The sequence below is a fragment of the Fructilactobacillus ixorae genome (assembly GCF_024029915.1).
GTDB lineage: Bacteria > Bacillota > Bacilli > Lactobacillales > Lactobacillaceae > Fructilactobacillus > Fructilactobacillus ixorae.
Genome location: NZ_CP097478.1, coordinates 57,672 through 115,342, shown reverse-complemented (window position 1 = coordinate 115,342; position 57,671 = coordinate 57,672). Strand labels below are relative to the sequence as shown.

47 protein-coding genes, 1 pseudogene and 1 riboswitch (2 of these 49 cut by a window edge) are annotated in these 57,671 nt (G+C 46.8%); of the genes and pseudogenes, 25 read left to right on the top strand and 23 right to left on the bottom strand.

Annotation, left to right across the window (positions count from 1 at the left end):
• Both M8332_RS00495 and M8332_RS00490 read left to right on the top strand, forming a co-directional pair.
• A protein-coding gene (locus tag M8332_RS00495; protein ID WP_252780211.1) for an acyltransferase family protein crosses the window boundary here: on the top strand, positions 1–504 show its 3' portion. It extends 1,374 nt beyond the left edge of the window; only the last 504 of its 1,878 coding nucleotides appear in the window; its start codon lies beyond the left edge, outside the window; the stop codon is at positions 502–504.
• 93 nt (positions 505–597) lie between these two features.
• Positions 598–1,206, top strand: coding sequence for a VTT domain-containing protein (locus M8332_RS00490; protein WP_252780210.1), 609 nt, complete (start codon positions 598–600; stop codon positions 1,204–1,206).
• A gap of 70 nt (positions 1,207–1,276) precedes the next feature.
• Here M8332_RS00490 and M8332_RS00485 read toward each other — a convergent pair whose 3' ends face one another.
• Complete coding sequence (locus tag M8332_RS00485; RefSeq protein ID WP_252780208.1) at positions 1,277–1,660, bottom strand: iron-sulfur cluster biosynthesis family protein; 384 nt, start codon at positions 1,658–1,660, stop codon at positions 1,277–1,279.
• 182 nt (positions 1,661–1,842) lie between these two features.
• Here M8332_RS00485 and M8332_RS00480 point away from each other — a divergent pair, with 182 nt between their 5' ends.
• A complete protein-coding gene (locus tag M8332_RS00480; RefSeq protein ID WP_252780207.1) occupies positions 1,843–2,628 on the top strand; it encodes a glucose 1-dehydrogenase in 786 nt (261 codons plus the stop codon).
• 61 nt (positions 2,629–2,689) lie between these two features.
• On the opposite strand, the gene galU is transcribed toward M8332_RS00480, so the two are convergent.
• Together galU and M8332_RS00470 are read right to left on the bottom strand one after the other, a co-directional pair.
• On the bottom strand, positions 2,690–3,568 hold the full coding sequence (gene galU, locus M8332_RS00475) for a UTP--glucose-1-phosphate uridylyltransferase GalU (RefSeq protein ID WP_252780205.1): 879 nt from the start codon (positions 3,566–3,568) through the stop codon (positions 2,690–2,692).
• 146 nt (positions 3,569–3,714) lie between these two features.
• Positions 3,715–4,650 carry an alpha/beta hydrolase gene (locus tag M8332_RS00470; RefSeq protein ID WP_252780203.1) on the bottom strand — a complete coding sequence of 312 codons (936 nt, stop codon included), beginning with the start codon at positions 4,648–4,650 and terminating at the stop codon, positions 3,715–3,717.
• A gap of 223 nt (positions 4,651–4,873) precedes the next feature.
• On the opposite strand from M8332_RS00470, the gene M8332_RS00465 reads away from it, so the two are divergent.
• The 4 genes from M8332_RS00465 to M8332_RS00450 all read left to right on the top strand — a co-directional run bounded on the left by M8332_RS00465 (position 4,874) and on the right by M8332_RS00450 (position 12,023).
• Positions 4,874–6,424 (top strand): ClC family H(+)/Cl(-) exchange transporter, encoded by a 1,551-nt coding sequence (locus M8332_RS00465; protein WP_252780201.1) that lies wholly within the window; start codon positions 4,874–4,876, stop codon positions 6,422–6,424.
• Positions 6,425–6,657: 233 nt separating this feature from the next.
• Complete coding sequence (locus M8332_RS00460; protein ID WP_289847019.1) at positions 6,658–7,290, top strand: LysR family transcriptional regulator; 633 nt, start codon at positions 6,658–6,660, stop codon at positions 7,288–7,290.
• A 2-nt stretch (positions 7,291–7,292) separates the two neighbouring features.
• Complete coding sequence (locus M8332_RS00455; RefSeq protein WP_252780199.1) at positions 7,293–7,496, top strand: hypothetical protein; 204 nt, start codon at positions 7,293–7,295, stop codon at positions 7,494–7,496.
• Between the two features lie 276 nt (positions 7,497–7,772).
• Complete coding sequence (locus M8332_RS00450; protein WP_252780198.1) at positions 7,773–12,023, top strand: glycoside hydrolase family 70 protein; 4,251 nt, start codon at positions 7,773–7,775, stop codon at positions 12,021–12,023.
• Between the two features lie 96 nt (positions 12,024–12,119).
• Here the strand turns inward: M8332_RS00450 and hisS are convergent, their stop codons facing one another.
• Positions 12,120–13,307: a histidine--tRNA ligase gene (gene hisS / locus M8332_RS00445; protein WP_289847031.1), complete on the bottom strand. Its 1,188-nt coding sequence runs from the start codon at positions 13,305–13,307 to the stop codon at positions 12,120–12,122.
• A gap of 222 nt (positions 13,308–13,529) precedes the next feature.
• Between hisS and guaB the strand changes: the two genes are divergently transcribed.
• The 8 genes from guaB (at position 13,530) to M8332_RS00405 (ending at position 24,641) form a co-directional block, all read left to right on the top strand.
• The gene (gene guaB / locus M8332_RS00440) at positions 13,530–14,666 is read left to right on the top strand and encodes an IMP dehydrogenase (RefSeq protein ID WP_252780196.1); all 1,137 of its coding nucleotides are present in this window, start codon (positions 13,530–13,532) and stop codon (positions 14,664–14,666) included.
• Positions 14,667–14,676: 10 nt separating this feature from the next.
• Positions 14,677–16,230, top strand: coding sequence for a glutamine-hydrolyzing GMP synthase (guaA, locus tag M8332_RS00435; RefSeq protein ID WP_252780195.1), 1,554 nt, complete (start codon positions 14,677–14,679; stop codon positions 16,228–16,230).
• A 181-nt stretch (positions 16,231–16,411) separates the two neighbouring features.
• Complete coding sequence (locus tag M8332_RS00430; protein ID WP_252780194.1) at positions 16,412–18,541, top strand: cation:proton antiporter; 2,130 nt, start codon at positions 16,412–16,414, stop codon at positions 18,539–18,541.
• Between the two features lie 204 nt (positions 18,542–18,745).
• Positions 18,746–19,441, top strand: a complete 696-nt coding sequence (locus M8332_RS00425) for a WxL domain-containing protein (protein ID WP_252780193.1) — start codon at positions 18,746–18,748, stop codon at positions 19,439–19,441.
• 96 nt (positions 19,442–19,537) lie between these two features.
• On the top strand, positions 19,538–20,566 hold the full coding sequence (locus tag M8332_RS00420; RefSeq protein WP_252780192.1) for a DUF916 domain-containing protein: 1,029 nt from the start codon (positions 19,538–19,540) through the stop codon (positions 20,564–20,566).
• A gap of 12 nt (positions 20,567–20,578) precedes the next feature.
• Positions 20,579–21,001 carry a hypothetical protein gene (locus tag M8332_RS00415; protein WP_252780190.1) on the top strand — a complete coding sequence of 141 codons (423 nt, stop codon included), beginning with the start codon at positions 20,579–20,581 and terminating at the stop codon, positions 20,999–21,001.
• Complete coding sequence (locus M8332_RS00410; RefSeq protein ID WP_252780189.1) at positions 20,982–21,857, top strand: WxL protein peptidoglycan domain-containing protein; 876 nt, start codon at positions 20,982–20,984, stop codon at positions 21,855–21,857. The genes M8332_RS00415 and M8332_RS00410 overlap by 20 nt, the downstream gene beginning before the upstream one ends.
• 54 nt (positions 21,858–21,911) lie before the next feature.
• Positions 21,912–24,641, top strand: coding sequence for a lectin-like domain-containing protein (locus M8332_RS00405; RefSeq protein ID WP_353937852.1), 2,730 nt, complete (start codon positions 21,912–21,914; stop codon positions 24,639–24,641).
• Positions 24,642–24,703: 62 nt separating this feature from the next.
• Here M8332_RS00405 and M8332_RS00400 read toward each other — a convergent pair whose 3' ends face one another.
• Both M8332_RS00400 and M8332_RS00395 read right to left on the bottom strand, forming a co-directional pair.
• The gene (locus M8332_RS00400) at positions 24,704–25,519 is read right to left on the bottom strand and encodes a methylenetetrahydrofolate reductase (RefSeq protein ID WP_252780188.1); all 816 of its coding nucleotides are present in this window, start codon (positions 25,517–25,519) and stop codon (positions 24,704–24,706) included.
• A gap of 42 nt (positions 25,520–25,561) precedes the next feature.
• On the bottom strand, positions 25,562–26,461 hold the full coding sequence (locus tag M8332_RS00395) for a phosphatase PAP2 family protein (protein ID WP_252780186.1): 900 nt from the start codon (positions 26,459–26,461) through the stop codon (positions 25,562–25,564).
• 145 nt (positions 26,462–26,606) lie between these two features.
• Here M8332_RS00395 and M8332_RS00390 point away from each other — a divergent pair, with 145 nt between their 5' ends.
• Entirely contained in the window at positions 26,607–27,446 is an 840-nt protein-coding gene (locus tag M8332_RS00390) for a glycosyltransferase family 8 protein (protein ID WP_252780185.1), read from the top strand.
• 114 nt (positions 27,447–27,560) lie between these two features.
• The gene (locus M8332_RS00385; RefSeq protein WP_252780183.1) at positions 27,561–27,824 is read left to right on the top strand and encodes a hypothetical protein; all 264 of its coding nucleotides are present in this window, start codon (positions 27,561–27,563) and stop codon (positions 27,822–27,824) included.
• 38 nt (positions 27,825–27,862) lie between these two features.
• On the opposite strand, the gene M8332_RS00380 is transcribed toward M8332_RS00385, so the two are convergent.
• The 3 genes from M8332_RS00380 to M8332_RS00370 form a co-directional block, all read right to left on the bottom strand.
• Positions 27,863–29,302, bottom strand: coding sequence for a glycoside hydrolase family 32 protein (locus tag M8332_RS00380; RefSeq protein WP_252780182.1), 1,440 nt, complete (start codon positions 29,300–29,302; stop codon positions 27,863–27,865).
• 88 nt (positions 29,303–29,390) lie between these two features.
• Entirely contained in the window at positions 29,391–31,454 is a 2,064-nt protein-coding gene (locus M8332_RS00375) for a DUF5978 domain-containing protein (protein WP_252780180.1), read from the bottom strand.
• Between the two features lie 529 nt (positions 31,455–31,983).
• Positions 31,984–33,165, bottom strand: coding sequence for an MDR family MFS transporter (locus tag M8332_RS00370; protein ID WP_252780178.1), 1,182 nt, complete (start codon positions 33,163–33,165; stop codon positions 31,984–31,986).
• A gap of 162 nt (positions 33,166–33,327) precedes the next feature.
• On the opposite strand from M8332_RS00370, the gene M8332_RS00365 reads away from it, so the two are divergent.
• Positions 33,328–34,167, top strand: a complete 840-nt coding sequence (locus tag M8332_RS00365; RefSeq protein ID WP_252780176.1) for a DegV family protein — start codon at positions 33,328–33,330, stop codon at positions 34,165–34,167.
• Positions 34,168–34,318: 151 nt separating this feature from the next.
• Here M8332_RS00365 and M8332_RS00360 read toward each other — a convergent pair whose 3' ends face one another.
• Both M8332_RS00360 and M8332_RS00355 read right to left on the bottom strand, forming a co-directional pair.
• Complete coding sequence (locus tag M8332_RS00360) at positions 34,319–34,507, bottom strand: hypothetical protein (RefSeq protein ID WP_252780175.1); 189 nt, start codon at positions 34,505–34,507, stop codon at positions 34,319–34,321.
• Between the two features lie 75 nt (positions 34,508–34,582).
• Positions 34,583–35,308, bottom strand: coding sequence for a LysM peptidoglycan-binding domain-containing protein (locus M8332_RS00355; protein ID WP_252780173.1), 726 nt, complete (start codon positions 35,306–35,308; stop codon positions 34,583–34,585).
• Positions 35,309–36,084: 776 nt separating this feature from the next.
• On the opposite strand from M8332_RS00355, the gene zwf reads away from it, so the two are divergent.
• Positions 36,085–37,575, top strand: coding sequence for a glucose-6-phosphate dehydrogenase (gene zwf, locus M8332_RS00350; protein ID WP_252780172.1), 1,491 nt, complete (start codon positions 36,085–36,087; stop codon positions 37,573–37,575).
• A gap of 108 nt (positions 37,576–37,683) precedes the next feature.
• Complete coding sequence (gene gnd, locus M8332_RS00345) at positions 37,684–39,114, top strand: NADP-dependent phosphogluconate dehydrogenase (protein WP_252780171.1); 1,431 nt, start codon at positions 37,684–37,686, stop codon at positions 39,112–39,114.
• Between the two features lie 212 nt (positions 39,115–39,326).
• On the opposite strand, the gene M8332_RS00340 is transcribed toward gnd, so the two are convergent.
• From M8332_RS00340 to M8332_RS00330, 3 genes are all read right to left on the bottom strand, one after another.
• The gene (locus M8332_RS00340; RefSeq protein WP_252780170.1) at positions 39,327–39,473 is read right to left on the bottom strand and encodes a hypothetical protein; all 147 of its coding nucleotides are present in this window, start codon (positions 39,471–39,473) and stop codon (positions 39,327–39,329) included.
• 411 nt (positions 39,474–39,884) lie between these two features.
• The gene (locus M8332_RS00335; RefSeq protein WP_252780169.1) at positions 39,885–40,130 is read right to left on the bottom strand and encodes a KxYKxGKxW signal peptide domain-containing protein; all 246 of its coding nucleotides are present in this window, start codon (positions 40,128–40,130) and stop codon (positions 39,885–39,887) included.
• A 149-nt stretch (positions 40,131–40,279) separates the two neighbouring features.
• Positions 40,280–40,891, bottom strand: coding sequence for a recombinase family protein (locus M8332_RS00330; RefSeq protein ID WP_252780168.1), 612 nt, complete (start codon positions 40,889–40,891; stop codon positions 40,280–40,282).
• Between the two features lie 121 nt (positions 40,892–41,012).
• On the opposite strand from M8332_RS00330, the gene M8332_RS00325 reads away from it, so the two are divergent.
• Together M8332_RS00325 and M8332_RS00320 are read left to right on the top strand one after the other, a co-directional pair.
• Entirely contained in the window at positions 41,013–43,958 is a 2,946-nt protein-coding gene (locus M8332_RS00325; RefSeq protein ID WP_252780167.1) for a mucin-binding protein, read from the top strand.
• Between the two features lie 238 nt (positions 43,959–44,196).
• Positions 44,197–45,573: pseudogene (locus tag M8332_RS00320) on the top strand (amino acid permease).
• A 45-nt stretch (positions 45,574–45,618) separates the two neighbouring features.
• Here M8332_RS00320 and M8332_RS00315 read toward each other — a convergent pair.
• The 9 genes from M8332_RS00315 to lysA form a co-directional block, all read right to left on the bottom strand.
• A complete protein-coding gene (locus M8332_RS00315) occupies positions 45,619–46,446 on the bottom strand; it encodes an amino acid ABC transporter substrate-binding protein (protein ID WP_252780166.1) in 828 nt (275 codons plus the stop codon).
• Between the two features lie 15 nt (positions 46,447–46,461).
• Positions 46,462–47,100, bottom strand: coding sequence for an amino acid ABC transporter ATP-binding protein (locus M8332_RS00310; RefSeq protein ID WP_252780165.1), 639 nt, complete (start codon positions 47,098–47,100; stop codon positions 46,462–46,464).
• Positions 47,101–47,112: 12 nt separating this feature from the next.
• Positions 47,113–47,757, bottom strand: a complete 645-nt coding sequence (locus M8332_RS00305) for an amino acid ABC transporter permease (RefSeq protein ID WP_252780163.1) — start codon at positions 47,755–47,757, stop codon at positions 47,113–47,115.
• Positions 47,758–48,139: 382 nt separating this feature from the next.
• Complete coding sequence (locus M8332_RS00300) at positions 48,140–49,222, bottom strand: aspartate-semialdehyde dehydrogenase (protein WP_252780162.1); 1,083 nt, start codon at positions 49,220–49,222, stop codon at positions 48,140–48,142.
• Positions 49,223–49,240: 18 nt separating this feature from the next.
• A complete protein-coding gene (gene dapB / locus M8332_RS00295) occupies positions 49,241–50,023 on the bottom strand; it encodes a 4-hydroxy-tetrahydrodipicolinate reductase (protein WP_252780161.1) in 783 nt (260 codons plus the stop codon).
• 3 nt (positions 50,024–50,026) lie between these two features.
• Positions 50,027–50,905 (bottom strand): 4-hydroxy-tetrahydrodipicolinate synthase, encoded by an 879-nt coding sequence (gene dapA, locus M8332_RS00290; protein ID WP_252780160.1) that lies wholly within the window; start codon positions 50,903–50,905, stop codon positions 50,027–50,029.
• Positions 50,906–50,910: 5 nt separating this feature from the next.
• Positions 50,911–52,065, bottom strand: a complete 1,155-nt coding sequence (locus M8332_RS00285) for an N-acetyldiaminopimelate deacetylase (protein WP_252780159.1) — start codon at positions 52,063–52,065, stop codon at positions 50,911–50,913.
• Positions 52,066–52,068: 3 nt separating this feature from the next.
• Positions 52,069–52,776 (bottom strand): 2,3,4,5-tetrahydropyridine-2,6-dicarboxylate N-acetyltransferase, encoded by a 708-nt coding sequence (dapD, locus tag M8332_RS00280; RefSeq protein ID WP_252780158.1) that lies wholly within the window; start codon positions 52,774–52,776, stop codon positions 52,069–52,071.
• Between the two features lie 38 nt (positions 52,777–52,814).
• A complete protein-coding gene (gene lysA, locus M8332_RS00275; protein WP_252780157.1) occupies positions 52,815–54,113 on the bottom strand; it encodes a diaminopimelate decarboxylase in 1,299 nt (432 codons plus the stop codon).
• 113 nt (positions 54,114–54,226) lie between these two features.
• A riboswitch (Lysine riboswitch) is annotated at positions 54,227–54,402 on the bottom strand.
• A gap of 178 nt (positions 54,403–54,580) precedes the next feature.
• Here lysA and M8332_RS00270 point away from each other — a divergent pair.
• The 3 genes from M8332_RS00270 to M8332_RS00260 form a co-directional block, all read left to right on the top strand.
• Positions 54,581–55,957 (top strand): aspartate kinase, encoded by a 1,377-nt coding sequence (locus M8332_RS00270; protein WP_252780156.1) that lies wholly within the window; start codon positions 54,581–54,583, stop codon positions 55,955–55,957.
• A 14-nt stretch (positions 55,958–55,971) separates the two neighbouring features.
• Positions 55,972–56,952: a diaminopimelate epimerase gene (gene dapF, locus M8332_RS00265; RefSeq protein WP_252780155.1), complete on the top strand. Its 981-nt coding sequence runs from the start codon at positions 55,972–55,974 to the stop codon at positions 56,950–56,952.
• Between the two features lie 118 nt (positions 56,953–57,070).
• Positions 57,071–57,671, top strand: the 5' portion of a protein-coding gene (locus M8332_RS00260; RefSeq protein WP_252780154.1) for an NADPH-dependent FMN reductase. Its footprint extends 2 nt past the window's final position; the window shows 601 of its 603 coding nt (coding positions 1–601); the start codon lies at positions 57,071–57,073; only part of the stop codon is in view: it crosses the right edge, with 1 base visible at position 57,671.

Sequence of the window (57,671 nt, the reverse complement as noted above, 5' to 3'; positions counted from 1 at the left end):
AAGGCACAGTTAAAACAGGCTCAGCAACTTTCCGGAAGTGCCGTTGGTGACTCCGTCATGTTAGCGGGACGCGATGAGCTTCAAAAGATTTTCCCGCAACTCTACATTGATGCGCAGGTTTCACGCCAGCCGGATGCCGCCATTGCTTCCCTAAAAGCAATGGAAAGCCAGGGATTACTGGGAAAGAATATTATCATTGGATTAGGAACTAATGGAGCAATTAAACCAGAAACGCTTAGTGAAGTTTGTCAAATTGCCGGCCCCAACCGCCACATTTTCTGGATTAATAATCACATTCCTTCCCAACCTTGGCAAAATCAAAACAACGAGTTGCTCCAAAAAACGCAACAAAAACAGCCTCACTTCTATGTTATTGATTGGAATGATTACGTTGCTAAGCATCCTGACTGGCTCTATGATGACCAGGCTCATCCCAACCAAGCTGGGAGCCCGAAGTATGCTACCTTCATTGCCAAACAAGTTTTACAACACGCCGTTAAATAACGAAGACCCAAAGGATTAGTTATGCATTTTCCCCATTTTCGTAAACTTACCCTCTTAAAAACGGGCGCCGTTTTACTCGGGCTCCTACTGTTATTGATAGTCTTTAAAGACTATCAGCCCCAGCTTAAGATGATGTTCAATCCCGCGGAACGTCCCGAGGCCATTCATGAAATTCGGAACCATGGAGCAACTGACCTCGGTCTTTTAATGTTGCTACTCTACCTTGGAACGGTGGTTCCGGGGCTTCCAGTTGCACCGATCGCTATTTTGGCAGGCTTATGCTTTGGAACCCTCCCGGGCACAATCATGAATGCCATCAGCATTGGCCTAGGGAACCTAACCGCATTACGGCTAATCACCTTCATGAAAAACGATTTGGAAAAACAGTACCGCCACAATCGTTTCGCTAATCATCTTAAGCACAGTAAGAACCCCCTGATGGCGCTTGTGATTGGCTATGCGCTTCCCATCATCCCTTCCTACCTCGTCGATTTACAGGCTGCTAATGGTGAGAAACAATTCGGTCCCCAACTAATTGCGGTGGCCGCTTGTTTAGGAACCATTCCACTTTCCATCATCTATGCGCTAGGTGGAAATAGTATCTTCCAGGGAAACTGGTTGGAAATAATTTGTTTACTAGTCTTTATGGCCATCTTTTTCAGCGGTGCTAATTGGCTCCTGCAAAAACTGGCAACCAAATAAAAAAAGACGATGCCGTGGCATCGTCTTTTTAGTTGAACAAACCACCAACTAGTAGCTGGTAGTTAATCGATTAGCAGCCAATCACACCGTCCATCTTGGTGTCATCAACGCCTTTGGTAGCGTCGTTCGTGGTCATTTGACCATCTAACAACTCACTGTCACTCTTTAGTTGTAACCAGTTGTGGTTAAAGTCGATCTTCATTCCCTTATCAAAGAAGGACATATCATTTTCACTCGTGTAGAATGGCGCATCCTGGTTGTTGTCCATTTTAATCTTATAAGGATCTGCTAATTCTGATACCCCGACCACTTGGAAAGTATCACCAACTGTACAAGAACCGCCACCTTTAGAGTATTGGTTGGAGCCATCGTCAGTTGCTAATAGGTAATATTTTGCGTTTGCTAACCGTTTTTTGATGTAGTCCATTGCTGCATCCGTAATCGTTAAGTTCATAATAATTCCTCCTTTAAATAGCTTACTAATTTATTCTAACAGCTTCTATTTCTGAACCCTAATATTTAGCTCACAAAATTTAATTTTCAACAATTCAAATTCTAACGGCTCCCCGCTCCATTCCAAAATTAAATGTGTTAAAATTAGGCTATCTCAAACAGAAAAGGAGAACTAGTATGGTTATGTACAAAGATCTTGAAGGCAAAACTGCTGTAATTACCGGAGGAGACTCTGGGATTGGAGCAGCAATTGCTGAACGACTCGGCCAAGAACACATGAACGTGGTAATCAACTACCACAAAAACGAAGCCGCTGCTAATGACACCGCTACTAAAGTAGAAGCTGCCGGTGGTAAAGCAACCATCATCCAACACGATATCAGTAACGAAGCCGCTGCTGATGCGTTAGTTAAAAAAGCCGTTGATACCTTTGGTGGCATGGACGTCTTCTTCAACAACGCTGGAATGGAAAAAAGTTGTCCTACTGATCAAATTGAACTTAACGACTGGAATACTGTCTTAGGCGTTAACTTAACGGGGACTTTCTTAGGAACCAAAGCTGCTCTTGACTACTGGTTAGCTAACAAGAAAAAGGGAGTTGTGATTAACACTTCTTCCGTGCACCAACAAATTCCTTGGCCTAACTTCGCAAGCTATGCTGCAAGTAAAGGTGGGGTTAAGCTCTTTACTGAAACAACTGCAATGGAATACGCGAACCAAAACATTCGGATTAACCAAATTTGTCCCGGTGCGATTGATACTCCAATTAACGCCAAAAAATTTGCTGATCCAGAACAATACGCTTCAACGGTTTCCATGGTTCCAATGAACCGAGTTGGATCCCCTGCTGAAGTAGCTGCTGGTGCCGCTTTCTTAGCTTCTGATCAAGCTAGTTACATCACTGGAGTTTCCCTCTACATTGATGGTGGAATGACTCTTTACCCTGCTTTCAAAGACGGTAAGGGCTAAACTTCTTATTTTTCAACTAAAAAAGCCAATTGTGAATTTCACAATTGGCTTTTTTGTTAGGTTAGCGATCTAATTCGTGCGCTAACTTGATAATGTAGTCCTTCAAATCAGCACTTAGTTCGGGCCGTTTCAATCCAAAGCGGATGTTCGTTTCTAACCAACTCAGCTTGTTCCCAGTATCGAACCGTTCTCCCTTAAACTCGTGCGCATAGACCTTTTGGGACTTGTTTAAAGTATCAATCGCATCCGTTAACTGGACTTCATTCCCCTTCCCCGGCTTCGTTGTTTCCAACACATCGAGGATTTCCGGGGTAAATAGGTAACGACCGATAATGGCCAAATCACTCGGGGCATCATCAGGGTTCGGTTTCTCCACGAATTGCCGGACTTGATACGTTTCATCATCGAGCTTCTCTACGGGATCAATCACCCCGTATTTTGAAGTATCTTCGTGTGGGACCCGCATCACGGCTAACGTTGAAGCTCCCGTCTTTTCGTAACTATTAATGAGTTGCTTCGTTAACGGAACTTGGTCAGTCATCAGGTCATCACCGAGCATTACTACAAACGGTTCGTCTCCGATGAAACTCTTCGCCGTTAACACGGCATCGCCTAAGCCCTTAGGATAGCCCTGCCGGACGAAATAAACCTTGACGTCGTCAGTCGCCCGAACTGCTTTTAGCATCTCGAGTTTGCCCTTACGTTCCAGGTTATCTTCTAACATGAAGTTCGGTGAGAAGTGGTCTTCGATTTCATTCTTGCCACTTCCGGTCACGATGACAACGTCCGTAATCCCGGAAGCCTTGGCTTCTTCTACAATGTATTGAATCGTTGGGGTATCAATGACCGGTAACATTTCCTTCGGTACGGCCTTGGTTTCTGGGAGGAACCGGGTTCCTAATCCCGCGGCGGGAATCACCGCTTTGGTAACTTTTTTCATTTTCTAATCCACCTTTTATTTTTCTAGCAATCATCAGCGCTAAACCACGCCACAATGCTGTTTGAACCTCAAAAACTTTCTTTTAGCATACCAATTCTCAGCCCTTTTGTAAATATTGGCTCGCGGCGCTACTTACCGGACTGCTTCTAGGGCTGGGAGTTAAACCACCGTTCTGCGAAGGCCTGGGTTCTTTGTTGGTATTGTTCGGGTTCCATCGAGCGGGATTGGGCGTGACCCGCTCCCTTCACAATCCACAGTTCCTTGTTTTTCCCACCGTTATTACGAAAGTTCTGGTACGCGAACTTAGTGGGCACAAACGTATCCTGATCCCCATGGATGATGAAGAGCGGAATTTGATTCTGCCGTAGCGTTTGCTTGGTATCAGCCCGTTGGAAGTTATATTTAGCAAAGAGCTTGGAGTACACACTGGCAATCTGCAGAATTGGAAACGCCGGCAGTTTAAACATGGTCTTTAGCTGGTAGGCTAACTCGGCACTAATGCTCGTGTACCCACAGTCGGCAATCGCAAACTTGACGTTATGTGGAGCCAGTGGCAAAGTGTACAACACCTCGGCGGCGCCCATGCTGACCCCAAACATTCCGATTTCTGCATGCGGATTATACTGGTTTAACTGCTTCATCCAGTGGGCCAAATCGCTTCGATCTAACCATCCGTACCCAATGTAATGCCCCTGACTTTGGCCAAACGTCCGGTTATCAGGAGCTAGCACGTTGTAACCATCGTTATGAAACATCCGAATGTAGGAACTCATCTTCCGCGCTGAACCCCCATAGCCATGCACCACCACGATGGTCTTGTTTGTCGGCTGGTCCGCCGTGAAGTAGTGAGCCTTGAGGGTTAAGCCATCTTTGGTTTTCTGCGTCCACGTTTGGGAAGGCGTCCGGTCATAAAATTCAGTGTTAATGTTTTGTTCCTGACGCGAGGCAAATCCACCCCGTTGGAAGGCAAAGTTAAAGAGGAAATAGATCATCACGCCCCCAATGATGATCAAAATAACCAGGACACTGATTAGGACCCGGGGCCAGATCCGTTTTGGTTTTGGCTGCTTAGTTGTTGTCATGTCTACCTATCTTTCTAATCGAAAAAGCGCACTCCTTCCGTACGCCCACTTTAGTGATGTTGCCGGCTGCTCCCCCGGTCCAAGTTGCTGATTCAAGCTAGCAATCTTTGGGGACAACGAGCCACGGCACTTTTAATTGACTAAGTCCCATTTTACCACATCCATGAACCCCAACTAAAAATGATACAATGAATACCAGTTGAAAATGAAGGGGTTTAAAATCATGAAAAAATCGTCCCAACTCTCATTTACAAATCTAAAGTTAGTTGGAATCAGTGCCATCATTGGGATCATTACCGGAGGAATCATCTCTGCTTTCCGAATTTTAATTGATCACGGCATGCGGCTTAGCAGTTCCCTCTATCAAAGCCTGCATCAGCAGTGGACCGCCCTCTTGATCGTCATTCCGGCGGCCCTGATCATCGCCTGCATAGTCGGGCTCCTCGTCCGCTCGGAACCAAACATCCGGGGATCGGGGATTCCCCAAGTTGAAGCCCAACTGGCAGGTAATTTAGAAATGTCGTGGCCCCAAATTCTCTGGAAAAAATTCGTCGCAGGGGTGCTCACGAACTCCACCGGGGTTTTCATGGGCCGGGAAGGTCCTTCCATCCAATTAGGGGGCGCACTCGGTCAGGGAATCGCAGCGGGACTAAAGCAACAAGGTGGGGCGCGCCGGCTTTCAATCGCCACGGGCGCAGCGGCAGGTCTATCGGCCACCTTCAGTGCTCCTTTGGCTGGGACCTTTTTTGTGCTGGAGGGAATCTATCGGAATTTTCAACCGTCGATCTGGATCTCGTGCTTAACCGGTTCCTTATGCTCGAACTTTGTTTCTGAAAAGGTGTTTGGGCTAACTCCCGTCCTCCCAATTTCTTATCACATGCTCTTTCAGCCGAATATGTACTGGCAATTGTTGCCTCTAGGCATGCTCCTAGGTCTGTTAGGGCATTGGTATAACCTCGGTATCCTGAACGCGGGGAGTTGGTATGCCAAGCTCAAAGTTATCCCGAGCTGGTTGTACTGCGTGGTTCCCCTCCTCTTAATCATCCCCATTGGAGTGTTTTTCCCAGAAACCATTGGAGGGGGAAGTCAAACAATCATGTTAGTGGCCCACAACCACTACGCCGTAATCTTGCTGTTAGCCTGGTTGGCCCTCCGGTTTGGCTTTGGACTCGTTTCTTACGGAGCCGGACTCCCAGGGGGCTTTTTCATGCCCATCCTGACCCTGGGAGCGTTAATTGGGGTCATCTACGGGAGCGTCATGAATCAGTTCGGCCTACTCTCAGCGGGCTTAATGAACAACCTCTTGATCTTTGGCATGGCCGGCTGTCTAACGGCCGTTTGTAAGGATCCCTTCACCTCAATCATTTTGATCACGGAACTAGTCGGTAGTACCCGGAACTTTATGTCGCTTACCATCGTGGTCTTAATTGCCTACCTCACGAGTGACCTACTGGGAACCCAACCCATCTATCAGGTTCTCGCCGAACGGTTAACCAGCGTCAAACGCTACTTAGATTCCCTGGAAGCCACCGACCAACTACAGGTTCCCGTCTTTGACTTCAGTGAGGTCGCTAACCACCAGGTCAAAGACATTACCTGGCCGGCGAATACCATTTTAATTACGATTAAACGGGGAAACCTAACCATTCTGCCCCACGGCGCCACGGTAATTAAACCGGGTGATAATCTAATTTTTCTAGTCCACAAAGATACCCGTGGCTATTTATATCAGGAATTAAATCACATGACTACCAACCAACAAGAAAAAATTTAATTGTGCCTACTGGTCAACCACGTTCTTAGCATTAGCAAACCCCTTTTCGAAGGGGTTTGCTTTTTTGGTTGGCTCTAATTGTAACCTTGGTACAAAAACGATCAAAAAACAATTAGTAATTAACTAATGATTATCAAGTTTATTTCTAATACTAATTTAAAAAATATACGTTAATATAGAATACATGATTACTTGGGTGTAGTTGTATTCTGCACAACCAATTTCTAGAAAGCGTGATATTTTTGAATATCGACTGGTACAAAACTTTTTTAACCATGGCTCGCATCTTGAATTATCGAAAAGCGAGCGAACAAATCCACCTCTCCGAGCCATCTCTACATCACCAAATTAAAAACCTGGAAGCTCACTTAGGGGTCACCCTCTTTGCCAAACAGGGCCGCCACCTTCGCCTCACCGCCTCTGGAAACCGCTTGATTCCGATTGCTGAAAAAATCGTGGCAAGTTATAACGATGGTTATCTCGAAATGAAGCTCTTCAAGGAGCAGAAGGCTTCCTGTTTGTACATCTCGACCTATTCGCTATTTGTCCCCCTCATGAAAAAATTCATCCCCATTTTCATTCGGAAAAACCCGCAGATTGAGATTTCGATGATTGTAAATGATTGCAACATGAACGAATGTGAATGCGATATTTACATCACCAAATCAATTAGCAAGCAGAGTCAGCAAAACGTCCAAAAAATCTATGAGTACGACATGAAACTCGCCGTTCCGGCTGGGTTAACAAACATCAACGAAGGCTTTACTAAGTACGACATCGTCTTTAGCCACTTTCACTCGCCCGCGCTCAAAAAACCCTGCACCAGCTTCATCCCAAGGCGAACTTCATCCGGATTGATGACTTAGAGGTGATTAAATCGATCATTGCCGATGGAGACGGAATGGCCTACCTCCCGGATTTCTCCCTTGAAGCAGATGAAACAAACATTAAACAAATTCAAAGCACCATGATCCCCACGATTTCTGAAGCAATGTACACAATCAAATATACGGAAACCCGCGAAATCGAGATTTTTGAAAGGGAGTTAACGAAGTTCCTCCAGCAAATTTAACCCAATTCGTGCGTCTCCATAACGTTCCTAATTTCTAGTAGCACCAGTAGTCCCCAGCCCCTGCATGGTTTAGCCCGTGCGGGGGCTTTTTGCGATTAGTCTCCGGTTGCGACTCGCTCCTTTCTAGTTACTTAATCATTATAAAAATTAACGCGGACAATTAGAATTTATCAAATTCAGTTATCCAAATAAAATTGCTACGCTTGGAATAATTCAAATCTGGATCGATCCGAACTGAATTAATCTTGGTAACTATCCCACTTAAAGGAGCTAATCGTGAAAAGAACTAACACTAATTTACATTACAAGATGTATAAATCCGGCAAAAAGCTGGTTTTTGGAGCCATCCTCCTCTCCAGCATGTCAATCCTGACTACTGGCGTCTTACTGACTAGTGATGCCCATGCCGAGACGACCATCCCTAAGACCGCCGGGGTGGCGACTGCCCCAGCACAACCAGCTGAGCAACCAACGACCCAATCAGAACAAAACCCTGCGCAACTTTCCACCGCGCAGCCAAAGCAAGCAGCCCCAGAGAAGCAAACTGCTACAAACTCAAAAGTGCAACAGCAGGCCCAGCCAGACCATAACCCGGCACCAACGACAACTATTGCCCAGAACCAGGACCCGCAAACTCCAAATCCTGGTCTAAAACCAACGGAGCAGCCCGGCACCTCGACTAAGCAGGAACCAGCTAGTCAGCCACAGGCCCCTGCTCCAGTTTCAGATCAGTCAGATCACCAGGATGTAACCACCGACCAAGCAGATCATTCGGACCAGCACCACGACACAGTGACTACTGATCACCAGTCACAACAGACTGAAACGCAGGCTACCACGCATCCAGATCAACCTGCACCGCAACCTGCTGGACCAGAGGAATCACCAGTGATAACACTAGTGGCCCAACCAAGTTCCGCACAACCAGCGGCGAACGCCACGCCCCAATTCAAGCCAACTGACTCCCACATTCAATTACGGGGAAATGATTACTATTACATCGATGATCAGGGCCAGGTGGTTAAAAATCTGACCGTCTACGACAACGGCCACCCCTTCACCTTTGATCGTGAGACCGGAAAACTGGTTCCCCAAACCATGCCGGAAATTAATAAGCTCAATCCCATTTTCATTCCGAACAACGCGGCCTATTCTGCTCATGCCGAATCATTTACCAATGTCAACGGCTACTTAACCGCTAACACCTGGTACCGACCAAAGGAAATCCTCCGTGACGGAACACCCTGGCAGGCATCACAGGTCACTGACTTTCGGCCCCTGTTAATGACCTGGTGGCCCAACCAACTAGTTCAAATGAACTATCTCAGTTACATGCAAACTAATAACTTCCTGGGCCGGCAGTTCAAAATCACTCCCAATAATCAACGCTTACTAAGCGCCTATGCCTTTCAAATTCAAAAAAACATTGAACGCAGAATCAGCGCGAACCACGGAGACACCGTGTGGTTTCATGACTTGATCAATGACTTCATTAATTCCCAACCCAGTTGGAACATTGAATCCGAAAACCAGGGAAGCGATCACCTCCAAGGTGGAGCATTACGCTATGAAAATAGTGACTTAACCCCCTACGCTAATTCAGATTACCGCCTCCTTAACCGGACGCCTTCCAACCAAACTGGAAGCTCACAAACTGGCAGTACCGGTGGTTTTGAATACCTACTAGCCAATGACGTTGATAATTCCAATCCGGTGGTGCAGGCCGAACAGTTAAACTGGTTGCACTACATGATGAACATTGGTTCCATCGTGGCCAATGATCCGAGCGCTAACTTCGACGGTTACCGGGTGGATGCGGTTGACAACGTTGACGCTGATTTATTACAAATTGCCGCTGACTATGCCAAAGCTGCCTATCATTTACAGGCTGACGAAGCGACCGCAAACCACCACCTATCCATCCTTGAAGACTGGGAAAATTATGATGCCGATTACGTTAAACAACACGATAATAATCAATTAACCATGGATTTCCCCATGCACCTGGCTTGGAAATATTCCCTTAACATCCCGGCAAACCAACGGAGTGGCCTCGAACCCAATTTAACCACCAGCATTGTCAATCGGACTGGTGAAAACAAGACTGAAAACCAGGCTCAACCAAACTACTCGTTCATTCGAGCTCATGATAGTGAAGTGCAAACCGTCATTGCCCAAATTATTAAGGACAAAATCAATCCCAATTCAGACGGGTTAACCGTGACCCCTGCAGAAATTAAACAGGCCTTTGAGATTTATGATGCCGACCAAAAGAAGGCCAATAAGGAATACACTGCCTACAACATCCCCGCTTCCTATGCGCTGATGTTAACTAACAAGGACACGGTGCCGCGCGTTTACTACGGTGACCTTTACAGTGACGATGGCCAGTACATGGCAACTAAATCACCATACTATGAGGCCCTAGTCGCATTATTGAAAAACCGAATTAAATACGTCGCTGGTGGCCAACGGATGAACGTGCAATACGTTAACTCCAAGACGGGCACGCCCACGGGAATTTTAACGTCTGTTCGCTACGGCAAGGGCATTGAAACGAGCACCCAACTGGGACCGGCTACCAGCCGCACCGAGGGAATCGGAGTAGTTATTAGTAATGACCCGCATCTGATCCTTGATCAAAACGCTCGGGTTATCTTAGAAATGGGACTAGCTCATCGCAACCAGGCTTATCGGGCCCTCTTAAACACAACGAGAACCGGTCTCGGGATTTATCAAACCGATGATCAGGCCCCCCTTCTCTACACTAACGATCAGGGGCAATTGATCTTAACGGGCGCGCAACTTTTCAGCGTAACTGATCCGCAGGTATCCGGCTATCTCTCAGTTTGGGTTCCAGTGGGCGCTCCAGCCGACCAAGACGCCCGCACGGAAAGTTCAACGGCTCCAGTAACCGACGGCAAAGTCTTTCATTCCAACGCTGCGCTTGATTCACAACTAATCTACGAAGGCTTTTCGAATTTTCAAGCCATGCCTACCACGGAAGCAGAACGAACTAACCGCCTGATTGCCCAAAATGCTGGATTCTTTAAGTACTTAGGAATTACTAGTTTTGAACTTGCGCCCCAGTACCGCTCGAGTACTGACACTAGTTTTCTGGATTCCATTGTTCAAAATGGCTACGCCTTTACGGATCGTTATGACGTTGGTTTTGACACGCCAACTAAATACGGAACTACTGATGACCTATTGAATGCGCTGCGGGCTCTCCATCAACAAGGTTTGCAAGCCATCAATGACTGGGTTCCCGATCAAATTTACAATCTTCCTGGAGAAGAAATTGTCACGGCGAGTCGAACCGATAACTTTGGAAATCAAATCCCCGATGCCTCCATCAACCATACGTTATACGACTCAAAAACCGTTGGTGGTGGAAAGTATCAAAAAGAATATGGAGGCAAATTCCTGAAAGAACTGCAAGCCAAGTACCCAGAACTGTTTAAAGTAAAGCAAATTTCTACGGGCCAACCCATGGATCCGAGCCAACGCATCACCGAATGGTCCGCCAAGTACTTTAACGATTCTAACATTCAACACCGGGGGGCAGAATACGTGCTCAAAGACGAAGCCACGAACCAGTACTTTACGGTGACTGGTGACAGTAGTTTTCTTCCTAAGCAAATTCAGGGAGAAAAATCGGACGTTGGCTTTAAACAAATTAACGGCCAGCTGCACTACTTCTCAACCAGTGGCTACGAAGCCAAAAATCAATTTATTCAAGCCAAGGGAAACTGGTACTACTTCGATGCTGATGGAGCAATGGTTACTGGTGAAAAAACGATTAATCACCAAACCTACTTCTTTTTACCTAGTGGCGCTGAATTACGGGATTCCTACCTTCGTAACCAGGATGGTACCTTCTACTTCAACCAACGCGGAGAACGGGTCGCATCCCGCTTCCTCCAAATCGATGGTAACCAGTGGCGCTACTTCCTAAGTGACGGTCGTATGGCCACCGGAGCCCAGACCATTAACGGTCAGAAGATGTTCTTTAACCAGGCTGGGATCCAGGTCAAGGGAGATCAAGTCCTTAATCCGGACGGCTCGATTAACTACTACGAAGGCCAAAACGGGACCAAGTTAACCAACCAATTTGCCGAACTCCCCGATGGCCGGTGGATGTACATGGACCACAATGGGAACGCCGTCACTGGCGCCCAAACCATAAACGGTCACCGCCTATACTTCGACCAAAACGGAATCCAAGTCAAGGGAGACCGCGTGGTTAATCCGGATGGTTCGATTAACTACTACGAAGGTCAAACCGGTGAAAAGTTAAGCAATCAATTTGCTGAACTGCCCGACGGCCGGTGGATGTACCTGAACCAACTTGGAAACGCGGTCACCGGAGAGCAGGTCATTGACGGTCACCACCTGTACTTCGATCAAAATGGAATCCAAGCAAAGGGCCAAACCGTTACTAACCCTGATGGAACCACCAGCTATTATGACCCTAATTCTGGTGACTTAATTAAACCCACTAATTCCATTAACATTACTAAGTAACTTTTTCGATTGTTACGAAGCCAACTGAAAACCCCCACCTAAATTCTTAGGTGGGGGTTTCGATTTACTTAGGGTCTAACTAAGCCGGGTGGCTTCTTAGTCAACGACCACAATGTTTTTAGCATTCAATTTGAATGCTTCCTTCTTTTGACTCTTCATACTACGAACCTGAAAGTTAACCTCGACCACGTTTCCAGCTGCTCGTAACTGGGCGGCCTGTGCTAACGCATCATCGAAGATTCGGTTGATGGTTTCTGGATCCTGACCCTTCGTGTCGGTACAAATAAAGTAGTCAACGACATGTTCCTTTGCAGTAGCTTGGACCACCGTCGCGAGCCGTTCTTCTCCAAACGCGAACCCAACTCCACCCATCTCGGGGCCCCCAAATTCCTGAACCATGTTGTTATACCGACCGCCAGCACAAATCGTGGTGTATCCATCCCCAAAGGCTGGGGCCTTCGCTTGGATTTCAAACACCGTGTCGGTGTAGTAGTCTAATCCCCGAACCAAGCGGTCATCAACGGTATAGTTCACGTGTAACACGTCTAAGGCCTGCTTTAAAGCTGCAAAGTACCGTTGTGACCGTTCATTCAGGCTCGCCGCTAGTTTCGGGGCCCCCGCCACGATTGCTTGATCATGCCGATCCTTACTGTCTAAAATCCGCAGTGGGTTCTGCGTCAAGCGCCGCTGTGAGTCTGAACTAAGCTCATCTCGATACTGTTGAAAGTACTCCACCAGGGTCGCTCGGTACGCAGCCCGACTTTCATCATCCCCCAGGGTGTTAAGCTCTACCCGAAGATCCTGGATGTCTAATCCTTGAAAAATGTCAAGCGCCAGACGAATGACTTCAGCATCGATTTGGGGACTAACCGCCCCAATCGTTTCACAACCAATCTGATGAAATTCCCGATTATGGGTGGCTCCGGGACGTTCATATCGAAACATTGGTCCCATATAATACGTTTTAACGGGTTTCGGGTGCTCGGGACCAAACAACTTGTTTTCCACAAAGGAACGCACAATTCCCGCAGTTCCCTCTGGACGTAACGTGATGTTCCGCCCCCCTTTGTCTTCAAATGAATACATTTGTTTTGTCACGATATCAGACGAATCCCCAGATGTACGACTAAAAACATCCGTCTTTTCCACTAAGGGCGTCCGAATTTCGGCATAGTTATACCGGGCGAAAACGGTCCGAGCTGTATCTTCGATCCGTTGCCAAATTGCCGTCTGCGCCGGCAGGATGTCTTCCATTCCACGGACTCTTTTAAATTTTCCGTCCATTCCTTCAACCAACTTTCTTTTTGAACTGTTTAGTTAAATTCTACCATTATTCTACCGTTTTTAATAATCCCATTCCCAAATTCCACCGCTGAACCCGTCAAAATGGGGACGTACATTTTTTGGTAAAATAGAAATTAGTGTTCGTGATTTTCTTTGATTTTCCCCACCCTTTCTGCTATTCTAAGATATTAATAACGACAACTTAATACTTAGGGGGATTTCATGAATAATTGGGAAAACAAGTTTGGCCAACACGAAGCACTTACCTACGATGATGTGCTTTTGGTACCGGCAGCAAGTGATGTCTTGCCCTACCAGGTCGACTTAAAAACAAAATTAGGCAAAAACCTTCTGCTAAACATTCCGGTTCTTAGTGCCGCGATGGATACGGTCACTGAAGCGGCCATGGGCATCGAAATGGCCAAACAAGGTGGGCTGGGGGTAATCCACAAAAACATGGCCACGGCGGAACAAGCCGCCGAGGCGGCTCGCGTCAAGGCTGCAAAAGTCACCGGTGACCAGGCCGCGGTTGATGACCAGGGACGCTACCTAGTCGCTGCGGCCGTTGGCATTAACGACGAAACCTTCTCTAGAGCCCAAGCGCTCTTTGATGCGGGCGCTGATGCCATCGTCTTGGACTCCGCCCACGGCCACTCGAAAGGCGTGCTCACTAAAATCGCAGAAATTCGGAACCAATTCCCCAACCAAACCCTGATTGCTGGAAACATCGCAACGGCAGCGGGAGCCCGGGCGCTCTTTGAAGCCGGAACCGATGTGGTTAAAGTCGGAATCGGTCCAGGATCAATTTGTACAACCCGGGTAGTCGCCGGGGTAGGCGTGCCCCAAATCACCGCTGCGTTTGAGTGTGCCGAAGTTGCCAAAGAATACGGTCGACAAATCATCGTTGACGGGGGCATGCAGTATTCTGGTGACATTGCTAAGGCCCTTGTTGCTGGTGGTGACGCCGTTATGCTCGGTAGCATGCTGGCCGGAACCACGGAAGCCCCGGGTAAAATTCTGGAAAGTGCCGATGGCAAACAGTTCAAGGTTTACCGGGGCATGGGCTCCATTCCAGCCATGGAAAAGGGCTCGTCTGATCGGTACTTCCAAGGTAAAGTAAAATCAGAAAAGAAGCTTGTTCCGGAAGGAATTGAAGGAAAAACAGCTTATAAAGGCGATGTTTCTAACATCCTTTACCAAATGATGGGTGGACTACGGGCCGGAATGGGTTATGTAGGTGCTCCGACCATTGCCGCTATGAAAGAGGCCCAATTCGTGCGCATTAGTAATGCCGGCCTCCGTGAATCACATCCCCACGATGTCCTAATTACCAAAGATGCCCCTAATTATCATAAATAGGAGGAACGAGATGCCAAACCCGACTAAAAAATATGACTCCGTCGTTGTGTTAGACTTCGGGAGTCAATATAATCAGTTAATTACCCGCCGGATTCGGGAAATGGGGGTTTATTCCGAACTCAAACCCCACACCATGTCGGCTAAAGCCATCCAAAAAATGGACCCGAAAGCCATCATCTTCTCCGGAGGACCCAACAGCGTTAACGGCCCGAACGCCCTAGGGGTGGATCCAGAAATTTTCAAGCTGGGGATTCCCATTCTAGGGATTTGTTACGGAATGCAATTGATGGCTCACGATCTTCCTGGTGGCGAAACCGTCACTGCTGAAAACAGCGAGTACGGGCAAGCTAACATCGATGTCACCGACCATGATTCCGAATTTTTCAAAGACATGGACAACACCCAACGGGTCTTAATGAGCCACGGGGACTTTGTTACCAAGGTGCCTGATGGATTCTCGGCAACTGCTACTAGTGCCAACTGTCCAATCTCCGCCATGGCTGATCCAAAACGAGGCTTTTACGCCGTCCAATTCCATCCCGAAGTAAACCTAACCGCTAAAGGTCGGGAAATGCTCCGGCACTTTGTCTTTGACATTGCCGGGGCTCAAGCCAACTGGTCGATGGATGACTTTATCGAAGATGAAATTCAAACCATTAAGGACACCGTGGGCGACAAACGGGTGTTGCTCGGTCTTTCTGGTGGAGTGGATTCCTCCGTAGTGGCAGTCCTGTTACACCGGGCTATCGGTGATCAGTTAATCCCCGTGTTCGTCGATCATGGTCTGTTACGAAAAGACGAAGCCCGTCAAGTGCTCAAATCCCTGGGTGAAGACTTCGGCCTCAACATTGACTTCGTCGATGCTAGCGACCATTTTCTCACGAAGCTCAAGGGCGTTACTGATCCCGAACAAAAACGGAAAATCATTGGCAAAGAATTCATCGACACTTTTTCCAATGAAGCCCGTAAATTTAAAGCCGTGGACTTTTTAGCGCAGGGAACCCTCTATACTGATGTAATTGAATCAGGGACCGATACAGCACAAACCATCAAATCGCACCACAACGTGGGGGGGTTACCAGCTGACCTCCAGTTCCAACTAATTGAACCACTCAACAAGCTCTTTAAGGATGAAGTTCGCGAACTCGGCGAAAAATTGGGGATGCCAAAGGAACTCGTTTGGCGGCAACCGTTCCCTGGACCAGGCTTAGCCATTCGGGTGATCGGAGAAGTTACTCCCGCACGCCTACGGATGGTGCGTGATTCCGATGCTATTCTTCGAGACGAATTTGCAAAAGTTGGACTGAACCAAACCGTCTGGCAATACTTCACGGCCCTGCCTGGGATCCGCAGCGTGGGAGTCATGGGGGACGAACGAACTTATGACGAAGCCGTGACGATTCGGGCCGTTACCTCGGTCGATGGGATGACGGCTGAATTTGCGGAAGTGCCTTGGGAAGTGCTGGGAAAAGTATCCAAACGCATCGTCGACGACGTTGCCGGCGTTAACCGCGTGCTCTATGACATCACGGGCAAGCCTCCTGCAACCATTGAATATGAATAATCAAAAAGTAGCCTCATTTTCTAAATCTGTATGACCTTAAAACCCTCATCGTAACGTAAGATGAGGGTTTTTATGTTCCAATCATTCGCGGCTAAATCGCTTCCCCACAATTATATTTCATAAACCCAGCATTCTTCGGTATAATTGAATTATTAATTATCTTTAAATAGGAGGACTTTCCATGGGCATTTTAGAAGCCGTGCTTATTTTGCTCGGTCTAGTGTTAATTTCCAACGTCGCCAGTCATTACATCACCTTGGTGCCAGTTAGTTTGCTTCAAATCGCACTAGGGGTTGGAATGGCCCTCTGTTTCAACTTTAAAATTGAGCTCAATACCGCCTGGTTCCTCTTACTCTTCATCGCCCCACTGCTCTATAACGATGGCCGTGAATTCCCCAAAAAGGAACTTTGGGAGCTCCGGGGTCCCATCTTTGAAAATGCCATCTGGCTCGTCTTTTTAACCACGTTTGTCGGTGGGTTTGTCGTCAACTGGTTAATTCCCTCGATGCCCCTGGCCGTTTGTTTTGCCCTAATTGCGATCCTTTCACCGACCGATCCGGTGGCGGTGCAGTCAATTTCCAAACGAGTTAACTTACCCAAAAGCATCCTGCATCTAGTTAGTGGTGAAAGCTTAATCAACGATGCCAGTGGGCTGATTGCCTTTAAATACGCCGTGGCTGCCGTGGTCACCGGCTATTTCTCCATCTACAAGGCCGCGGGTGACTTCATTTATATGTCCCTAATGGGTCTCTTTATCGGGTGGCTCCTCATGCTGGTCCTCCTGTGGGTTCGTAACAAACTTGACAGTGTTCATTTCCATGACGCCATCTTTAGCGTGGTCCTGCAGTTACTAACTCCCTTTTTAATCTACGTGGTCGCTGAAGACTTCCTCCATGCCTCCGGTGTAATCGCGGTGGTGACGGCTGGAATTTTGGATCACGTCCAAAATAAACGGGTGGCGGGCCAAACGCCTGAAATTACCCTGCTTACCAACCGGACGTGGGACATCATTGTGTACTGTCTAAACGGAGTAGTGTTCTTGATCCTCGGAATCGAGTTACCCCTGGCCATGAAGAGTGTGATTAAGGGGAACAAGTATGGAACCCTCCAGTCCATTGGGTATGCTTTTCTAATTTGGTTCTTGATTCTGGCCATTCGAGTTATTTGGATCTTAGGTTACCAATCCTTTTCATACTACATTACCAAGAAGGAAAAGAAAAAACCGAAGTTTAAGACCGGCCTGTTAGCCGGACTCTCCGGCGTGCGGGGCGCCATTACCATGGCCGGGGTGCTCTCCGTTCCCACCATCATCAATACCGGCGCCCCCTTCCCTGATCGCGCCTTGATGCTCTTCATTGCCGCCGGAGTGATCGTGATTAGTTTAGTGGCGGCCGCAGTGACCATTCCGTTAATTGCACCGGGGCAAGGAACACTTGAAACCCGAGCCTCAAGCATCAAAGACGATGAACCAGAAGACGATAATGAGGAAGCAAGCGAAAAAGCCAACAATGAATATGTTAGTTACGGGGTAGCAAAACTCTACATGATGAATTCCGCAATTGCATACTTGGAATCGAACAAAACCGAATCAAACCAACGCGCCGTTTTTGATATCATCATGGACTACGAAATGGCAATTCGTAAGCAACAACGCCGCTTTAATAACCGGCCCGAAATGACCAAGAATCTAAACGAAACCATCGCCCTGAGGCGGGTAGCCCTGCGGGGCGAACGGAATTCAATTGAACAACTGTACAAACAAAAGCTAATTGGATCAGATGCCTACTGGATTTCCTCCCGTCGGCTGAACCAAGAGGAATTCCGGCTTTCCCAGGCCACTGGAACTAAACAAACCAAAATCAAGATTCATCATCTGAGTTCGTTACTACGGTTCTTACGAATTATTAAATTTTGGCAGTCCAACCAAAAAGAAAGTCAAAAAACCAAGGCCGATTTACGCTTGATCCAAAAGGTTGGTTCCCAAGGAGCCATTACTGCCTTAAACCGCTTCTTGAACCGGGATGACATCAACCGGAAGGATTTTTCAGCTCAAAACGTCCATTTCTTACAGGTGTATTACCAAAACCAAATTCAAGAAGCAAAATCGTTTGGTGATACAGAGCAAGAAGAACAAAAGTACGAACGCGAGGTTCTGGAACTTAAAACTCAAGCCCTCGAAGCGGAACGTAAGGCCATTGAACTGTTGATCGAAAATGGCCACATTTCGCGTAATATGGGCTTACACCTTCGACAAAACGTTAACTATGAAGAGACCATCTTGTTGAATGATTACAAGACTGAAAGTGAATAACTACCCTTCCATAAATCGGGTGCTTTATTTTAATTTCATTAATGAACAACTTAATTAGAAAGAATCATTCAACTTTTTAATGTTTTTATTTTCATTTTTAATTTTATAGGTTATAATAATTACGTGCTTTACAAGTCAATCTTTACTTGTGCCTTGAATTTTCAAGGCTGAACTACATTTTAATATTTTAGGAGGTCTTCATTTATGAAGAAGAATAAGCTTATCCTTAGTGGAGTTGCTTCATTTGCTGCTATGCTTGGTTTAGCCGCTGCAGCTCCTGCTGTACACGCCGCTCCAGCAGTTAACAATAGCGAACTGCCACAAAATACTAGTACCACGATGAACGATACAAAAGGTAGTGTATCTGCTACTTCAAACGCTCACGTAGCCGTTCAAACTGGTTACTTATCTTTAAACTCAGTTCCTGACTTGAACTTTGCCCCAACCAGTCAATCAGATTCAAACCAAACTCAAGGTTTGTTGAACAACAACACTGGTTCCCGTCAAAGTGTCATCTCAGTTACTGATAGCCGGAACACTAAAGAAGCTCAAAACGGTTGGACGTTAGATGCTGCTTTAGGTCAATTCAACAACGAAGCTGGCCAAGCTGCTGCTAACCCTGCTGCATGGGCAATTAACTTGAACAACACTGGTTACACTAACAGCCAAGGTTCACGGGTTAACATTAACTCAAACGCCCGGATTACTGCTGGTGGCGAAGGTGCAAACGTAATTACTGCTACTAACGGTCAAGGGCTTGGAAACACGACGATTGACTACAGTCGTCAAGGTAGAGACGTTGCAAGTTTAGTAGTTCCTGCTGGTACTACCCCAGGTGCATACAACGCCCCAATTACTTGGACGTTAGCTGCTGGAACACCTACTAACCCTACAGAATAAGAGTTAACTAATGTTTCAATAGTTACAAAAAGGGAACCACTTATTAGGATGAGTGTTTCCCTTTTTTAATAATTTAGATAGAAATTGAGGAAGAATATGATTTTAAAAAACCATAAATTACGCTTATTAATTGGCTTTGCATTCTTTTCCTTCCTGTTTGCTTTGTTCGTACCAATCGCCCACGCGACCCCCGGACCTGGAGTGGCGGTAAAACCGAACTATCCCAGTACCCAAATCCAAAACAGTGGATCGTTCTTTTTTAAGACTAAGCCGGGTGAACCTCAGGTAATTACTGTGGATCTAGCAAACTTGGCTAACTACTCGCAGACTTTAAGCATCGAACCCACGACAGCATATACATCTAAGGATGGTGCGATTACTTATAAACCAGGTAAAATGCCGTACGATCGTACTTTAAAGTACAAAATGCGAAATTTAGTGAAAGAAAAGAAGCAGACCGTGACCCTTGGCGCTAACCAAACCAAGACGGTTAGTTTTACCGTCAATCCACCTAAAAAGGATTACAAAGGAATCATTCTTGGTGCTTTGTACATTAAAACAGAAAACAAAAACGACAATGTCAACTCCAACAATGTGAACTTAAACAACAAAGTGGCTCTGGTAATGCCACTAATGATCAAATCCCAAGATAAAAAAGTTAATCCTAAACTAACCGTTCCAAAGATTGCGCCAAATAAGAGTGGTGCTCAAACCATTATTGACACCACGCTAGCCAACGAACGGCCAACCACGATCAAGGGATTGGAAGTCAAAGACCGAATTTACCGGAAGGGCAACCCGAAAAAGACCCTCGCTAAAAACCATCAATATCAATTAAGTATGGCACCGAACTCCAATTTCAAAATGCAAAATGACTTTGGAAAGAACGCTTTACTGCCAGGTACATATCACTTAAGTCTTCGGGCTCACGATATGAACGGTAATCACTGGAAAATTGAAAAGGACTTTAATGTTTCCATCAAGGATTCAGTCATTTACAACAACAACAACTGGTGGTGGATTGCACTGCTTATCGCCCTCTTCTTAATCATCTTGCTACTGCTGTACTTAATTTACAGACAAAAGCGCAAACAAAAAGAGCTTCTAAACGACCGAACTAAATAGATAGGTGATTAGATGAAATTTGATAAACAAAAAGCTTTCTTATTTGCCATTTTGGGATTAGCCTTAATTGCGGTGATTTTTGGGACTAGTAGTATTTACGCTGATAACCAATTTAGTAGTGGGACTTCCAAGCAGAGCTCAGCGGCCCTAGCCGTTAGTCCCAACGAAAAGCATCAAAAGAAGGACCACCCAAAAAAGGATGAACATCAACCATCACCAAAAAAACCAGCCACTAACCATGACAACGAGGTTAAGGAGAACCCGATGGCCAGTGTTAAACCAGCCCCAGCGGCTCAATTGCCCCAAACCGGTCAATTTTTACACGTTGGCGTGACCGCAACTGGGATTGTGGTTCTGTTCCTAGTCAGTTTGATTGTGATCAACAGTCACTTTCAGGCAAAGTTAAAAGCCTTATATGACCAAAATGACCAATAACCGGATCCAGTACTTCATTGGTTTGCTCTGCACCGTTTTGTTCCTAGTTGGTAGCCCAGCGCTGGCCTTTGCAAACCGTCAGCCGAATGCTCCCGATAATTTTTCGGTGAGTCCCCTCCTAGGCGATTTACCGTTACAAAAAGGGCAGCGTTATTTTGCGCTTCGGTCTCTTGACCATACGACGTACCAGCTTCCCATCCTAGTGAAAAACGATAGTGACCTCCCAATGAAAGTAACTACGAGCTTCAATAATGCGATTACCGCGGACAATGGAACCATTAGTTACAATGACCGACGCGCTGAACCTCGGGGTCGTGACAGCCTAACTAACAAACTAATTGGTCCCCGCACACAAAAACTCACGTTAGCCCCCCATTCGAACCAGGTCGTTACTTATAAAATTAACACTGGTCGCCAAGGGGCTGGGGTTACATTGGGTGGCATTACCGCAACCTCCATGGTTGACCGCAAAGAAGAAATCAAAAATAACGTGACCTTTGTCACCGGAGTTGCATTGAATCATAACCCGAAGCGGCCTGTTTTAAAGACGCTAACGTTCCAACAAGCCACGGTTGAACCACGTTCAGATGGGACCATTATCGTGGCAAAAGTTAAAAACGCTAAGCCTCAATTATTTCAACATCTCCGTGGAAAAATCATGGTGCGCCAAGGAACGCGAACGATTCTTACCCAACCGCTCCAAGATGTTAGCATTGCACCCAATTCAACGGTAAAATTCACCTTGCCACCAAAGCACATGGCCGCAGGAAAATACCAAGTGGTGCTGAAGCTTCATAACAAGACCCAAGCCACTACGTTACATCGGAACCTCGTGCTGAAACAGAGCCTGAACTGATTCGAATGCTCGTGATTTCGCAACATCTTACAGAAAGGAGGTTAATTAATTACAATGCTGAAAAAATTTCTAGTGAGCACTGCGCTCGCACTCGTCACCGTGGGTAGTTTACTTTCGGGGGGCGCTAACTTAACGGCTCAGGCTAGTAACACGTTAAACATCCCGGCGCCCCCAGAATCCGGTCCTAGTATGAGCAACTTTACGTATAAGAGTAATCCACCCGCTGCGGTTGATTATCCAAACGTACAGGTAATAACTGATAATATTCAGAACCAATCTAGGGGAATATGGTGGAAGAATAAAGTAGATTTAACACGACCATTTACTCTAAAATTCTACATTTATATAGCTTCTGAAAAACCAGAGGAAGCAGCTGATGGCTTGACTTTCACATTACAAAATGATCAAGAACAATTAGCACCGGAAGGATCAGTTGCAGTTGGTACTAATGGAGAATCTCTAGGGGCTTATGGTGATTTGCGTAAACCTATCTTAGGAGAAGGATTCAGTAATACTACTCGACTAAATCAGGCCCAATATTCATATAACTCGTCAAAGCGAATTAAAAATTCCTTTTCATTAGAATTCGACACATATTTTAACTCGGACTATTCAGATGCATATCAATTACCTGGAAATTCCGATGATAGATCACATATTGCTTTCACAATACCGGACGCTAATCACATTAATGTTCATAAGTCTTCCAAAAATTATTTCATGGGTATTAATCATTATAGTAATAATAATATATGGTTTAATGATCCCGCTACAGATGCCAATGATTCCTTATATCCCTATCCTGCAAAAAATGATGGGTATGGTGCAACATCAGCTCCCTATATAGTTGGAAGCACAAATGATTATTCTGACAGAAAAGCACGCTGGGAACCTGTAGTATATAATTGGGTCCCGGATAAAAACGGAGTTATTGGGCAAGCAACAACTACCTTTGGATATTCGAATGCAAGTAAAAATACGAAAGGCTTCTCCCAATTAAATCTTTCTTCTCCAATGGTTAACATTGCCGACACCTTTGGACCCGAAAAAAAAGCCTACTGGGGGATGACTGGATCGACGGGGGCTAACTACATGGTTAGTGCTATTTCAGCCTCTAATATTCCGGGAACTCCCGGGGTAAGTAAAACCGCTGCCGATTTAACTAAACTTGGGAAGCAAGGATTACGGATTAGTAAGGCCGACGGTGGAAAAGTTGTTTCTAAAAACGATCCTGGCGCCTTAATGCCGGATGATCAATCATTAACGTCCGAAGAGTTAATGCACGCGCTACCGTTTGATGCGCAGTTTACGGGTGATGATGGCAATAAGTATCCCGTCTTTCGGAATAAAATTTACGATGCGGACGTTGGTGATATCTTCTTATATCGGTCTGATATCTATAACTACTATGACAGTATCTTCAATGAAAAAAATCCGGATCTTGGCAATCATTGGTACAATGTTCATGTTACTGATGATCTTCCCCCACAGCTTCGGCTATTGGATGGAAGCAAAGATGTTGATTTGTACTATCCGGATATTCCGCCGATTAAAAAAGATACTGAAAGTCCAACGCCTCAATCACATGGGTTCAAGGCCGCCTTGGTTTCTGACCAATTTGATGATCCACAACAACAAGCCGTTATTAACACCGTTAAGGCTTCTGGTTCAAACTTTGCCGATAAGACCCCGATTGAATCAAGTGACGTTCAAGTAATTCCTAGTCACCGTCCGCCTGGAAGGCCCTCGTTTTACATTAATAACCAGATGCAAGATGTCACCCAAAACATGACCGATTGGTCTACTACGTTAAATAACGTTGGTGACTTCGATAACGTTAACTACCGAATTCCTTTATACAACATTAGTCAGGTTCCCTTAACTAATGGTCAGTATACCTTCTTCCTACCAAGCGTTAAGAACAACGATCCAAACAATCTAAAGTTACAATTTGAAGGTCAAGACATTCCTTATGATGCCAGTGATAACGCAACCGGCTTACACTACACCATCAGTAATGAAAACGTGAAGCAAACCGATGGAAAGACCTACAAAAATGCTAAAAAAATCGTGATTAAAGGCTTACCAACGCTCGATGCCTATTCCATCAAAAACATTACTGCCAATGTGAATCTGGGCGCTAATGAAGGAAAGGTTTTTGCTAGCACCCCTACGTTAACTGGGCAGGTTAATGGTAATTCAGAACTTGTTAAATACTACGGAAACAAGGAAATCTATAACTTGAATTCCGGAAGCATTCAGATTACACCGAATAGTTTTGAATATGGGACCCACGCCTTCTTCGAAGAAAATTCGTATATGTTACCACAAAATACCTATACCTTTGACGAAGCTGGAAATCCCGTTCCAACTACACCGCGCATCAATCCTCGTCGCGGTTACCAAGCTTTCTCGATTAAAGATACCCGAAAGGGCGCTGCGCGCAAAGACTTCAAAGTTAGTCTCTCACAGGCTAATGATAATAGCCAAAGCGCTGGTCGGAACCAACTCAAGACCGCTGATATTATCGGCAACGATGCCTCCCCGTTCCAGTTATTCTTCTTTGATGGTAATGGGACCAAGCATCCGCTAACGCCTGGTAATAACGATAACGTGTTGGTCTACTCATCTGGTGATGACTTACCCGACTTAAAGAGTGTCGTTTGGAACGATCGCACCGGTTTAAAACTAAACGTTAGAAAAACCCCGAATGTTCCCGAGAATGGACATCAGGATTACGGCGCAACCCTAAACTGGACGGTTAATTCCACTGGTACTCCGTAAAGCAAATTCATCAGCACAATTAAAAAGCGTCTCGCGAGAAATTCTCGCGGGACGCTTTTTAACTAATTAATTAACTCATTTAAGGAACGAATTAGTGCCACGTCGTTAAACGTGTAGACCTGCACCCCTACTCCGTACTGACGTAAAGTGTTAATTTGAGCTCTTGCTAGACGTAGCCCTTGGGTGAAAACAGCTTGCTCATCGAGACAAGTAGCAAATTGTTGTTGAATCGCTGCGGGTAACGGTTCCCCCAATAACTGCTCAGCCTGGCGTAAGCGCATCCGACTGGTCAGCGGTAAAACCCCCACAATTACCGGGACCCGCAGCTGAGCTGTCTGTAGTCGATCCAACCATGCCACGAGGGCAGAGTCATCAAAGCAAAACTGGGTCACCAAAAACTGAGCTCCCGCCTGAACCTTGGCGCGCAAGTAAAACAATTCCGCCCCCCAAGTTCCCGATTCCGGATGGCGCATCGGGTACGCAGCCGCACCGAGTTCTAACTGGGGAACTCGGTGAAGTACGCGGAGTAAGTCCGTAGCATGGGGATAATATCCGGTTGGCCGGCAGTTGGAGTTCCGATCACCTCGTAACACCAAGTAGTGATGCACTCCTAATCCTGCCAGAGTCTGAACGCGTTGCTTCAGACCCCAGGGGGTTTGGTATAATCCCGTTAGATGGGGCATCACCGGGAGTTGGACAGCTGTAAGTCGCGCAACCATGTCAACCCATTCCGGCGCTAATACTTGACCTCCAGTACGGTCCGTTACAGTCACAAACGTCGGACGTACCGTTGTTCCAAGCCCACTCCGAGCTAGCCAGGCTTGGTTCGCTGCCGGCGTTGCTTGGGCTGAAATTTCAACGCCCACTGGAAATGCCATTCCGGTTCCTCCTTTTCCAAACATCGTGCTCTTCTTAATCGACTACTTCTGAGCCCGGTTGTTTAATTGCCATTGCAAGCAATTCGCCATCTGATCCACAATTGCCAAGGTTAAAAAGAACGACGCTGTAATGTCTGAGAGAAAATGGGCTCCAATTACAAGCCGACTAATTCCAATCCCAATGCCGTAACTGACGCCCAGAACCCAGACCCACCGACGCCATCTTCCGGAAACAAACCAGGAAAAAACCACGGACAGCGTGGCGGCCATGGTATGACCGGAGGGAAATGAATGATGACCGTTAGGACCGTTAATGTGATCCCAACTGGTAAAATGCTGAAGGTAGCCGAACACTTCATACGGCCGATACCGACCCCAGATGGTTTTCAAACCCACGTTGACGGCTGCCGCTAGGACCACGGTTAGGCTGGCCCAAATGGCGACCAAAAATAACTGGCGCAGCCGCGCTTCTGACTGGTGAGCTAACCACCGCTGACTCAGTAACGTTACCAAGAGCACGAGCCCCGCCCAAATAAGGTTAAGTTCCCAACTAGCGACCCTCTGACTGCCATCGTTTAAAGCCTGACTGGGCGTTCCCACTGGCAAGCCGAACCGGACGTTGGTAAGCGCCAGTAATCCATAGGAACTGGTTTCGTTGACTAGTTTCCTTACCTGCCAGACAACCAGTACCCAACCGCCAAGCAACTCGAATAAACCCACCCAACGTCGGCGCTCGCGAAATCCCACGGCCATTCCAATTTCACCACTTACCACTAACACGAGATACAGGGGAGCTGAACCAATGGTCTGTCCCACCGTTCCCCAGAAGCTCTGGTAGTTAACTACGGCCTGACTCAGGGGTAAATCCCACCACAATGAACCAAGCATAAGTCCCACCATGACTAGGCTCGCACCCAACAGCACCCCTTGTCGTTTCATCATTTTCATCCTCCAGTCTCTGCTATACCTGCGTCCGGTTGTTCTCAATCAGCCCTTCTGAAAGTCGTAGTTGTCTTCTCAGCAACATTTGGTAATAATAATGGGGAACAAGTTTGCAAGCAACGGCCGAACGAAAGGAAGTCTATCCATGTCTACCACTAATCCACTTGATATTTTGGTTACTTGTAACCAAAGCTACATTCCTCCCCTGCGGGTAATGTTATACTCGCTACGCTTAAATAATCCGAGGGTGCCCGTTAGAGTCTGGTTTTTACAGTCAGACCCCGATGCTACCACGAACGAACCCCTTCACAATTATGCTAACCAGCTTGAGTTGGAGCTTCACATCATCCAGATGGACGAACACCTAGAACTCCCCGCGTCCTTTTTGAGTGCCTATCATTATCCACAAGAAATGTACTTCCGGCTTCTGTGTGCCAACGCGTTACCCGCTACGCTTCATCGGGTGCTCTACCTAGATCCTGACCTGCTGGTCACAAACGACCTGCGTCCGCTCTGGAACCTTGATTTAAACGGCAAAATGTTCGCTGCCGCTGTCCATAAGGGACTCACAGACATCATGCGCTCCGTCAACAACCTCCGCCTCGGAACGGACGGTGGCTACTACAATTCAGGTGTCATGCTGATGGACTTAGATCAGATGCGCCACAAGGTTCAGGTTGCCGAGCTCGTTCATACGATTGAGAAGTATCATGATTACCTCATTCTACCGGATCAAGACATCCTAAACTACCTCTATAGTAATGATACCAAGGAGCTTTCAGAAGCGCTTTGGAACTTTGACGCCCGTAAATCATTGCTCTATCTAACCCGCAGCGGGGGCACCGAAAACCTGGCTTGGGTCATGTCCAAGACCGCCATCATCCATTTTTGCGGGAAACCCAAACCTTGGCAGTCCGGCAGTAGTACGCCTTATACGGCTCTCTGGCTTAATTACCAACAAATCGTTAATACCCAGTTTAACTAACTAAGAACCTGACGTCACGCTCAGCGCGCGCCGGGTTTTTTCATGCTATAATGAGGGTGCCACGAAACCGTGGCCCAATTGTTCTTTGAAAACTGCAGAAAGGAGCTTGATACGATGCGGAATCACGAACCCACCTACCGCAGTGTCAGCGTTGGTATGGTCACGATAGCAATCCAATCCGATGGCGGTCAGATTATTGCTAAAGTAATTGGTAATAATGTAATTGCGATCGACGAACAGCTTAACCGTGCCACGGTTACGGGACCGGATCGCGCCGGGCGGTACGCCATCGGTGACTTTGTCTACTTCATCACGGACAAACGAAATCGACATACTGCCGTTACGGTCAAAACGGTGGCCCACCACCTAGGTGACTAGGTAATCTAAAGACCCTGAGGGAGCCCTCAAGGTCTTTTTTATTCTAATTGATAAGCAGTTAGGTCTACGTTCACTGGTGCATCCGCCGTGAGGGTCACCTGCGGATTCACTTCGGGATAAAATCGTTCGCTAAACACCGCTTCTCCATGGTTTACAAAGATCTCGACCGAACTGGTATCGGTCCAGACGTGCACGTCAAGCAACGCTGTCGGCCGGAGTTGCGCAAAACGTTGTGCATCCGCCCCGGCCCGTTGTAACACTAATTGCTGCGTGTGAGAGTAGTACGTGAGCTGTAAATCCGGTTGTCCCGCGTGCAACCGCAAAGTAATCTGAGTCCCTTGCCACTGATTCAATTCAGTTTGTAGGTGCAGTTCTAAGTGCCGGGCGTCTGGAACCGCTAACAATCGTTCTGTGCCCTGCCAGTGTTCATCCAGGAGCTGTTGCGTACGCAGTTGTTGCACCTCAGCCACCGGAAACATCATTAACTGGTCATGGTGGCTGGTTAGTTCGCGCGGGAGGGTCATTGTCCCGGCCCACCCGTCGGCTTGTTCTGGAAAGGGCGCTTCCCACATATCCAGCCAGCCAATCACGATCCGCCGCCCATCGGGAGCCAGCATGGTTTGGGCGGCATAAAAATCATGACCGTGGTCCAGTTCCCGAAGTTGAGCATGCGTATAATGAGCCGTGGCAAAGTCGAATTGTCCCATGTAATAGCTCGTTTGGTAGAGGTTTAAATTAGTTTGTTTTCCTGCCGGAATCCCCTGGGGTGACATCATTAAGACGTCCTGCCCGTTCAAGCGGAACAGGTCAGGACATTCCCACATAAAGCCCGCGGTCGGGGACTCGGCGGCCGTGATGACCCCCTGAAATTGCCAGTCCACGAGGTTCTGCGACCGATAGAGCAACACCCGGCCGGTGGCGGTCTGCGCCACTTGACTGCCTAACACGAGGTAGTAAGCTCCATCGTGTTCAAACACTTTCGGATCGCGAAAATGGTGGCTGTTGTCCGCCGGTGGCTCCGCAATGACTGGATTCGTAGCCAGCTTATAAAAATGAAGCCCATCGTCACTCACAGCCACGTTTTGGGTCTGCCAAAAGTCATCAGGATGGTCGGCATCTGGAACGTGATGCCCCGTGTAAATGAGGAACAAGCGGTTATCTTTCACAATTGCACTGCCCGAAAAACAACCGGATTCATCGGCGGCACTATCTGGTGCCAGTGCTGGTGGTAACGTTTCCCAGTGAACTAAATCACGACTACGGGCGTGCCCCCAGTGCATGGGTCCCCATTCCACTCCATAGGGATGATACTGATAAAACAGATGATAGTAACCCTGAAAGTAAGTAAAGCCGTTCGGATCGTTCATCCAACCCTGGGGTGGAATCAAATGATAGTGCTGCTGAAAACGTGAGTTGGTGACTTGCGGCATTCGGTGCTGATCAGGTTCCATGCTTTTTTCCTCCTTAGTTTCTGCCATAATTATATCTTATCAAATTAAAAATCTATCTTTAAATTAAACAAAAAGACCCCTAAATTGGATTCTCCAATTTAAAGGATCTTTTGGTCTATTTGTTTTGTTTAAATTTTTTAAAGCCCAACCAGCTCATGATGGTCATTAAAAATATTCCTACTAAGTTCAACAAGTTAACCTGCTGCCCCGTCTCCGGTAATCTGGCTTCAGATCCGCCTTTGTTCGGTTGCTGTTCAACTTGCCGGTAAATTGCCATTATTTTGCCATTCTCACTTTTAAACGCAACAAACTGATAACCCATCAACTTAACTTCTGGTGGATTTAGTTCTTTAATCCTGAAAGCTGGCGCAATAATTTGGCCTTGTTCATTAAATGGTGTTACTGAAATAAATTCTTTCAACTTAATGTATGGCACCATAATCGCTTGACCAGCAACCGGAATCGTGACCGTAAACGGAGCGCGCGGCTTCGTGTAGCCAGGCAAATCCGGTAAATCTTTCGGGTCAATCGTCACTTGATCCCCTGGATTTCCACTAACATCCGGGAACTTCGCATCCGTCGGAATTAAATTCCCCTGTCCATCTACGGGTTGCGTGGGCGTATCCTTTACGTATGGAATGTTCACTGGACTCCCGTCTGTCGGAATCGTGACCGTAAACGGGGCGCGCGGCTTCGTGTAGCCAGGCAAATCCGGTAAATCCTTCGGATCAATCGTCACTTGATCCCCTGGATTGCTACTAAATTTAGGAAAGTCTTGACCAGAATGCGGGAGTTCTTGACCGGTGCTTGCATCAACTGGGATTGAACTGGCTTTTTGACTAACTGTAAATACAACGTCCCGCGACTGGGGAACATAGATTTTAGCCAATGAAATCCGACCACCTTGTGGAAGTTCCCAGTACTCGGTTCCTTTACTTCCATCATAGTTCGCATCAATATGATAAAAATCCTGCCCACTTTTAGTTTTAACTAGCTGTCCATTGTTATTATACAGTCGTACATCCATTCCACCATGATTATCTGTTTCCGTAAAAACTAATCTAATCGAGCCACCGCCAAAATAATTAGTCCAAGTATTACCAACCACCCCAAAGGAGGACATCTCGCCGGTAGCATTCGCTGGTGTATTAACAATATAATCATCAGATATTTCACTTGGAACCCCATCAACTTGATAAGTTTGACCTGAAATCCCCGTTTGTGTTCGACTGGCAACAATTTGCCCAGTTTTTTGATCTTTGAAACTTACAACTTGATTAACTTGGATTGGGGCAAAAAACGAAACCCCACTGTAAGCACTAGAACTATCATAGTTATTGTACATCCAGCGTCTTTTAAACGAAACACCACCATTAGAATTAGAAACACTAAAAGAAGAATTATCAAATTTAGAGTAAAGTCCACCATAGTTACTAGAGGTGATTTTTTGTCCGTTTTGATTTAACGTATACGTTTGTAGTAAATTCCCATTTGCATCAATTTCATGAACAAAAACGACTCCATCACCAGCACGATTCGTCGAAAAATTTAGATAACTAACTTTCCCACCATTTACAACATCAATCCAACCAAAATTATAATGATTTGGATCTGGATCCAACCAGACTCCATTGGGATAATTGGGATCATTAATTACTGCCTTATAATCACCATCTTGATTAGTAACCAAGGTTTGAAATAGATGATCATTGTTATCTAACTGTTGAACACTGCCCTGTAATGACGATGCAGCACTCACTTGCTGTGCTGAAGAACCATCGAGGTTAACCTGTTGGTCATCAGTTGACCCAGCCGTTGCAGCGCCCTCCCGATTATCTTGAGTTGACATTGAAGCCATCGATGCTTTATCCGAAGTTGCTGGAGTTGTCACCATTGATGAGGCCGGTGTTGGTTGTGTTGTTAGAACTGAAGAACTGGTACTGGTCGTAGTTGCACTCGTATTACTAATCGATTCGGAAGCTCCTGCATCGTTTGCAGAAGTCACTGTACTAACGGGAGAATTTTGATTATTACTTTCTCCCCCTGTCTGAATTGAATTCGTTTCACCAGCGACTTGATTTTCAGCCATCTGACTATTGTACTGTGGATTTGGAGCTTCATTCTTAGCGATAGTAGCAACTGGTTCCGAGTCAGCTTTAGCATTTACAATGAAGCCCATTCCGGTAATTCCTGAGCTGAAAATGGTTAATGTCAGTGCATTAAGTAGCCATTTTTTTCTTCCTTTTATTGTCAATTTTATTCGTTGATCTTGCATTAATTGCCAGCTCTCCCTTCAGTTCTTTACTTAAAAGTAGCACACTTGGATTAATTAAACAATCTTTATAATTAAATAAAAATTGCGTTAAAATTGTGTGAAATTAGTTTATGTTATGATAAATAACTAAAAAAGCAACAACTGCAGTGCGTCAATCGTTAAAATCAGCTTTTCCATAATTTTAAGTGATGACTTTATGCTAGTTGTTGTTTTTAATTATTTTTTATATTGTAAATAGGTTGTCAAAGCTCGAACCATCAGTGTGGGAATCAGGTGGGCTTCGCTCAGACAAGTGCAGCTTAACAGCGCAATCAAATCCCCTTCCGGTTCTAACTAAAGATCCGAGTCGAAATTTAATTGATTTTTCCAAAGAACTGTTGCTTGGCTCCAATAAGTTAAAATACGTTACTGGTTTCTGCATCTATTCCCGTAATTATGTCGTCGTCCGCCGATTAGCGAATAAGACCGCGCCTAAGGCCAGTAAAATCGAGCTCCCAGCAACCGCAAATAGAATCGAATAGTCAAACCATTCTACCATTAGTCCGCCAAACAAGGGACCTACCGCCCGCCCCAGCGACATGAAAATGTTAAACATGCCCTGATACTGACCCTTTGACCGTGCATCCGCCAAACTATCAATCCAGGCTGGAATAGCGGGGAGTCCGTTCATTTCTCCAAGGGTTAAGACGACCATGATTATCACAAACCAGTAATAGTCACGCGCCCAGATTAACATAAAGAAGGTTGCCGCAAATACCGTTACCCCAAACGCAATTTGGGGAACCATGCGGAAATGTAACCCAATCCGATTCACGATTGGTTGCCCAATTACAATTAACAACCCGTTGATGGGCCAAATTAAACTATATTTTTCAAAGGAAATGTGCAAGTCCCCCATGTGAACTGGCATGACACTTTCCCACAATGTGTAACTTAAATAGACAAAAAAGACCATGCCGCAAATTAACCAGATTAAGCGTGGCTGCGGGCTGGGAGTGGTTCCCATATCAACCTCGTGGTCACCTGCCGCATGCAAATGGGCTTGCACCGGAGGAAATTTAACGTTAAACTCAAGAATCGTCATGAGTAGCAGGATGATGTAGAAGAACGCGGCGACCGTAAAGACGACGGCCACGCCATACTTCATGAGGTAACCAACTGCCGTGGTGCCGATTACCACGCCCAGGTTCACACCAATATAAACGGAGTTAAACACCTGGCGGGTACTTTTGCTTTGTACCTTGGCTGCATAGGCATTTAACAAGGTCAGACTGGATCCCTCGCCCAACCCGTAAACAAACAGGAGGATGGCGAACATGGGCCAGCCATGCGCAAAAATTAACCAAATAACCGCAATTAATGCAATCGAAATACTAATGATGGCGGTTTGGTAGGGCGACCAGCGGTCAAACAACCGTCCTCCCAGATAGTTACCTAACACCATGAAGCAGGACATGATGAATAACACCGTGCCCGCGACCGTGAGCGACTCGTGCAGAGTATCGTGCATATAAACGGTCGTTAACGGCCACATCAAGGACGCCCCCGAATTAAGTAGTAACGAATAAATTAAGACCGAAGTTAACCGAATTTCAGAACGAGGTGCTCGGCTCATACGCAGTTCCTCCTATCATTGATCATTATTTCTATTTTCGCATAAACCAGCTGGTTTAAAAAGGAACAGCCCGCGCTTTAAAGCGTGGTAAAATATGATTACTTAGTTAGCAACCCAGCCACACTTTAAGCAAAATTAACCATCCGAAAGGAAGTCCCCATTATGATTCATATCGTTACAGATTCAACCGCCCAACTAACTCCAGAAGAGATCACCGCAAATGATTTACACGTCATTCCCTTACAGGTCAGCTTTGAAGGAAAGACCTACCGTGATAACGTTGACATCACCCGGCAACAGTTTTCCGACATGCTAAAGGATGATAAAACGGAATTTCCCAAAACCAGTCAACCTGCATTAGGGCAGTTCGTAGAAACTTACGAACAAATTCTCAAAGCTGATCCAAACGGTAGCATTATTTCGATTCACCTCACTCACGTTATCAGTGGAACGGTGGAAACGGCCCGGTCAGCGGCCCAACAAGTGAATGGCGACATCCGGGTTATCGATAGTCAATCCACCGATCGGGGGATGGCGTTTGAAGTCTTAGCAGCCGCTAACTTAGCCCAGCAAGGTAGCACCCCGGATGAAATTGAAAAAGCGGTGGTGGCCATGATTCCAGAAATCAGCCTCAACGTGTTCGTAAATAGCTTTGACTACCTAGTCAAGGGAGGCCGCGCTAGTCGTGCCGTTGGCTTTATTTCTTCCCTCATTCAACTCAAACCGGTCTTAGAACTCAAGGATGACCAGCTAGCCATTATGGCTAAGTGTCGGGGCGCCAAGAAAATGCACAAAATTCGGGACGAAATTACCGAAACCCTGATCAAGGATCCGAAGGTGAAGGAAGTCGGTCTCTCTTACGTGGACTCGACGGAAGACGTTGACGTAGTTGCCAACCGGATTAAGGAAGCCCGGCCGGACATTCACGTGTTGGTACGCCTCACCTGCCCAGTAATTATGACGCACGTAGGCCCTGGCGGCTTTGCCATTATTTATAAATAAATTTACGCATAAAAAACAAGCTCTCCCACAAGATTAGCCAACCATCTAATTCTATGTGGGGGAGCTTTTTTAACGCTCTTTTTAAATTTAGATAGTAAAAAATGATATCAAATATTTCAAATATAATTATTGACAATAAAATCACAAAAACCTATACATTAACTCCATATCTATTAGAATTCATAAAATCTAAAAAGTGAATTTTAGTATTATAAAAATTGGGCATAAATCCTTGAAAACAAATAATAATAGAAAGTAAGATAACTAAAAAAACATTAGTGCTTGAAGGTTTTACAACGCTAAAAATTTTAGCTAAAATCGATAGACTTTGTTTAATCATGAATTTCTCCTAAAGTTAACCCACAAAAAAGGACGCTACTCAAGTAGCGTCCTTTTCGTTAGTTTAATTTACTTTTTACCAGTAGTTGTGAGTGCTCCGGAAAGCAACGGCGTTTGCAACTGAACCGTAACGACTGATTGCGTATTGACGAGCAACCCGTTCTTGGTTAGCTGGTGAGTAGTCACCGTTCAAGTATGCTGAAGACAATTGGTATTTACCAATGTATTGACCATTCCGAGCCGCGTATGAACCACCAGATTCAACGGCAGCGATGGAGTCTAAGGAACCATCGTTTTCAACCGCAGCACTGTTACTTGCTTGTGAAGCAGCAACTGGAGCCTGCGTTGGTGCTGGTTGGGCAGCTACGGCTGGCTTTGCAGCTGGCTGAGCTGGAGTTTGCGCTTGAACTGGTTGCGCAACTGGGGCTTCAGTCTTAGCTGGGGCTTGTGCTTGAACCGGTTGCGCAGCTGGAGTTTCAGTTTGAGCAGCTGGTTGAGCAGTTGCTTGTTTAACTTCGTAGTGAGGTTGAGCAGCTGGGGCTTGCGGAGCAGCCACTTGAACGTCACCATTGTCACCGATTACAAACGTTTCACCAACGTAAATCCGGTTAATGTCTTGGATCTGGTTAGCTTCCTTTAAACTTTGAACCGTTACGTTGTAGTCTTGGGCGATTTGTGAAAGCGTGTCTCCAGCTTTAACCGTTACGTTCGTAGAAGCGTCAGCGTTGTTAGCACCGGCAAACAAAACACCAGCGGAAACAGCGGTAATGGCAGCAGCAGTTTTTAGTCCTTTAAATTTCATTGAGTAAATCTCTCCTTAATTAAATAAATAATTATCAACATTAAGTTACGAATTCTTGAGTTCCGTTAAGTGATTACTGAATCAGTTAACGGTACCTATACTAACGGCTCATTGTTACAGTGATGTTACAGCCGGTTTAAAAAAGCAGCTACTTTTGTAATGCTGTAACATTCATAACACATTCTGTAATTACGAAACCTACGTTAAATTCCTGCAACCCCGCTCTCATCCAGTCAAACCACTAGTTTACAGCCCGGTACCTCGGTTCATCTTAGATTACAGTTATCATAAACCCAGCGCCTGGTAGGGCAATTTCGTAATTGCTTGCGTTGTTACCGGTGGTGCAACAGTGTAATTAAACCAACCCGTCGCGGTTTCATCCCCCTACACGTTATCCTAGGTTTCCCAGTTAGAGATTGCCAGCCTGGTCGTGGACCCGTTACCGATAACAGTCATTTCAATGAAGCAATGTCTTCAAAGGCACGCAGCTAAATTACATAAATCACTTCGTCCTGCCACCAGACCAGGTGTTGTGTTTGCATAAGCCATCCTTTCGCAAGCTTTCTTCTATATTAGCTAGCTAATCTTATAACCACTCTTGCCTGCTACTATTCTTCCTCGATCTTTGTTCTCTTGGAGACACATTCACCGGTAATTTTGGCCTTTAAGATAGCGGTTTCATTTAGAGTGGGCGGGGAAACAAACCCCTTTCATTCTAGGTAAATATGGGTTATTCTTGGTTATGTATCTAACCAATTTTTGAAGGAGTGAATGTTATGGCAACTGGAACACCAACTCGAGCATTATTCATGCTGTTCGGTGGGACTGGTGACCTAGCATTGCGAAAGTTGTACCCTGCCATTTTTAATCTTTACAAAAAGGGCAGTTTAAGTAACGACCACTTCGCTTTGATAGGTCTCTCCCGAAAAGAACTAACCGATGATGAATTTCGGGCTAAGATTATCGAGTCAGTTTCAAGTGAAGCTGACCAACCCGAACAAGCACAAGCATTTGCTAGTCACTTTTACTGGAAATCTCATGACGTAACTAACAACGATCACTATTCCGAATTAAGCGATTTAGCTGACCAACTAGAGGCAAAATACGCTACTGAAGGAAACCGGATCTTCTACGTATCAATGGCTCCCCGGTTCTTTGGAATCGTTGCTCAAAGTCTACATGACCAAGGAGTCCTCTCAACCAACGGGGGCTTCAACCGCTTAGTCATTGAAAAACCATTTGGTCGGGACTATGCTTCCGCCAAAGAACTAAATGATGCCCTTACCAGTGCCTTTAACGAAAATCAAATTTACCGGATTGACCACTACCTCGGGAAGGAAACGACCCAAGCCATTCCCGTGCTTCGGTTTGGGAATCCGATGTTAGAAGCCGTTTGGAATCACGAATACATTAAAGACGTGCAAGTAACCCTCGCCGAAAAGCTTGGTGTGGAAGATCGTGCCGGCTATTATGACACGGCGGGTGCCCTGCGGGATATGATTCAAAACCATACCCTCCAAATTGTGAGTTATCTAGCGATGGATCAACCAAACTCCTTTGTGGATACGGAGATTCGACGGGAAAAGGTGAAGGCCTTAGAAAGCATGGAAATCTACGATGCCGAAGGCGTTAAACAAAACTTTGTCCGGGGTCAGTATGGCGCTGGTCCAGCCTCCGTTCCCTATCGTGAAGAACCAGGGGTGCCTAGTGACTCTAACAACGATACTTACGCAGCTGGTAAGATTGTTTTCAACAACCACCGCTGGGGTGACACACCGTTCTACATTCGTTCTGGAAAGAAGTTAGCTGACAAGCAAGGCCGGATTGACATCGAGTTCAAAAAGCCGCTGGTGGACATCTTTGCCAAGGGCACTAAGCAACCAGCAGAGTTACAAGGCAACGTGTTGTCCTTCTACATCGATCCTAAAATCGGCGTAACGCTGAGTGTTAACACCAAGGATTCGGAACAGGGCCTCCACACGGAAACCATTGACCTTAATTACCTGCAAGGTGCCGACCGGGCCGCTCAAGTCCCACTTCCATATGAACGTCTCTTCCATGACATTTTAACTGGCGACGGAACGTACTTCGCTAGTTGGCCAGAAGTTGCTGCTGCTTGGAAGTTTGTGGATCCCGTTCAAAAACTCTGGGATCAAGAACCCGGTGACTTTCCCAACTATGAGTCGGGCTCAATGGGTCCACAGGCTGCTGATGACCTGCTCGCTCGCGACGGAAACCAGTGGTATTGGCCTCACAACGTTCACTAATAAAGCGGTTTCAAAATATAATGAAAACCATTTCACAAATGTAATTTCTAATGATAAACTATGATTGTAGGATTTTACAAAACTGATATCCAAAAAGGAAGGTATATTATGGCTGACAAGAAAGCAAACATCGGAGTTGTTGGAATGGCCGTTATGGGTAAGAACCTTGCCCTTAACATCGAAAGCCGCGGTTACACGGTTGCCATCTACAACCGTTCTGCTGCGAAAACAGAAAAAGTAATGGCAGATCACGGTGACAAGAACTTGATTCCTTCATACGACATCAAGGACTTCGTGAACTCCATTGAAGCTCCCCGGACGATTTTATTAATGGTGAAAGCTGGTGTTCCAACCGACGCCGTCATTAACGAAATTCTCCCATTACTTGATAAGGGTGACACGTTAATCGATGGTGGGAACACGAACTTCCACGACACGATTGCCCGGAACAAGGAATTAGCTAAATCGGGAATTAACTTTATCGGAATGGGAGTTTCTGGTGGTGAACTAGGTGCCCTAGAAGGTCCTTCCTTGATGCCTGGTGGTCAAAAAGAAGCTTATGACCGGGTTGCTCCCATCTTGGAAAAAATTGCTGCAAAGGCGAAAGATGGCAAGCCATGTGTGGCTTACATTGGTCCTGATGGTGCTGGTCACTACGTTAAGATGGTCCACAACGGAATCGAATACGGTGATGAAGAGTTAATTGACGAATCATTTAACATCCTAAGAAACGCCGCTGGATACTCCGTTGATGACCTGGCTAAGATCTTCGCCGACTGGAACAAGGGTGAATTGAACAGTTACCTAATCGAAATTACGGCTGACATCTTAACTCGTAAAGACGACTTAGGCGCTGACAAGAGCAAGCCAATCGTTGACATGATTCTCGACCGGGGTGCTAACAAAGGAACTGGTAAGTGGTCTTCAGAGGATGCCTTAGATGAAGGTGCTCCACAATCCGTAATTACCGAATCAGTTTACGCCCGCTTCGTTTCAATGTTGAAAGACGAACGGATGGCCGCTGCCAAGGTATTACACGGACCAGCTAACAAACCAGCTTACAACGGTAGTGATATCGTTGAAGACATGCGTCAAGCCCTCTACTTCGGTAAGATTATGAGTTATGCGCAAGGATTTGAACAAATGCGGATGGCTTCTAACAGTCACAACTGGAACTTAAAGTACGGCGAATTAGCCCAAATTTGGCGTGAAGGTTGTATCATCCGGGCTCAATTCTTAGACGAAATTACGAAAGCCTTTGAAAAGACCCCTGACTTGAACAACTTGTTAATGGATCCATTCTTCGGTGACATCGCCAACAAGTACCAAGATGCAGCTCGTCAAATTCTGGCATTCGCAACTGAATACGGAATTCCAGTTCCATCATTGGCCGGTGCTGTTTCCTACTTTGATTCTTACCGGGCTGAAATTCTTCCTGCTAACCTGTTACAAGCTCAACGTGACTACTTCGGTGCTCACACTTACGAACGGGTTGACCGTCCAGGAAGCTTCCACTATCCATGGTACAAAGAACAATAACCATCAGCGCCAAGCTGAAAAAGTTCTTTATCAATTAGTCCTATAAGTAAATAATTTAATAAATGAGTCTTCCTTAGGCGATAGAATCCTTAACGGATTCTATCGCTTTTTGTTTAAGGTTGTATAGGCAATGTTAACAATGTGGACTCTCCCTGCTAAGCCTGCGGGTAATAAGTTTACAGCATTCTTATTCCAGCAATCTCCGCAATTTTTCATCTTAATTTGTAAGCTAGAATTAATGACCCAGCATTTTTACTAACACCATTTACTTTAACAAGTGTGCTTGCTTTCGTAATATCAGCAACGATGATGTTAGGCTCTGCACAACCTAATATCTCTTTGTTTGTTATTTCATTCATGATCATTAACTCCTTCTTGACGGGCGAATCTATCGGTGACGAGCAATATGTTCTTTTTTATTTGCACTAATTATACAAAAAGGGTTCTGACCGCCGTTACTAAGTGACGGTGGTCAGAACCCAAAATTAAACTTTATCCAGTTCTTATGAAACCCCATTTTTTAATAAATGTTTCCTAATTGGGGAAGTATTACTTTTAAAGCACTAATCAGCCTCAATTTAAAATTCCCATTAGGATATTCAAGGTGTGTTAATTAATTAAATCCCACCATTAACAAAAAACATTCATAATCATGATTTAACTTCCGCTAACTTTTAACATCCAAAATGTGCGTGTTCAATTTTAATTGTTTGAAATTCCTCCAACTCCGTGGTGATTGCTAGAAGCTGGTATGCAAATTATGTATTAATTTAGAGGTTTTTGTTGGGATAAGTGGGTTTACCCTGACTACTCTCATTAGTAACAGAATTAGGTGATTTTGGTTCTGTTGAAGTAGTCCCGGGTTCCTGATTAGTTGTGACCGGTGAAACATCAGCATGAACCTTACTTGCATTAGGAGTTCCAAATAACCCAATTCCCAAAGCAACAGTTGAAATTGACGCAAACAGCCAGATTTTACCAGCTTTATACATCTTGTAATGAATTTTGTTTTCCATTTTCTTCCTCCTTATAGGAAATCAAAAATAAAAGTTAGCATACAAATATTATCTATTTGTATATGATAATTATAATACATTTATAAATGAAAACAAATGGTGATAATCATAAAACGACTGTAAAGATTAAATTATTTTATCAGTGGATTCTAAAAGGTGTGATTATCTATATACTGCTTTCGTTTTAAAAATACCGTTTTACGACTAATCCCTAAGGTTCTTGCGATTTCACTGTTGCCAATTCCCTCGCGAAACATCTTTATCATTTCTTTGGCAACCAGTCTGCCCTGCGGATTTTTCGAACGTAAAGAATACTTACTGACGCCACCCTTGTAAACTCCCTTTTTTTTAGCAATTTCAATTCCTTGTCGCTGTCGCTCTCTAATCTTAATTCGTTCCGCTTCAGCCTGATATTTATAAATTTCAATAATCAAATTATTTAACAAGGCCTTTAAATTGGGATCAGAGATTCCATCAAATGATGGCAAGGAAAGTACTTTAAACACTGCTTGTTTTTCGCGGATTTGATTCATCACGATTGTAATATCATTATTATTTCTACCTAACCGATCTAAGTCGAGGACAACTACTTCATCTCCAACGTGGATGGTATCCAATAATTCCATTAACTTGGGACGTGCTAAATCTTTTCCCGATATTTTTTCTTGATAAATGTATTCACATCCATTTTGCCGTAAAGCTTTAATTTGGCGACTTAAATTTTGACTATTTGAGCTAACTCGTGCATAACCAAATTTCATCTTTTACTCCTAAAATTTAATTGTTATCCATCCTATTTTCCCAAAGTAGAAAGTATCACTAAATGGGGCCTTAAGACCTATTCTAAAGTATATCACCATGCTTCCCTTTATTACGTTAATAATGGGAAATCTGGGTAAACCCACTTATCCCACTTCTAATCAAAGTCAAGCAAATCAAGAAACTAGCAAACCCAGCGTAACTACAACTGATGCTTATCAATCGTCAACCGCGCAACCAGTGTCAACAACGATTGCAAATAAGTCAGTTAATCCCCAGACTCCTAGTGAGCCAAGCTTTGCAACCGAACCTACGTCAACCACAACAAGCACTTCTGCCACTGAAGTAGCAAATAATAATGAAAAGAATGCCACTTCACAAACAACTCAATCAACGACTTCATTTTCAATGAATAGTACCAATCAGCTAGAAAGTACTGCTAATTCACAAGAAATTAATTCTGAAACACCAAATTCGAATCAAATTTCAATGAACCAGGTAAAAGTAACGCAGCCTGAACAAAATGCAACCACAAATCAACCACAAGTTGCTAATATCACTACTAATTTAGCAGCGAATGCCCCTACGCCGGCTGCAATCCAAACCGGAACGTGGGGAACGGCTCAATATACCTACGATGATGCTACAAAAACGCTAACTCTTTTAGGCGGTGGTCAAATTGCCACCGGAGATCGTGCTACTAAAACTAGTACCATCCCCTTTAAAGATGTTCAACACATTATTTTCAACGGAAAAGTAGGCATTACCAAAGAACCTAATAGTATTGGTGTTGCCTCATATGTTTTTGCAGGGTTAAAAAATCTAGAAGATATTACTAATATTAGTAACCTGGATGTTTCAGATGTAACCAATATGACGGGCATGTTTGCTGATGATACTGCTTTAAAGACTTTAGACTTGTCAGGCTGGGATGTTTCTAAAGTTGGGACCGATTTAGATTCCTGGCGCGGAGCATTTGGAGCAATGTTTGCTAACTGTAGTTCATTAACTAGCGTTAACTTTGCCGGTTGGAATACTGCTAATGCTACGTACTTTAACAACATGTTTGATGGTGCAACTAGTCTAACTCATTTAGATATTTCCATGTTTAACACTAGAAAAACTGATTTCTCCAATAATGGGATGACTAATATGTTTAATAACATGCCTAATCTTTGGGAAATCAAACTTGGAGCAGATACCATTCTCTCCTCCGATGCCGGACTTGTAAATCCAACTACTGGGCAAACGATTCCTGGCACCACTAAGAAAGTCGCTGGTCCTAGTTGGCAATTAGTTGGCACTGGCTCAGAATTAAATCCACAGGGGGCCTGGATTCCGGCCGAGGGATTATTAGATGGCCAACCGCATCCATATGAATATGTTTGGGCTCAAACCGTTAACACGCATGTTATCTATGTTGATAACGATAATAATAATGTCCAGGTCGGAACGACCAATGACCTTGGTTATCTCGATTTAGGAACTGATATCACCAATCAAATTAAAACCGGAATTCCAAGTGGCTATGAACTAACCAATCCCAACTTGATTTACAAAATTGGTGAAGGTTCCCCCATTGATAGTAACGGAAATCAGCTTTTCACTATCGGATTAAAACACATCATTAAAACCATTACCCCCGATAATCCGGGTGTTCCCGGGCAACCAATTGATCCTAGTGATCCTAATAGTCCGAAATGGCCCGAAAAAACCACTGCCGAAGATTTGAAAACGGAAAGTACCATTACCGTTCATTACAAGTATGCAGATGGTCGCCAAGCGGCTCCAGATGCTACTCGAACGGTACACTTTACCCGGACGGCTACGGTAGATGCGGTTACTGGACAAGTTACCTATGGTGACTGGACCCCAGTTGAAAGCACTAACGTGACCGTTGATTCCCCAGCAATCTCTGGCTACACGCCGGATCAAGGTCAGATTTCCGTAACGGCCACGGCTGGACAAAACAATGACCAAACGGTTACTTACCAAGCCAACGACGTCAAAGCAACCGTAAAGGTCATTGACGACACAACTGGTCAAACCATTGAAACTCACCCGCTTACGGGTAAAACTGGGGAGCAATTAACTAACCCAGTTGACCTGCAGGCTTTGAAAAACAAGGGTTATGTGATTGGCAATAACAACGTGCCAACGACCTTCGGCCCTGATGCGGAACAAACTTATGAAATTCACGTAACCCATGATTTAGTTACAGGAACGCCAGACAAGCCTGGAAACCCGGGTCAACCCATTGATCCAAACAATCCTGACGGACCCAAATGGCCCGAAAAGACTGCTGCTGAAGACTTAGAGTCGGAAAGTACGATTACCGTTCATTACAAATATGACGATGGTCGTCAAGCTGCCCCAGATTCTACCCGAACGGTTAAATTCACTCGGACAGTTACAGTTGACATGGTAACTGGTCAAGTAACCTACAGTGATTGGACCCCCGTCGATAGTCCTGACGTTACAATTGCTTCGCCGACGATTGATGGTTACACACCGGATCAAGCCCAGGTTTCCATGACTGCCACGCTCGGCCAAAACCGTGACCAAACAGTCACCTACACCCAGAACCCCTTGATTGTACAACCAATCGATAAGAATGGGACCCCCGTAGGACCTGCTTACCCAACGGATCCGAAGCATCCCGAGGCTCCAACGATTCCGGGCTACACGTTTAATCACTTTGAAACCAAGGATGGTAAGACATTTGCCGTTTACACCAAGGACGACACCCCGGTCACCAAAGATGATCAAATTACCATTCAACCAATCGATGAACAGGGGAATCCAGTAGGACCCGCTTACCCAACGGATCCGAAGCATCCCCAAGCCCCAACGATTCCAGGCTACCAGTTCATAGAATTTCAAACTAAAGCGGGGCAGACCTTCGCCGTGTACGCCAAGGTTGCCTCACAACCAACAAAAGCCGCTCAACCGCAAACGCAGTTACCGCAAACGGGACAAAGCCAAAATCACTTCCTTGGCTTCCTTGGAATGCTACTAACGACCCTAGCTGGACTCTTCGGGTTCGGTAAGTTACAGAAACGCCAGTAACATCATCACCCCAAAAGGGCCTCGTAATTACTTACGAGGCCCTTTTTTCGTTACCATCACATGTATCCAATCCGTCTGCTGGACGCTCTGCATGGTTAAAGGTCATTGCTTTAGTAATAAATTTCAACATTTTTAGTTTTATGTCACAATCCATCACACGAGCCCTTGGTAAATGGTAAAATTAATCGTATAACGTCAAACTGTACAAAATTTTACTACTAATCAAAGGAGCATCATTATGCCAGAACAAAATGATCGTAAGTTGCATCGGGGCCTAAAAAACCGCCACATTCAACTGATTGCCCTCGGAGGGACGATTGGGACGGGACTCTTCTTAGGGTCCGGAGAATCGATTAGTTTAACTGGACCGTCCATCCTCTTGGCCTACGCAATTACTGGAGTTATTTGTTTCTTCATCATGCGGGCGCTTGGAACCCTACTGCTCTCAAACCTAGAAGCGAATTCCTTCATTGAACCCATCGCCCATTTTCTCGGCACCACCACGGGCTTTGTGGCTGGGTGGACCTACTGGATGTGTTGGATCATTGGAGCCATCGCAGAGGTTACCGCCGCGGGAATCTACATTAATTTTTGGTTCCCTGGGATTCCCTCGTGGTTTACAGGATTAGTCATCCTCGGGATCATTTACGCGCTCAACACGATTAACGTGGCCGCCTACGGGGAAACCGAATTTTGGTTCGCCCTCATCAAGGTGATTGCCATCGTTGCCATCATTATCGTGGGAAGCGTGCTCGTCCTCATTAACTACAAGACTCCCGCTGGGCACGCTTCCCTCTAAAACCTGTACGCACACAAGTTTTTTGGTCACGGGTGGCAGGGCTTTGCCCTCTCCTTTCAAATGGTCGTCTTTTCCCTGACCGGGGTCGAAATGGTCGGAATGACCGCTGGAGAAACCAAGGATCCCGTTCACGTGATTCCCAAGGCAATCGACGCCGTGCCGTTCCGGATCATCTTGTTCTACATTGGAGCCCTGGCTGCCATTATGTGTGTGATTCCTTGGCAAACGATTACTCCAAACCAAAGTCCGTTCGTGGAAGTGTTTAAAAACATTGGAATCAATGGGGCTGCCGGAATCGTGAACTTTGTGGTCTTAACGGCCGCCACCTCCGCTTGTAATTCGTCTATTTACACGACTGGTCGGATGATGTTCAGCTTGACCAACGGGAGTAACGGAAAACTAGCGAAGAAACTGGGCACCCTCTCGAACCGCCGGATTCCGCAAAATGCGATTACCTTCTCCACGTTAGTCGTTGCGGCGGCGACCCTCCTAAACGTCTTCATTCCCAAGGGGGTCTTCGTCTTTATCGCTAGTATTTCCACAACGCTCTTCCTCTTCATGTGGTCCTTAATTATTCTGGCCCAAATGAAATACCGGCGCAAAGTCGATGCCGCTGGTAAGGAAGCTCAACTCACCTTCAAAATGCCGTGGTACCCATTTTCTAGTTACATCGTGTTAATCTTCTTAGTCTTTGTCGCCATTGTCCTGCTCTTCCGGATTAGTTCGTTACTTGCCTTGATTGGCTCCCTAATCTGGATTGGCACGCTGTACGCGGTTAAGTTGCATCGCAATCACCAACAAAAACAACAAGCATAGCAAATAAACAACCACCAATTACATGTAATTGGTGGTTGTTTTAGCTTACCGTTGTGGTTGCGGCGTCCCAAAGTACTTCTTTGCCAACCGTTGTTCCGTTCCATCCCGGTGTAATTCTGCAATTGCCCAATTCAACTTGTGACGGAGCGTCTTATCTTCCTTTCGCACCCCAACCGCCATTTCATCCGGCGGGAAGTTGGTTGAAACAATCTTTAACGGAACCTTCTGATGACTGTGCGCTAGGTAATAACGCGCGTAGTCTTCATCGATTAAAACAGCTCCGAGCCGACCAACTTGAACATCATTGATGGCCTTATCAAAGGTATCATACTGAATCGGGGCCTTCGTTAAGAAGCGTTTTAAATCCTGCGGGTGCGCTTGAAACAGCGTATACCCGGAGGAGCCAGACTGCACGCCAAGCTGCTTTCCACGCAGATCAGCAGGTTGGTTAACCCCTGAATCCGCGCGGGTTAGCAACACCTGACCAGTCCGGTGGTAACCCTTGGTAAAGGCTACGTGTTCCTTTCGTTGGGGCGTCACCGTGTACCCGTTCCAGATTGCATCAATGTGGTGGGTATTTAACTCCGTTTCTTTCATGGACCAGTCAATCACCTGAAAGTCGGGCTTCAAACCGAGTTTTTGACAAGCAGCCTTGGCCATTTCAACGTCATAACCCACTAGGTGGTTATTTTTATCCCGAAAGCCCATCGGGACAAAGGTATCATCAATTCCAATCTTCAGGGTTTTTTCGTGCTGCAAGCTCTGCCAGCTATCCGTCCGGTGGTTAAACCGGTAGTAGGCGCCCCCGAGGAATACCCCGAGAAGCACCAACACCAGGAGATTACCAATGATGAGCTTTTGTTTTGCCTTCATCTCAGGCCCTCCTTTCTAACGGTCAACGTCCGTGCCAAAGTCCAAAACCTGGCCGTTCAAGCTGTGGGCAAAGGGTAAATCGTGAGTCACCACGATCTGGGTCACCCCGCGTTGTTGTAACTTCTGGATCACTTCCGTTACCCGCTTTGTCGAGGCTTCATCAAGCCCGGACGTCGGTTCATCGTAAGCCAACACCCCTGGTTTCATAGCCAGGGCCCGGGCAATCGCAACCCGTTGCTTCTGGCCTCCCGAGAGTTGGAACGGATAGGCGTCCTGCTTACTAGTTAAGTCCAACTCGTCCAGCAATGCTTGGCACTGATCCTGGTACTGCGCCTTCTTTTCCTTTTTAACCACTTTGGGAGCTAGGGTGACGTTCTCAGCGACCGTGTACTGGGGAAACAGGTTGAAGTCCTGAAAGATGACCCCAACGTCTGTACCCTTCCGGTTGGGACTCAGTTCCAGTTGTTTGCCGTTCAAGGTAATGGTCCCGGCATCGGCCGCAATTAACCCGGCTAAAATATTTAAAAAGGTGGTTTTCCCAATTCCAGAAGGTCCCACCACGGTCAGGATGCCCCCGTCTGGAACGGTAATGTTGAGCTTTTGAAAGACCACCTGATCGCCATACGATTTCTTAAGGTTTTTAATCGTTAACATGTGCTTTCCCTCCTACCGATAATAGTTTAGCCGTTTTTCGATGTAGCGCATTGCAATTGTCAAAATGATGGTTAAGCCTAGGTACATTGCCCCAACGAGCAGGTAGGGAACGAGCGTTACATCCCGCGAAACAGCGATGTTTCCGGCCCGCATTAAGTCCCCCAGTCCAATTACGTATACCAAGGAGGTGTCCTTGACCAGGTTAATCACTTCGTTTCCAACCGACGGCATCACCGTCTTAACTACCTGGGGCAGTGTAATGTACCACAGGGTTTGGAGGCGGCTGAATCCGAGTACCTTGGCCCCGGCGTACTGTCCGGCTGGAACGGCTTGCATCCCTCCCCGAAAGATTTCGGCGAAGTAGGCTGCATAGTTCAAAATGAAGGTGAAAACAGCCGCTTCAAACCGGGGCAACGTCACCAGGTTGGCCAAACTCAACCCGTAGTAAACAAACACGATTTGTAATAACAGGGGTGTCCCGCGCATTACCGTGATGTAGCCGTCGATTAGCCACCGGAGCACCTTTAGTGGTGATTTCTGTAAGATCGCAACCACCACCCCGAGTGGTAATGACCCAATTAACGTCAAAGCGAACACGCCCAGCGTCATTTTTAACCCCGCTAGTAAACTGGGTAAAACTTGGTTAATGTAATTCATGATTTCCTCCTTTGATGATTGGATGCTGCCACCAGTCGGCTGGCCATAAAAAAAGTCCCCAAGTTATCAACATTGATAACTTGAGGACGATTCCGACTCGTGTTCCCACCTCTATTTTGGTTAGCATTACTACTAGCCACTCAGGCACCTCACCGCGGTGAGGCACAGCTCGTAACGGAGCAACCCGAGACTTTTCTAGAAAGTTCCTGACGAACACGAGTGTGGTTCACCTAGTTCCAATTATCGCTTCTCAACTCCAGCGCGATTCTCTGTAGATTGAAAGTTAGGTTACTCTTTCGTGCATATCTTTATCGTGTATCTTAAACCCTGTTGATTGTTCGTGTCAACCATTTGTTGCTATTTTCGGGGAACGAAACCTTCGTTATTCTTTCCCGTAGTAATCAGCTGGCACCTGAACTAAATCATGTTCCACCAGTTTTTCGGCAATTTCGACGGTATTTGCAGCCGCTCCCTTGAGCAAGTTATCGGCCACAACCCACAGGTTATAAGCGCCTGGATTTTCGGGATCAGCGCGCACCCGCCCAACGTACGTTTCGGTGTGCCCAGCCGCGTTAATTGGTTGCGGATAAAGTTGTTGGGCTGGATCGTCCTCCAGTACCACGCCTGCGCCCGCTTGTAGTAAGGCTTGCACCTTATGTGCATCCAAGTTAGCGTTATCTTCGACTTCAAAGTAGACCGATTCTCCGTGCCCAATCACGACCGGAACCCGCACACAGGTGGCGTTAACCTTAAGCTTAGGATCGTTCATATCGCCAGCCATGATCTTCTTCGTTTCGTGCACCATCTTCCACTCTTCGTGCGTGGAACCGTCCTCTTCAAACACATCGATTTGGGGCAGCAGGTTAAAGGCTAATGGATAATGGTGTGCTGCGCCCTTGACCGGGAAGATGTTGGCCGTCATTGGTTCTCCATTGAGGTGCTGTTGGGCTTCCTCATCCAACTCTTTAATGGCCATTTGCCCGGCTCCTGAACCAGCTTGATAGGTCGACACAATAATTTGTTTCAACCCCACCGCATCCATAATGGGCTTCAACGCCACCACCATTTGGATGGTTGAACAGTTTGGGTTCGCAATGATGCCCTTGTGTTGTTGGAGCGCTTCCTCATTTACTTCGGGAACCACCAGCGGGACTTCTGGATCCATCCGAAAGGCACTGGTATTATCAACGGCTACGGCTCCACGTTTCACGGCTTCCGGGAGGAATTGCTTGGAAGCTGCTCCCCCAGCGGAGGCCAAGACGATGTCAACGTCGTCAAAGGACTCGGGCGTCGTGGCTTCGACCGTGATATCCTGACCCTTAAATTGTAAGCCGGTTCCGGCCGACCGCGGCGACGCCAATAACTTAACCTGGTTCACGGGAATCGTAGACTGTTCTAATTGCTGAATTAGGCGCGTTCCCACAGCCCCCGTGGCCCCTAAAATTGCTACATTATACTGCTTCATGATGAAAAAATCCTTTCCTTACAACACGTTTTCTAAGCCAACGGCAAACCCCGATAGCCGGCCCACTTGTTTAATCGTGATGTTTAACCCGTGCATAAATGATTCCCGGTCAAAGGAATCCTGGCGAATCGTCAAGGCTTCACCGGGACCACCAAACAAGACCTGTTCGTGGGCAACGTACCCCGGTAACCGGACCGCGTGAATGGGAACTTCTTCGTAGTTAGCTCCCCGTGCTCCCGGCAACGTTTCAACGGGATTTGCCACCGTTTCTGGCGCTTGCGTCCGCCCCGCAGCAATCATTTTCGCCGTATTAATGGCCGTTCCCGACGGGGAATCCTGCTTATCGGCGTGGTGCATTTCGATGATTTCCGCATCCGGGAAGTACTGCGCCGCCTGCTTTGCAAATTGCATCAACAAGACTGCCGAGAGCCCAAAGTTCGGCACTAACAACCCGGCCTGGTGCTGTTCATCCGCCAGTTTCGTTAACTGGGCAACCTGTTCGTCGCTGAGCCCACTGGTGCCAATAATGGGGGTCATTTCGTGTTCTAACGCAAACTGAGCGTTGGCAAAGGCGCCCGTGGGCGTCGAAAAGTCGACCCACACCGTGGCGGTAGTCTTAAGCTCAGTTAAATCAGTAAATACCTGCGTGGTGGCTGGTAAGTCATAAGCAGCCGGGTTGGTCGTGGACGCATGGGGACTATAAACAGCGCCTAATGCTAACTCGGGATCGCGTTCAATCATCGCGGTGGCCTTTTGGCCCATCGCTCCTTGAAAACCAGCTACTAAAACGGTCGTTGTCATGGGTTACTCCTTTTCTCCGAGGGCTTCTAAAACATAGCTTTGTTCAACGGCAGTCAGATCCGTGATTGGTAACCGGCAGCCCCCGACGTCTAAGCCATTTCTAGTCAACATAAACTTCACGGCCGATGGTGAGGGGTAGAGGAATAAGCCCTGCATCTTCGGCGTTAATTCTCGTTGTAATTGACCAGCGTGGGCTAAATCTTGATCCAGCAAATCATACATTTGCCGCATAGCGGGCAGGTAGAGGTGGGAAGCGACGGAAACAACCCCGTTGCCACCCACGCTCTTTGCAAACAAACTCTGTGGATCTTCACCAGTGTAGACCAGGAAGTCAGCGGGAGTTTGTGCCACAATTGCTTCAAAATCCTCCATTGAACCACACTGTTTAATGCCAATGATGTTTGGTTCCTGACTGAGTTCGACGACCGTTTCGACGTCCATGTTAACGCCCGTCCGGCCGGGAATGTTGTAGATAATGATTGGGAAATTCGTGGCACGCGCTACGGCCCGGAAGTGGGCCTTCATCCCCACCTGGTTGGGCTTATTATAGTAAGGAACGACCACTAAAGCCGCGTCAATGCCCGGAATGTGGCTCACTTCTTCGGTAAAATCAATGGTGGCCTGGGTGTTATTACTCCCAGTTCCGGCGATGACCGGAACCCGGCCGTTCACAAACTGGGCGAAGTTCGTGTACAAACTCAGCTTTTCATCGTGGGTAAGCGTGGGGATTTCCCCGGTCGTGCCCCCGATTAGAAAACCGTTGCCCCCTGCTTGCAATAGCCGCTCCGTCAACGTTTCTAACGCTGGATAGTTAATCTCTTGCTCCGCAGTGAACGGAGTGATTAATGCGGTAATAATGTCAGTTTGTGTAAAATCAGTCATTTTGCTTACTCCTTTTCTGTCATGCGTTGTTGTAACCAGCCGGTAATCGCCCTAATCCCCGGTTCAATGGCGGCCTCACTCGGTACTAATTCACTCGAATGCAACTGGTGGTTAGGATCTCCCACTCCCAGCCAAAACATGGTTCCGGGAAACTTAGACAGTAAATACCCGAAGTCTTCGCCTGTCATGGCTGGTTCCGTTTCAAGGTACTGAACATCCGGCGCGCTCTGCATGTATTTAATGAAGTCCGCGGTGAGATGGGGATTATTTTCCACCGGCAGGTAGCCCCCCTGGTTTAACTGAAGGTCTACCTGACAGCCATAGCTCGCGGCAATACCATTGGCAACCGCCCGTAAGCGATCGTCAATGTGTTCAATCATTTTCTGGGTTAACCCCCGAATCGTCCCGTGAAGCTCTGCTTCTCCGGCAATCACGTTCCGAATCGTTCCGGCGTTAAACTGCCCGAAGGTAATCACGCCCCCTTCGATGGGATCCACGCTTCGCGACACAATCGTCTGCACCTGTCCAATGAACTGGCTCGCGGCAACCACCATGTCATTTGCAAACTGCGGGTAGGCCGCGTGCCCCTGAGTTCCCGTAAAGTGAACGTCCACTTCCGTGGTCCCCGCAAATAGCGTTCCCATCCGGCAGCCAATCGCCCCGGCGGGAAGTTGCGGATTATCGTGAAGGCCGTAGAACTCATCAGGACGCCACTGACCGGTAAAGATGCCGTCCTCGTAGGCCAGCTTGCCCCCGTTTTGACTCTCTTCAGCGGGTTGAAAGAAGAATAACAGGTTATCGGTGGGCTGATGCGCAACGAAGTGGGCCAGCACTCCCATTGCCACGGTCATGTGCACATCATGACCACAGGCGTGCATCCGTCCCTCATGCTGCGAAGCAAACGGCAAGCCCGTCGCTTCCGTCACCGGTAACGCATCAATGTCCGTTCGGTACCCAATCGTGCGGGTCGGATCTGTGCCGTGCAGTAACACTAAGATTGCCGTCGGTAACTGTTCTGGGACCTGAACCTCAACGAAACCGCAATCAGTGGCTAACGTCGTGATTTGCTTCATTAAGAGGTCGTGCGTTTGAAACTCGTGGAGCGCTAGTTCCGGAATCTGGTGTAATTCGCGGTAGAGGTTGTGTAAGTCGAGTGTCATGGTTTACCCCCGCAAATCGTCTTCCAGTTTGGTTTTTGCGCGGGTCTTTTGGTTCACGTCCTTCACCTTTTTAGCAGGCATGCCGGCTACGACCGTGTACGGAGCCACGTCCTCAGTTACCACGGCCCCCGCGGCCACGACGGCACCTTTCCCGACGTGAACGCCTTCAATCACGACCGCGTTGGCCCCAACCAAGACGTCGTCGTCAATTTGGACTGGTTTAGCACTGGCCGGTTCAATCACTCCAGCCAGCACAGCGCCTGCCCCAATGTGCGAGTGCTTACCAACCATGGCCCGGCCCCCAAGGACGGCCCCCATGTCGATCATGGAGTCGTCCCCAATCTCAGCCCCGATGTTAATGAGGGCGCCCATCATGATGACGGCGTCTTTCCCAATTTTAACTTGGTCCCGAATGATGGCACCGGGTTCGATCCGCGCTTCGAGGTTCTTGGTGTCTAATAACGGCACCGCTGAGTTGCGACCATCGGTTTCAATTTCGTAATCCGTAAGGTGGGCTTGGTTAGCTGCTAAGAATGGTTGCACGTCTTTCCAGTCCCCAAAAACAACCCCGGTTTGGTCGTTCACAAATGGTCTAAGCGCGTCCGGAAAATCAAGGTCAGCTAATTGGCCTTTCAGGTACACCTTCACGTTGGTTTTCTTTTCAGCATTTCCGATGAATTGAATGATTTCTTGTGCGTTCATTTCCGCCATGTTCTGTCTCCTTGCTTGTCAGTAGTAGTTTTGCTTCCTTAATCACTTAGTTTCACGTCGAGGCGGGTTAAATCAGCTAGGGTTTCCCGCTTAACCACGACTTGGGCGCTGCCATTTTCAACGAAAACAACCGCGGGCCGGGGATTCCGGTTATAGTTAGATGCCATTGAGTACCCGTAGGCTCCCGTGGCCAATACCGCAATCACGTCCCCAGCTTGCACGGGCGGGAGCGTGGCATCCTTTACTAAGATGTCCCCTGATTCACAGTACTTCCCGGCGACCGTTACCACTTCAGTTTCGGTCGGTGCCACGTTGTCAGCAGCGACCGCTTCGTAAGCAGCCCCATAGAGCGCGGGACGGATGTTGTCACCCATCCCGCCATCAACTGCCACGTACTTGCGAACCGCTGGAATTGTTTTTTGCGAACCAACCCGGTACAGGCTCACCCCGGCCGGTCCAGCAATCGAACGCCCTGGTTCAATCCAGACCGCAGGTAAGGGTAAGTTGGCCGCGGCCGTTTCCGTCTTCAAAGTGGTGATGATCTGTTCGACAAACGCTTCGGGCCGAATGGGGTGATCGGCATCTGTATACTGGATCCCAAAGCCCCCGCCGACGTTAATCACTTGGGGAAGATAGTCATATTCATCCCGCCAGTGTTGCATCAGGTGCACCAGCTTCTGCGTTTCAATCTTAAAACCGTCGGTCGCAAAGATCTGGGACCCAATGTGAGAGTGAACTCCCTGTAAGTGCATCCGCGGTTCCGCCAAGACCTGTTGCAAGGCCTGGTCAGCCTGCCCGGTCAGCAGGTCAAAGCCAAACTTACTGTCCTGTTGACCGGTCTGAATAAATTCATGGGTATGCGCGGAAACGGCAGGAGAAACCCGTAGCATCACGTTTACTTCCGCGTCCGCTGCTTCGAGAACCTGGGCAAGGAGCCCAATCTCGTAGAAGTTATCGAGGATAATCGTACCCACGTGGTGGTGCATCGCCATTTGTAACTCTTCATAGGACTTGTTGTTCCCGTGAAAACTAACCCGCTCCATCGGAAAGTCCGCTGCTAACGCGGTCGCTAATTCACCAGCAGAAACCACGTCAATGTGGACATGTTCTTGATTAACAATTTGGTACATAGCTACGCACGCAAAAGCCTTACTGGCATAACTAACGGCGTAATCAACGTGTTGTTCCACAAAGACCCGTGCAAACGCCCGAATCTGGCGCCGGATTTTTGCCACGTCATACACTTGGAGCGGCGTTCCATATTCATCAGCGAGCTCCGTGGCGGGAATGCCACCGATCACCAACTGATTATTGCGCACTTCATCGCTACTTAACATCCTGTTTTCCTCCTCAATCTTCCGAACCGGCGGGTCCTGGTTTGTACTAAAAAAGGGCCTTTTGGCACGGAAGCTCCGTCCAAAAGACCCTATTGTCGCCGATTAGAATCAATTTTATCCATAGCTCCCCGAGAACAGTATTCCCGACAGTCCGTAACCTCTTAAGTTACGTCCCAGTTAACTAAGGTCCATCCCCCTTAGCACTTCGGCAACCAATCCTTTCGGCGGATTCAAAGCTGGATGACAACTCCCCCACGTACTCTTCTTGCTTGCGACCTCTATTTGATTTGTGTTTAGCATACCGAAAAAGCCAATCAGCGTCAACCTTTTCCAAACTAACTTACTGAAATTTCTTTATTTCTATATAAAGTTTTCTAAAAATGTCCGTTATTTTTCCAGATTGAGTTGCGAAATCAAAAAAATGATGATAGTTTCACTAATAATAAAACGAGCGAGGTCAAACGAACATGAAAGTAGTTAAATTTGGGGGCAGTTCGTTAGCCGATGCCACCCAGTTCGAAAAAATTATTCATATCATTCAGCAGGATCCGGAGCGGCGGGCCATCGTGGTATCCGCTCCCGGAACCCGGTTTAAGGGCGACATTAAGGTAACTGACCTGCTAATTCAATATGCACAGGCCGTTCGCAATCACGAACCATTGGAAGACGTTCAAACCGAAATCATTGATCGCTACCGAAACATTGCCAGCCACTTTGCTGTTCCGGACGCTGTGATGGAACACATCTCGGCGGTCATCACCGGCTTAGCTCGCCAATCCTTTACGGATCAAGACCACCAGTTGGCTGCTTTTAAAGCCCATGGAGAATTCCTAAACGCCTACCTACTTAGCCAAATTTTAACAAAATTAGGCCTGCCAACTAAGTTCATGGACCCGCGGACCGTGGGCTTTGAGGTCGCCGGACCCGTGAATGATGCCCAGGTCACGCCTGCAACTTACGACCATCTCGCTGCCTACCAAACTAGTACTGATTATTTAGTCTTTCCGGGCTTTTTTGGCATTAACGAAGCGGACGGAACGATTGCCACCTTTTCACGGGGGGGTTCCGATATTACCGGTTCGATCGTTGCCAAGGGCTTACACGCCAAAGTCTACGAAAACTTTACGGACGTTGACGCCATCTACTCGGTGGACCCCCACATCGTTCCCAATCCCAAGAGTATTAGTAAAATGACCTACCGGGAAATGCGGGAACTTTCCTATGCCGGGTTCTCCGTGTTTCACGACGAAGCGTTACTCCCGGTCATTGAGGCCCAAGTTCCAATTAACGTTAAAAATACGAACCATCCGGACCTTCCCGGCACCTTAATTGTCCCCGAACAGGGCTTTCAACCCGCGGGCCTTGTCACTGGAGTAGCCAGTTCCAAGGGCTTTTCGGCTCTATACCTGCACCGATACTTGCTTAACAAGGAAGTTGGGTTTACGCTAAGGCTATTACGAATCCTCTACAAATACGGGATTTCCTACGAACACATGCCGTCTGGAATTGATGATTTGACCATCATTTTTGATAATCGCGAGCTCACGCCGAAAACCGTCCAGGCAATGTGTGAAGACATTCGAACGGAACTCCACCCTGATCAATTAGAGTGGATCGATCACTACGCCATCATCATGATTGTCGGCGAAGGGATGCAACTGAGTCCGAACACCATCGAAAAAATTATTCGCCCGCTCACCGACCATGACATTAACATTCACATGATTAACGAAGGGGCGTCAAAAATTTCGATCATGCTCGGCACTGATGAAGCCGATGCGGAACAATCGGTCAAACTCATTTACCAACACTTCTTTGACAATAACCGCATTTTTACCGACTAACGGGAGGTCATTTCATGGTAACGCTACGCAAAGTTCACGGTTCAGAAAACCGCTTTTTCATTTTAGATCGGACCCAATTTACCACTATCCCAACCATCGAGCAAATTGCCAACCTGGCCGTGCGCCTTAAACAGAGTGCCAACGAGACCTTTAACGACATCGATGGGATTTTAGTCGTAGATGCTTCGGATCATCCGGGGTGCTTAGGCAAAATGACGGTCGTGAATGCCGATGGTAGTCTCGCCTCCATGTGTGGCAACGGGCTGCGAACGGTCGCCCGCTACCTAGCCGAGCAGACGGGAACCACTAAGTTTAAGGTCGAAACTCAGGATGCCGATTTACACGTGGAACAAGCCCCCCAGTTGGCACCCGCGGTCCCTGCCTACGGAGTCGAAATCGCCCCCGTGCGGTTTCACGCTGCTGACTTTCCGTTTGCCGAGCTGGGAGGAGACACGATTTTGAACCGACCCTTACCCCGGTTAGCACCTGACCTAGACTTTACGGCCATTGCGGTGCCCAATCCGCATTTAATTAGTTTTATGGACCATGACACCTTAACCAGTGGATTACAAGCTCAACTGGGGCCCTATTTAAACGGAGAAAATCCGTACTTCCCAGACGGGGTGAACCTCAACTTTGCCCAAATTCTTGGTCCCGATCGCTTGTTTGTGAAAACTTACGAACGGGGGGTCGGCTTCACGAACGCCTGTGGAACCGGAATGACGGCCACGAGCTTGGCCTACGTTTTAAACCATGACCAGGGCGACTTTGACCACGTGGTGACGGTCTACAATCCGGGAGGAATGGTTAAAGTGCACGTCGCCCGGACGGGGACGGAATATGCCCTGCAGTTGATTGCCAACGCGACCACGCTGGGAAACTGGGAAATCGAAGCTACTAACCTTTTCCAGCATGAATTTGCAGCTGGTAACTACCAACCCACCACGGAGGAAACGGCTTACCAAAACTGGGTCGCGACCCTCTCTCAACCCTAATTAACTAGGTTAACCTCACTCATCCGGGTGAGGTTTTTTTGGACGTGAAGCTTTTATCTTTACTTACTAAAAATAAGTGGTTATACTAAGTGTACTAATTATAAAGGAGTCGATCATTATGACCACTGTTAACGTAATTCTCGGAAGTGTCCGCGAACCTTCCATGGGAGCCCGCCTGTTTCAATATCTCCAAAAGCACCAATCGGAATTAGAGCAAACCACGCACGTTAGTTTGCAATTTTTAAAGGTTAGTGACTATCAGTTACCTGCCTATGCCGAACCCCTTCCCCCAATGGGAACTCCCGATTATCCAGAGAATCTGGCTCCAAATGCCAATCGCTGGGTAACCGACGTGATGAATGGCGATGGAATCTTGCTGCTCACCCCTGAATATGACTACTCGGTTCCGGGTGCATTAAAAAATGCCTTTGACTACCTCGGAACCGGCGTTAGCGACACCCCGATTCAAACGATCAGTTACTCCATGGGGTCGTTTGGAGGCATCCTGGCGGCCATGGCCTGGTTGCCGATTTTCCAAGTTTTAAGTTTGGTAAGCGTCCCGCGGAATCTGAACCTCCGCTTCATTCAAAACATCTTTACTGAAACCGGAGATTTGAATCCGGATTTAGCGACGTCCGAACAACAATACTATGCCGACAAGTTGACGGCGACCGTGCAAAACATTGCGCACTATGCCAAACGCTTACAGGCAGATGCAT

Excerpts from the sequence above, each read along its gene's own strand:
- dapF (WP_252780155.1), top strand. The coding sequence starts at position 55,972 with ATGGTAACGCTACGCAAAGTTCACGGTTCAGAAAACCGCTTTTTCATT.
- guaA (WP_252780195.1), top strand. The coding sequence starts at position 14,677 with ATGCCAAACCCGACTAAAAAATATGACTCCGTCGTTGTGTTAGACTTC.
- zwf (WP_252780172.1), top strand. The coding sequence starts at position 36,085 with ATGGCAACTGGAACACCAACTCGAGCATTATTCATGCTGTTCGGTGGG.
- dapA (WP_252780160.1), bottom strand. The coding sequence starts at position 50,905 with ATGACTGATTTTACACAAACTGACATTATTACCGCATTAATCACTCCG.
- M8332_RS00405 (WP_353937852.1), top strand. The coding sequence starts at position 21,912 with ATGCTGAAAAAATTTCTAGTGAGCACTGCGCTCGCACTCGTCACCGTG.
- lysA (WP_252780157.1), bottom strand. The coding sequence starts at position 54,113 with ATGTTAAGTAGCGATGAAGTGCGCAATAATCAGTTGGTGATCGGTGGC.
- M8332_RS00270 (WP_252780156.1), top strand. The coding sequence starts at position 54,581 with ATGAAAGTAGTTAAATTTGGGGGCAGTTCGTTAGCCGATGCCACCCAG.
- M8332_RS00370 (WP_252780178.1), bottom strand. The coding sequence starts at position 33,165 with ATGAGCCGAGCACCTCGTTCTGAAATTCGGTTAACTTCGGTCTTAATT.
- M8332_RS00410 (WP_252780189.1), top strand. The coding sequence starts at position 20,982 with ATGACCAAAATGACCAATAACCGGATCCAGTACTTCATTGGTTTGCTC.
- guaB (WP_252780196.1), top strand. The coding sequence starts at position 13,530 with ATGAATAATTGGGAAAACAAGTTTGGCCAACACGAAGCACTTACCTAC.
- M8332_RS00375 (WP_252780180.1), bottom strand. The coding sequence starts at position 31,454 with ATGGGCTTCATTGTAAATGCTAAAGCTGACTCGGAACCAGTTGCTACT.
- M8332_RS00325 (WP_252780167.1), top strand. The coding sequence starts at position 41,013 with ATGGGAAATCTGGGTAAACCCACTTATCCCACTTCTAATCAAAGTCAA.
- M8332_RS00470 (WP_252780203.1), bottom strand. The coding sequence starts at position 4,650 with ATGACAACAACTAAGCAGCCAAAACCAAAACGGATCTGGCCCCGGGTC.
- M8332_RS00315 (WP_252780166.1), bottom strand. The coding sequence starts at position 46,446 with ATGAAGGCAAAACAAAAGCTCATCATTGGTAATCTCCTGGTGTTGGTG.
- M8332_RS00340 (WP_252780170.1), bottom strand. The coding sequence starts at position 39,473 with ATGAATGAAATAACAAACAAAGAGATATTAGGTTGTGCAGAGCCTAAC.
- M8332_RS00300 (WP_252780162.1), bottom strand. The coding sequence starts at position 49,222 with ATGAAGCAGTATAATGTAGCAATTTTAGGGGCCACGGGGGCTGTGGGA.
- M8332_RS00400 (WP_252780188.1), bottom strand. The coding sequence starts at position 25,519 with ATGGCATTTCCAGTGGGCGTTGAAATTTCAGCCCAAGCAACGCCGGCA.
- gnd (WP_252780171.1), top strand. The coding sequence starts at position 37,684 with ATGGCTGACAAGAAAGCAAACATCGGAGTTGTTGGAATGGCCGTTATG.
- M8332_RS00415 (WP_252780190.1), top strand. The coding sequence starts at position 20,579 with ATGAAATTTGATAAACAAAAAGCTTTCTTATTTGCCATTTTGGGATTA.
- M8332_RS00380 (WP_252780182.1), bottom strand. The coding sequence starts at position 29,302 with ATGGCAGAAACTAAGGAGGAAAAAAGCATGGAACCTGATCAGCACCGA.
- M8332_RS00365 (WP_252780176.1), top strand. The coding sequence starts at position 33,328 with ATGATTCATATCGTTACAGATTCAACCGCCCAACTAACTCCAGAAGAG.
- M8332_RS00430 (WP_252780194.1), top strand. The coding sequence starts at position 16,412 with ATGGGCATTTTAGAAGCCGTGCTTATTTTGCTCGGTCTAGTGTTAATT.
- M8332_RS00465 (WP_252780201.1), top strand. The coding sequence starts at position 4,874 with ATGAAAAAATCGTCCCAACTCTCATTTACAAATCTAAAGTTAGTTGGA.
- M8332_RS00305 (WP_252780163.1), bottom strand. The coding sequence starts at position 47,757 with ATGAATTACATTAACCAAGTTTTACCCAGTTTACTAGCGGGGTTAAAA.
- M8332_RS00480 (WP_252780207.1), top strand. The coding sequence starts at position 1,843 with ATGTACAAAGATCTTGAAGGCAAAACTGCTGTAATTACCGGAGGAGAC.
- galU (WP_252780205.1), bottom strand. The coding sequence starts at position 3,568 with ATGAAAAAAGTTACCAAAGCGGTGATTCCCGCCGCGGGATTAGGAACC.
- M8332_RS00285 (WP_252780159.1), bottom strand. The coding sequence starts at position 52,065 with ATGACACTCGACTTACACAACCTCTACCGCGAATTACACCAGATTCCG.
- hisS (WP_289847031.1), bottom strand. The coding sequence starts at position 13,307 with ATGGACGGAAAATTTAAAAGAGTCCGTGGAATGGAAGACATCCTGCCG.
- dapB (WP_252780161.1), bottom strand. The coding sequence starts at position 50,023 with ATGACAACGACCGTTTTAGTAGCTGGTTTTCAAGGAGCGATGGGCCAA.
- M8332_RS00330 (WP_252780168.1), bottom strand. The coding sequence starts at position 40,891 with ATGAAATTTGGTTATGCACGAGTTAGCTCAAATAGTCAAAATTTAAGT.
- M8332_RS00310 (WP_252780165.1), bottom strand. The coding sequence starts at position 47,100 with ATGTTAACGATTAAAAACCTTAAGAAATCGTATGGCGATCAGGTGGTC.
- M8332_RS00485 (WP_252780208.1), bottom strand. The coding sequence starts at position 1,660 with ATGAACTTAACGATTACGGATGCAGCAATGGACTACATCAAAAAACGG.
- dapD (WP_252780158.1), bottom strand. The coding sequence starts at position 52,776 with ATGGCGGAAATGAACGCACAAGAAATCATTCAATTCATCGGAAATGCT.
- M8332_RS00395 (WP_252780186.1), bottom strand. The coding sequence starts at position 26,461 with ATGATGAAACGACAAGGGGTGCTGTTGGGTGCGAGCCTAGTCATGGTG.
- M8332_RS00360 (WP_252780175.1), bottom strand. The coding sequence starts at position 34,507 with ATGATTAAACAAAGTCTATCGATTTTAGCTAAAATTTTTAGCGTTGTA.
- M8332_RS00335 (WP_252780169.1), bottom strand. The coding sequence starts at position 40,130 with ATGGAAAACAAAATTCATTACAAGATGTATAAAGCTGGTAAAATCTGG.
- M8332_RS00355 (WP_252780173.1), bottom strand. The coding sequence starts at position 35,308 with ATGAAATTTAAAGGACTAAAAACTGCTGCTGCCATTACCGCTGTTTCC.
- M8332_RS00385 (WP_252780183.1), top strand. The coding sequence starts at position 27,561 with ATGCGGAATCACGAACCCACCTACCGCAGTGTCAGCGTTGGTATGGTC.
- M8332_RS00420 (WP_252780192.1), top strand. The coding sequence starts at position 19,538 with ATGATTTTAAAAAACCATAAATTACGCTTATTAATTGGCTTTGCATTC.
- M8332_RS00425 (WP_252780193.1), top strand. The coding sequence starts at position 18,746 with ATGAAGAAGAATAAGCTTATCCTTAGTGGAGTTGCTTCATTTGCTGCT.
- M8332_RS00390 (WP_252780185.1), top strand. The coding sequence starts at position 26,607 with ATGTCTACCACTAATCCACTTGATATTTTGGTTACTTGTAACCAAAGC.